At 63.9% G+C, this 55,793-nt stretch carries 57 protein-coding genes and 1 riboswitch (2 of these 58 cut by a window edge); of the genes, 29 read left to right on the top strand and 28 right to left on the bottom strand.

Translation table 11 applies throughout. The annotated features are described in order from the left end of the window. The 4 genes from glcF to ppsA all read right to left on the bottom strand — a co-directional run. Positions 1-11: the start of a glycolate oxidase subunit GlcF gene (glcF, locus tag V6X73_RS00560; RefSeq protein WP_367958269.1), read on the bottom strand. The gene continues 1,204 nt to the left of window position 1, outside the view; 11 of the gene's 1,215 nt are visible here — the first part of the coding sequence; it begins with the start codon at positions 9-11; its stop codon lies off the left edge, out of view. 2 nt (positions 12-13) lie between these two features. Then, positions 14-1,096, bottom strand: a complete 1,083-nt coding sequence (gene glcE / locus V6X73_RS00555; RefSeq protein WP_367958270.1) for a glycolate oxidase subunit GlcE — start codon at positions 1,094-1,096, stop codon at positions 14-16. After that, positions 1,096-2,595 (bottom strand): FAD-linked oxidase C-terminal domain-containing protein, encoded by a 1,500-nt coding sequence (locus V6X73_RS00550; RefSeq protein WP_367958271.1) that lies wholly within the window; start codon positions 2,593-2,595, stop codon positions 1,096-1,098. The genes glcE and V6X73_RS00550 overlap by 1 nt, the downstream gene beginning before the upstream one ends. A gap of 100 nt (positions 2,596-2,695) precedes the next feature. Continuing rightward, positions 2,696-5,077 carry a phosphoenolpyruvate synthase gene (gene ppsA / locus V6X73_RS00545; protein WP_367958272.1) on the bottom strand — a complete coding sequence of 794 codons (2,382 nt, stop codon included), beginning with the start codon at positions 5,075-5,077 and terminating at the stop codon, positions 2,696-2,698. A gap of 77 nt (positions 5,078-5,154) precedes the next feature. Between ppsA and ppsR the strand changes: the two genes are divergently transcribed. From ppsR to V6X73_RS00530, 3 genes are all read left to right on the top strand, one after another. Continuing rightward, complete coding sequence (gene ppsR / locus V6X73_RS00540; RefSeq protein WP_367958273.1) at positions 5,155-5,976, top strand: posphoenolpyruvate synthetase regulatory kinase/phosphorylase PpsR; 822 nt, start codon at positions 5,155-5,157, stop codon at positions 5,974-5,976. A 63-nt stretch (positions 5,977-6,039) separates the two neighbouring features. After that, complete coding sequence (locus V6X73_RS00535) at positions 6,040-6,561, top strand: DUF1249 domain-containing protein (protein ID WP_367958274.1); 522 nt, start codon at positions 6,040-6,042, stop codon at positions 6,559-6,561. Between the two features lie 7 nt (positions 6,562-6,568). Next, positions 6,569-7,027, top strand: a complete 459-nt coding sequence (locus V6X73_RS00530) for an Rrf2 family transcriptional regulator (RefSeq protein ID WP_367958275.1) — start codon at positions 6,569-6,571, stop codon at positions 7,025-7,027. Here V6X73_RS00530 and V6X73_RS00525 read toward each other — a convergent pair. The 5 genes from V6X73_RS00525 to V6X73_RS00505 form a co-directional block, all read right to left on the bottom strand. Next, on the bottom strand, positions 6,996-7,676 hold the full coding sequence (locus tag V6X73_RS00525; RefSeq protein ID WP_367958276.1) for a response regulator: 681 nt from the start codon (positions 7,674-7,676) through the stop codon (positions 6,996-6,998). The genes V6X73_RS00530 and V6X73_RS00525 overlap by 32 nt on opposite strands. Before the next feature lie 111 nt (positions 7,677-7,787). After that, positions 7,788-8,588, bottom strand: a complete 801-nt coding sequence (locus V6X73_RS00520; protein WP_456154518.1) for an amino acid ABC transporter ATP-binding protein — start codon at positions 8,586-8,588, stop codon at positions 7,788-7,790. Between the two features lie 18 nt (positions 8,589-8,606). Beyond that, positions 8,607-9,707 (bottom strand): amino acid ABC transporter permease, encoded by a 1,101-nt coding sequence (locus V6X73_RS00515; protein WP_367958277.1) that lies wholly within the window; start codon positions 9,705-9,707, stop codon positions 8,607-8,609. Between the two features lie 3 nt (positions 9,708-9,710). Beyond that, entirely contained in the window at positions 9,711-10,898 is a 1,188-nt protein-coding gene (locus V6X73_RS00510) for an amino acid ABC transporter permease (RefSeq protein WP_367958278.1), read from the bottom strand. A gap of 90 nt (positions 10,899-10,988) precedes the next feature. Next, a complete protein-coding gene (locus V6X73_RS00505) occupies positions 10,989-12,008 on the bottom strand; it encodes an amino acid ABC transporter substrate-binding protein (protein ID WP_367958279.1) in 1,020 nt (339 codons plus the stop codon). A gap of 292 nt (positions 12,009-12,300) precedes the next feature. Here V6X73_RS00505 and V6X73_RS00500 point away from each other — a divergent pair, with 292 nt between their 5' ends. The 4 genes from V6X73_RS00500 to V6X73_RS00485 all read left to right on the top strand — a co-directional run bounded on the left by V6X73_RS00500 (position 12,301) and on the right by V6X73_RS00485 (position 17,039). Beyond that, on the top strand, positions 12,301-13,446 hold the full coding sequence (locus V6X73_RS00500; RefSeq protein ID WP_367958280.1) for an iron-containing alcohol dehydrogenase: 1,146 nt from the start codon (positions 12,301-12,303) through the stop codon (positions 13,444-13,446). 85 nt (positions 13,447-13,531) lie between these two features. Next, a complete protein-coding gene (locus tag V6X73_RS00495; RefSeq protein WP_367958281.1) occupies positions 13,532-14,095 on the top strand; it encodes a biotin transporter BioY in 564 nt (187 codons plus the stop codon). A gap of 62 nt (positions 14,096-14,157) precedes the next feature. Next, positions 14,158-15,111, top strand: a complete 954-nt coding sequence (locus tag V6X73_RS00490; protein WP_367958282.1) for an MBL fold metallo-hydrolase — start codon at positions 14,158-14,160, stop codon at positions 15,109-15,111. 32 nt (positions 15,112-15,143) lie between these two features. Further along, the gene (locus V6X73_RS00485) at positions 15,144-17,039 is read left to right on the top strand and encodes a propionyl-CoA synthetase (protein WP_367958283.1); all 1,896 of its coding nucleotides are present in this window, start codon (positions 15,144-15,146) and stop codon (positions 17,037-17,039) included. Between the two features lie 3 nt (positions 17,040-17,042). Here V6X73_RS00485 and V6X73_RS00480 read toward each other — a convergent pair whose 3' ends face one another. The 6 genes from V6X73_RS00480 to V6X73_RS00455 are packed head-to-tail and all read right to left on the bottom strand — an operon-like array spanning position 17,043 to position 21,795. After that, the gene (locus V6X73_RS00480) at positions 17,043-17,828 is read right to left on the bottom strand and encodes a hypothetical protein (protein WP_367958284.1); all 786 of its coding nucleotides are present in this window, start codon (positions 17,826-17,828) and stop codon (positions 17,043-17,045) included. Further along, positions 17,815-18,912, bottom strand: a complete 1,098-nt coding sequence (locus tag V6X73_RS00475; RefSeq protein ID WP_367958285.1) for a flavin monoamine oxidase family protein — start codon at positions 18,910-18,912, stop codon at positions 17,815-17,817. Before V6X73_RS00475 ends, V6X73_RS00480 begins: the two co-directional genes overlap by 14 nt. A 31-nt stretch (positions 18,913-18,943) precedes the next feature. Next, positions 18,944-19,240: a DsrE family protein gene (locus V6X73_RS00470; RefSeq protein ID WP_367958286.1), complete on the bottom strand. Its 297-nt coding sequence runs from the start codon at positions 19,238-19,240 to the stop codon at positions 18,944-18,946. Further along, positions 19,206-20,027, bottom strand: a complete 822-nt coding sequence (locus V6X73_RS00465; protein WP_367958287.1) for an ABC transporter ATP-binding protein — start codon at positions 20,025-20,027, stop codon at positions 19,206-19,208. The genes V6X73_RS00470 and V6X73_RS00465 overlap by 35 nt, the downstream gene beginning before the upstream one ends. Then, the gene (locus V6X73_RS00460; protein WP_367958288.1) at positions 20,024-20,779 is read right to left on the bottom strand and encodes an ABC transporter permease; all 756 of its coding nucleotides are present in this window, start codon (positions 20,777-20,779) and stop codon (positions 20,024-20,026) included. The genes V6X73_RS00465 and V6X73_RS00460 overlap by 4 nt, the downstream gene beginning before the upstream one ends. After that, complete coding sequence (locus V6X73_RS00455) at positions 20,776-21,795, bottom strand: ABC transporter substrate-binding protein (protein ID WP_367958289.1); 1,020 nt, start codon at positions 21,793-21,795, stop codon at positions 20,776-20,778. Before V6X73_RS00455 ends, V6X73_RS00460 begins: the two co-directional genes overlap by 4 nt. A 62-nt stretch (positions 21,796-21,857) precedes the next feature. Here V6X73_RS00455 and V6X73_RS00450 point away from each other — a divergent pair, with 62 nt between their 5' ends. The 9 genes from V6X73_RS00450 to V6X73_RS00410 all read left to right on the top strand — a co-directional run bounded on the left by V6X73_RS00450 (position 21,858) and on the right by V6X73_RS00410 (position 30,926). Next, entirely contained in the window at positions 21,858-22,232 is a 375-nt protein-coding gene (locus V6X73_RS00450; RefSeq protein ID WP_367958290.1) for a copper resistance CopC family protein, read from the top strand. Beyond that, positions 22,219-23,076 carry a copper resistance D family protein gene (locus V6X73_RS00445; protein ID WP_367958291.1) on the top strand — a complete coding sequence of 286 codons (858 nt, stop codon included), beginning with the start codon at positions 22,219-22,221 and terminating at the stop codon, positions 23,074-23,076. Before V6X73_RS00450 ends, V6X73_RS00445 begins: the two co-directional genes overlap by 14 nt. Positions 23,077-23,277: 201 nt before the next feature. Continuing rightward, a riboswitch (glycine riboswitch) is annotated at positions 23,278-23,377 on the top strand. 164 nt (positions 23,378-23,541) lie between these two features. Continuing rightward, entirely contained in the window at positions 23,542-24,777 is a 1,236-nt protein-coding gene (locus tag V6X73_RS00440; RefSeq protein WP_367958292.1) for a D-amino acid dehydrogenase, read from the top strand. Positions 24,778-24,856: 79 nt separating this feature from the next. Continuing rightward, positions 24,857-25,918: an ABC transporter substrate-binding protein gene (locus V6X73_RS00435; RefSeq protein ID WP_367958293.1), complete on the top strand. Its 1,062-nt coding sequence runs from the start codon at positions 24,857-24,859 to the stop codon at positions 25,916-25,918. Then, positions 25,911-26,444: a TackOD1 domain-containing metal-binding protein gene (locus V6X73_RS00430; protein WP_367958294.1), complete on the top strand. Its 534-nt coding sequence runs from the start codon at positions 25,911-25,913 to the stop codon at positions 26,442-26,444. Before V6X73_RS00435 ends, V6X73_RS00430 begins: the two co-directional genes overlap by 8 nt. Continuing rightward, the gene (locus tag V6X73_RS00425) at positions 26,437-27,717 is read left to right on the top strand and encodes a glycosyltransferase family 2 protein (RefSeq protein WP_367958295.1); all 1,281 of its coding nucleotides are present in this window, start codon (positions 26,437-26,439) and stop codon (positions 27,715-27,717) included. The genes V6X73_RS00430 and V6X73_RS00425 overlap by 8 nt, the downstream gene beginning before the upstream one ends. Beyond that, positions 27,717-28,691 (top strand): HlyD family secretion protein, encoded by a 975-nt coding sequence (locus V6X73_RS00420; RefSeq protein ID WP_367958296.1) that lies wholly within the window; start codon positions 27,717-27,719, stop codon positions 28,689-28,691. The genes V6X73_RS00425 and V6X73_RS00420 overlap by 1 nt, the downstream gene beginning before the upstream one ends. A gap of 12 nt (positions 28,692-28,703) precedes the next feature. Continuing rightward, the gene (gene fabI / locus V6X73_RS00415; RefSeq protein ID WP_367958297.1) at positions 28,704-29,525 is read left to right on the top strand and encodes an enoyl-ACP reductase FabI; all 822 of its coding nucleotides are present in this window, start codon (positions 28,704-28,706) and stop codon (positions 29,523-29,525) included. A 3-nt stretch (positions 29,526-29,528) separates the two neighbouring features. Next, on the top strand, positions 29,529-30,926 hold the full coding sequence (locus V6X73_RS00410; protein WP_367958298.1) for a bifunctional enoyl-CoA hydratase/phosphate acetyltransferase: 1,398 nt from the start codon (positions 29,529-29,531) through the stop codon (positions 30,924-30,926). On the opposite strand, the gene panD is transcribed toward V6X73_RS00410, so the two are convergent. Then, positions 30,906-31,265: an aspartate 1-decarboxylase gene (panD, locus tag V6X73_RS00405; RefSeq protein WP_367958299.1), complete on the bottom strand. Its 360-nt coding sequence runs from the start codon at positions 31,263-31,265 to the stop codon at positions 30,906-30,908. The genes V6X73_RS00410 and panD overlap by 21 nt on opposite strands. Before the next feature lie 29 nt (positions 31,266-31,294). Next, on the bottom strand, positions 31,295-31,606 hold the full coding sequence (locus tag V6X73_RS00400) for a ribbon-helix-helix domain-containing protein (protein WP_367958300.1): 312 nt from the start codon (positions 31,604-31,606) through the stop codon (positions 31,295-31,297). Between the two features lie 216 nt (positions 31,607-31,822). Between V6X73_RS00400 and V6X73_RS00395 the strand changes: the two genes are divergently transcribed. The 4 genes from V6X73_RS00395 to V6X73_RS00380 all read left to right on the top strand — a co-directional run bounded on the left by V6X73_RS00395 (position 31,823) and on the right by V6X73_RS00380 (position 36,558). Continuing rightward, a complete protein-coding gene (locus V6X73_RS00395; protein WP_367958301.1) occupies positions 31,823-32,386 on the top strand; it encodes a twin-arginine translocation signal domain-containing protein in 564 nt (187 codons plus the stop codon). 12 nt (positions 32,387-32,398) lie between these two features. Beyond that, positions 32,399-33,985 (top strand): GMC family oxidoreductase, encoded by a 1,587-nt coding sequence (locus V6X73_RS00390; RefSeq protein WP_367958384.1) that lies wholly within the window; start codon positions 32,399-32,401, stop codon positions 33,983-33,985. A gap of 83 nt (positions 33,986-34,068) precedes the next feature. Next, entirely contained in the window at positions 34,069-34,608 is a 540-nt protein-coding gene (gene gloA, locus V6X73_RS00385) for a lactoylglutathione lyase (protein WP_367958302.1), read from the top strand. Between the two features lie 105 nt (positions 34,609-34,713). Further along, entirely contained in the window at positions 34,714-36,558 is a 1,845-nt protein-coding gene (locus V6X73_RS00380; protein ID WP_367958303.1) for an ABC transporter transmembrane domain-containing protein, read from the top strand. Here the strand turns inward: V6X73_RS00380 and V6X73_RS00375 are convergent. The 7 genes from V6X73_RS00375 to V6X73_RS00345 all read right to left on the bottom strand — a co-directional run bounded on the left by V6X73_RS00375 (position 36,485) and on the right by V6X73_RS00345 (position 44,124). Beyond that, the gene (locus V6X73_RS00375; RefSeq protein ID WP_367958304.1) at positions 36,485-37,612 is read right to left on the bottom strand and encodes a lycopene cyclase family protein; all 1,128 of its coding nucleotides are present in this window, start codon (positions 37,610-37,612) and stop codon (positions 36,485-36,487) included. The two genes, V6X73_RS00380 and V6X73_RS00375, sit on opposite strands and share 74 nt — an antisense overlap. Continuing rightward, positions 37,609-38,442, bottom strand: a complete 834-nt coding sequence (locus V6X73_RS00370; protein WP_367958305.1) for a phytoene/squalene synthase family protein — start codon at positions 38,440-38,442, stop codon at positions 37,609-37,611. Before V6X73_RS00370 ends, V6X73_RS00375 begins: the two co-directional genes overlap by 4 nt. Then, a complete protein-coding gene (gene crtI, locus V6X73_RS00365; protein ID WP_367958306.1) occupies positions 38,439-39,923 on the bottom strand; it encodes a phytoene desaturase family protein in 1,485 nt (494 codons plus the stop codon). Before crtI ends, V6X73_RS00370 begins: the two co-directional genes overlap by 4 nt. Next, the gene (locus V6X73_RS00360) at positions 39,920-40,867 is read right to left on the bottom strand and encodes a polyprenyl synthetase family protein (protein ID WP_367991035.1); all 948 of its coding nucleotides are present in this window, start codon (positions 40,865-40,867) and stop codon (positions 39,920-39,922) included. The genes crtI and V6X73_RS00360 overlap by 4 nt, the downstream gene beginning before the upstream one ends. Before the next feature lie 105 nt (positions 40,868-40,972). Beyond that, on the bottom strand, positions 40,973-41,728 hold the full coding sequence (locus V6X73_RS00355; protein ID WP_367958308.1) for a bacteriorhodopsin-like: 756 nt from the start codon (positions 41,726-41,728) through the stop codon (positions 40,973-40,975). A gap of 223 nt (positions 41,729-41,951) precedes the next feature. Then, a complete protein-coding gene (locus V6X73_RS00350; protein WP_367958309.1) occupies positions 41,952-43,181 on the bottom strand; it encodes a YeeE/YedE family protein in 1,230 nt (409 codons plus the stop codon). Between the two features lie 13 nt (positions 43,182-43,194). Further along, a complete protein-coding gene (locus V6X73_RS00345; protein WP_367958310.1) occupies positions 43,195-44,124 on the bottom strand; it encodes a sulfurtransferase in 930 nt (309 codons plus the stop codon). 115 nt (positions 44,125-44,239) lie between these two features. Between V6X73_RS00345 and V6X73_RS00340 the strand changes: the two genes are divergently transcribed. Next, positions 44,240-45,157 (top strand): hypothetical protein, encoded by a 918-nt coding sequence (locus tag V6X73_RS00340; protein ID WP_367958311.1) that lies wholly within the window; start codon positions 44,240-44,242, stop codon positions 45,155-45,157. Between the two features lie 8 nt (positions 45,158-45,165). On the opposite strand, the gene V6X73_RS00335 is transcribed toward V6X73_RS00340, so the two are convergent. Both V6X73_RS00335 and V6X73_RS00330 read right to left on the bottom strand, forming a co-directional pair. Next, the gene (locus tag V6X73_RS00335) at positions 45,166-45,477 is read right to left on the bottom strand and encodes a P-II family nitrogen regulator (RefSeq protein WP_367958312.1); all 312 of its coding nucleotides are present in this window, start codon (positions 45,475-45,477) and stop codon (positions 45,166-45,168) included. Between the two features lie 3 nt (positions 45,478-45,480). After that, entirely contained in the window at positions 45,481-46,461 is a 981-nt protein-coding gene (locus V6X73_RS00330) for a sodium-dependent bicarbonate transport family permease (protein WP_367958313.1), read from the bottom strand. 64 nt (positions 46,462-46,525) lie between these two features. On the opposite strand from V6X73_RS00330, the gene V6X73_RS00325 reads away from it, so the two are divergent. Next, positions 46,526-46,918: a DUF423 domain-containing protein gene (locus tag V6X73_RS00325; protein ID WP_367958314.1), complete on the top strand. Its 393-nt coding sequence runs from the start codon at positions 46,526-46,528 to the stop codon at positions 46,916-46,918. 11 nt (positions 46,919-46,929) lie between these two features. Here the strand turns inward: V6X73_RS00325 and V6X73_RS00320 are convergent, their stop codons facing one another. Further along, positions 46,930-47,808, bottom strand: coding sequence for a Brp/Blh family beta-carotene 15,15'-dioxygenase (locus tag V6X73_RS00320; RefSeq protein WP_367958315.1), 879 nt, complete (start codon positions 47,806-47,808; stop codon positions 46,930-46,932). Between the two features lie 163 nt (positions 47,809-47,971). Here V6X73_RS00320 and V6X73_RS00315 point away from each other — a divergent pair, with 163 nt between their 5' ends. The 7 genes from V6X73_RS00315 to V6X73_RS00285 all read left to right on the top strand — a co-directional run bounded on the left by V6X73_RS00315 (position 47,972) and on the right by V6X73_RS00285 (position 55,752). Then, a complete protein-coding gene (locus tag V6X73_RS00315; RefSeq protein WP_367958316.1) occupies positions 47,972-48,661 on the top strand; it encodes a GntR family transcriptional regulator in 690 nt (229 codons plus the stop codon). A gap of 124 nt (positions 48,662-48,785) precedes the next feature. Next, entirely contained in the window at positions 48,786-50,744 is a 1,959-nt protein-coding gene (locus V6X73_RS00310; RefSeq protein WP_367958317.1) for an aconitate hydratase, read from the top strand. Then, the gene (locus tag V6X73_RS00305) at positions 50,731-51,921 is read left to right on the top strand and encodes a CaiB/BaiF CoA transferase family protein (protein ID WP_367958318.1); all 1,191 of its coding nucleotides are present in this window, start codon (positions 50,731-50,733) and stop codon (positions 51,919-51,921) included. Before V6X73_RS00310 ends, V6X73_RS00305 begins: the two co-directional genes overlap by 14 nt. Further along, entirely contained in the window at positions 51,922-53,211 is a 1,290-nt protein-coding gene (locus V6X73_RS00300) for a TRAP transporter large permease (RefSeq protein WP_367958319.1), read from the top strand. A 30-nt stretch (positions 53,212-53,241) separates the two neighbouring features. Beyond that, positions 53,242-54,288, top strand: coding sequence for a TRAP transporter substrate-binding protein (locus tag V6X73_RS00295; RefSeq protein WP_367958320.1), 1,047 nt, complete (start codon positions 53,242-53,244; stop codon positions 54,286-54,288). A 50-nt stretch (positions 54,289-54,338) separates the two neighbouring features. Further along, a complete protein-coding gene (locus V6X73_RS00290; protein ID WP_367958321.1) occupies positions 54,339-54,833 on the top strand; it encodes a TRAP transporter small permease in 495 nt (164 codons plus the stop codon). Next, positions 54,826-55,752 (top strand): hydroxymethylglutaryl-CoA lyase, encoded by a 927-nt coding sequence (locus V6X73_RS00285; protein ID WP_367958322.1) that lies wholly within the window; start codon positions 54,826-54,828, stop codon positions 55,750-55,752. The genes V6X73_RS00290 and V6X73_RS00285 overlap by 8 nt, the downstream gene beginning before the upstream one ends. Positions 55,753-55,767: 15 nt before the next feature. Here the strand turns inward: V6X73_RS00285 and V6X73_RS00280 are convergent, their stop codons facing one another. After that, positions 55,768-55,793, bottom strand: partial view of a DUF2237 family protein gene (locus V6X73_RS00280; RefSeq protein ID WP_367958323.1) — the 3' portion only. 358 nt of this gene lie beyond the right edge of the window; 26 of the gene's 384 nt are visible here — the last part of the coding sequence; its start codon lies beyond the right edge, outside the window — the gene reads right to left on this strand; it ends in the stop codon at positions 55,768-55,770.

Here is a 55,793-nt window from a genome sequence, read left to right as displayed (position 1 = left end):
TGGGTCTGCATGCTCAGCTAACCTCCGCGTCGGGGTAGAGTCGGCCGGGGTTGAGGATGCCGTGGGGGTCGAAGGCCTTTTTGATGTTTTGATGCAGGCGGGCCTGGACCGCATCCAGGGGCGGGAAGGCGCCGACGCCATCAATCCGCCCGCGGAACAGCGTCGCGCTACCGCCCTGGGCCGCGGCCCGGGCGCGCAGGTTGTGCGGCTCTGGGTGACCCCGTAGCCAGAGCTGTTGGCCCGACCAGTCGATCAACAAGCGCTCGCCGTATACCGTCGGGTCCGAAGCCGGCGGCAGTGAAATGCGCCAGAGCGGTTGTTCGTCGCCGGCAAAAAACTCATGACGCTGGTCTCGTATCGATTGCCAGAAGGCATCCGCTGCGGCCGGTTCCAGCGCCTTGCCATCAATGGCGGCGACGGCGTCATCCACCGCCGAGGTGGTGCCTTCGAAACGCGCGTACAAACGCTCGCCGTCGTGGATCATCCCACTCAAGGGGCGGCCATTACGCAGCCACTGCTCGCTGAGGTCGTGGCATTGGGTGGGATCGGCTTCGACCTCGAGCGTGACCCGCGCCGCCGGTGCCGGCAGCACTTTGAGCGAGACCTCGGTGATCACCCCGAGTGTGCCCAGGGCGCCGGTGTTCAACCTTGCCACGTCATAGCCGGCGACGTTTTTCATGACCTCGCCGCCAAAGCGCATCAGCTCACCACGGCCATTGATCAATCGCAGCCCCAGCACCATGTCACGGACCGCACCGCCGTAGGGACGGCGGGGCCCGGCGAGTCCGGCGGCCACCACACCGCCCAGGGTGCCGCCGCCATTGAACTGCGGTGGCTCGAAGGCCAGGCGCTGTCCCTCGGCGGTCAGTGCCTCCTCGATCTCGACAATCGGTGTGCCCGCCCTTGCGGTGAGGACAAGTTCAGTGGGTTCGTAGCTGATAATGCCTCGATGCGCACTGATATCCAGCGCACTGCCCTGTACCGGGTTGCCATAGAAATGCTTGCTGCCGCTGCCGGTGATTGACAGCGCCTCGCCTTGATCGGCCGCATCGGCGACACGCTCGCGCAACGCCTCACTCTGGTCGGTGCCCGTCATCAGAGCCGCTCCAGCTCGGGGTGGGGCAGCTCGCCGTTGTGCACATGCAAACGGCCAAATTCCGCGCATCGGTTGAGCGTCGGGATCGCTTTGCCCGGATTGAGCAATCCCTTTTCATCGAACGCCGCTTTGATGCCATGGAACTGTTCGATTTCGGCACCGGCGAACTGCACGCACATCTCGTTGATTTTCTCCACGCCGACACCGTGCTCGCCGGTGACCGTGCCACCGACTTCGACGCATAACTGCAGGATGGCGCTGCCTACCCGTTCGGCGGCTTCGAGCTGCCCGGGCTGATTGCCGTCAAAGAGGATCAGGGGGTGGAGGTTGCCGTCGCCGGCATGAAAGACATTGACCGTCTCGAGGGCCTCTGCGGCGCTGATCTCGCTGATCCGGCGCAGTACGTAGGCGAGCTGCTTGCGGGGGATGGTGCCATCCATGCAGTAGTAATCGGGCGAAATCCGGCCAACGGCGGGGAAGGCCGCTTTGCGTCCGGCCCAGAAGCGGGCCTTCTCTTCATCATCGGCGGCCACCTGGATGCGGGTTGCGCCATGATCGCGCAGGCATTCATCCACCGCCTTGAGCTGGTCGGCGACCTCGGCCTCACTGCCATCGAGCTCACAGATGAGGATCGCTGCGGCGTCGGTATCATACCCGGCCTGGACAAAATCCTCGGCCGCCTGAATCGCCGCGCCGTCCATCATCTCCAGACCGCCGGGGATAATGCCCCGGGCAATCAGTCCGGCCACGGCATGGCCGCCGGATTCGACATCCGCAAACGACGCCATGAGCACCTGCTTGGTCAAAGGGTTGGGCAGCAGTTTGACCGTGACCTCGACAATCACGCCCAGCATGCCCTCGGAGCCGTGCATCAGGGCCAGTAGATCAAGCCCGGGGCTATCCAGTGACTCGGAGCCGATGGTGGTGAGCTCGCCCTCCATGGTGATGACCTTGACGGCGAGGACGTTATGAACGGTCAAGCCATATTTCAGGCAGTGCACGCCGCCGGCATTCTCGCCGACGTTGCCGCCGATCGAGCAGGCGATCTGCGAGGAAGGGTCGGGCGCGTAGTAAAGCCCGTAGGGTGCCGCCGCTTCGGTGATCGCCAGATTGCGGACGCCGGGCTCGACACGGGCGATTCGCCGGTGGTGATCGATCTCACGGATCCGGTTGAATTTGCCCATGGCCAGCAGCACCCCCTGGGGATGGGGCAGGGAGCCGCCGGACAGGCTGGTGCCTGACCCGCGTGTGACCACTGGCACGCCGGCCCCGTGGCACAGCCGCAAAACGGTCTGAACCTGTTCGATGGTCTCGGGCACCACCACCAGTCGAGGCAGTTGCTTGTACGGGGCAAGGCCATCGCACTCGTAGGCGCGCAAGCCGGCTTCGTGAACGATCAGCCCTTCCTCCGGCAGGACCTGCCGGAGCGCGTTAATGAGCGGGTCGACGTCGACATCGAAGCGCAGGTCTTCGTCCCGGAATAATGCATGGGCTGGCATGCCGTCTCCTCCCGTTAATTGGTCTGACCAACTTATCGCAGGAGACGGCTGTGCTCAAGCCCGCTCCTGATCCGGGCGGGCCTGAGCCGGTGTCGGTCAATCAGTGCGCTTGCTGGTCGTCGGCCAGATAGAGCCAGGTTTCGACCACGCTGTCCGGGTTGAGCGAGACGCTCTCGATGCCCTGTTCCATCAGCCATCGGGCCAGATCGGGATGATCCGACGGACCCTGGCCGCAGATGCCGACATACTTGCCCGCCCGGCGTGCGGCCTGGATGGCCATCTCCAGCAGTGCTTTCACCGCCGGGTCGCGCTCTTCGAACAGATGGGCGACCAGGCCGGAGTCCCGATCCAGTCCCAGGGTCAGCTGGGTGAGATCGTTGGAGCCGATGGAATAGCCATCGAAGATTTCGAGGAACTCATCGGCGAGCACGGCGTTGGAGGGTAGCTCGCACATCATGATGACTTTGAGGCCACCCTTGCCTTTTTCCAGCCCATTGGCGGCCAACAGCTCCACCACCTGTCGGCCTTCTTCGGGGGTGCGGACAAAGGGGATCATGATCCAGACATTGGTAAAGCCCATGGTGTCGCGGACCTTGCGCAGCGCCCGGCACTCAAGCTCGAAGCAGGGCCGGAAGTTTTCAGCGATGTAGCGCGAGGCCCCCCGGAAGCCAATCATCGGGTTTTCTTCTTCGGGTTCGTAGGCGGCGCCGCCAATCAGATTGGCGTATTCGTTGGATTTGAAATCGGACATGCGCACGATGACCGGCTTGTCGCCGAAGCTTGCCGCCAGGGTGCTGATGCCCTCGGCGAGTTTGTCGACATAAAAGCTCACTGGATCGTCATAACCGGCGATCTGGTTCTGGATGACCGCCTGCAGATCCGCGGATTGTTGATCGAACTCCAGCAACGCACGCGGGTGGATGCCGATCATGCGGTTGATGATGAACTCCAGCCGCGCCAGACCGACGCCGGCGTTGGGCAGCTGGGCAAAGTCGAACGCCCGATCCGGGTTGCCGACATTCATCATGATCTTGAAAGGCAGTTCCGGCATGTTGCCAAGGGCGATCTCTCTGACCTCGAAATCCTGGATGCCGCGGTAGATATAGCCGGTATCGCCTTCGGCGCACGAGACGGTCACCTCGGTGCCATCGCTGATCCGTTCGGTGCCTTCGCCGGTTCCGACCACCGCCGGGATCCCCAGCTCGCGGGCGATGATGGCCGCATGGCAGGTGCGACCGCCGCGGTTGGTGACGATGGCCGCGGCGCGTTTCATGATCGGCTCCCAGTCCGGGTCGGTCATGTCGGTCACCAGCACGTCCCCGGTCTCGACATCGTGCATGTCATTGATGTCATCGATCACTCGGGCCCGGCCGGCGCCGATGCGCTGACCGATGGCGCGGCCCTCGATCATGACCTGGCCGCGCTCGTGGAGCTGATAGCGCTGAAGGCTCTGCCCGCCATCCCGACTTTTGACCGTCTCGGGGCGGGCCTGGAGGATGAACAGCCGCCCGGTCTCGCCGTCTTTGCCCCATTCGATGTCCATGGGCCGGCCATAGTGGCGTTCGATGGTCATGGCCTGGCGCGCCAGCGACTCGACCTCTTCATCGGTCAGACAAAAGCGCATGCGCTCGGCGTCGTCGGTCTCCACCACCTTGACCAGTTCGTCGCCACCCTCATCGTTGTAGACCATCTTGATGGCCTTCTCGCCGAGGGTGCGCCGCAGCACCGCGGGACGACCGGCGTCCAGCGTCGCTTTGTGGGCATAGAACTCGTCCGGGTTGACCGAACCCTGGACGACGGTTTCGCCCAGCCCGTACGAGGCGGTGACAAAGACCACATCCCGAAAGCCGGACTCGGTGTCCATGGTGAACATCACCCCCGAGGCGCCGGTATCCGAGCGGACCATCTCCTGCACCCCGGCCGAGAGGGCGACCTGTTCGTGGGCAAAGCCGTGATGGACGCGATAGGAGATGGCACGGTCGTTGAATAGCGAGGCGAATACATCGCGAATGTAGTGCAGTACGTGATCCAGCCCGCGGACGTTGAGATAGGTCTCCTGCTGCCCGGCAAACGACGCATCGGGGAGGTCCTCGGCGGTGGCCGAGGATCGCACCGCGACAGCTAGCTCGCTGGACTTGCCGGTGCGTTCGACCAGCGTCTCCCAGGCAGAGACGATCTGCTCATGGAGGGCCGGTGGAAAGGGGGTATCCATGATCATCTGGCGGATATCCGCGCCGGTCTGGGCCAGTGCCCGGGTGTCATCGACATCCAGGCCCTCGAGGGCCTTTTCGATGCGTTGGCGCAGGCCGCTTTCATCGAGGAAATCCCAGTAAGCCTGAGCGGTGGTGGCAAAGCCACCGGGTACCTGGACGCCGGCATCGGCCAGGTTGCTGATCATCTCGCCCAGCGAGGCATTCTTGCCGCCGACGCGCTCGACGTCACCCATTCCAAGGGACTCAAACCAGACTACGTACTCGCTCACTTGTGTTCTCCCTCTCCACGTAGCGGCGGGAGCGGTACACTGGCGCACCGTTCCCGTTGAATAAGGTTGATCCTGCCATGGCCAATGCCCGCAGTGTGTTCTTCGTCTCCGACCGTACCGGCATCACCTCCGAGACCCTTGGCCACAGCCTGCTTACGCAGTTTCCGCTCGACTGTACGCCGGTCAGTATGCCGTTCACCGACAGCCCCCAGGCGGTGGACGCGGCCATTGAGCGCATCGAAGCCGCCGGGGCCGCCAATGGCAGCCGACCGATCGTTTTCAGCACCATCATCGACGCCGGCCTGCGCAATCGGCTGCGGCGGGTGAACGCGGTGGTGTTTGATTTCTTCGACACCTTCATCGGGCCGCTGGAAAGCGAGCTGGGCATGGAGTCGAGCCACACCGTCGGTCAGAGCCATGGCATGGCGGACCCGGGGGCATACAACCTGCGCATTGATGCCATGAATTACGCCCTGTCCGCTGATGATGGCGCCATCGTCCGTCACTACGAACAGGCGGATGTCATCCTGGTGGGGGTCTCGCGCTGCGGGAAAACTCCCACGTGTATTTATATGGCGCTGCACTACGGGTTGTTTGCGGCCAATTATCCGCTGACCGACGACGACCTTCTGAGTGGTCGACTCCCCGAGGTGCTTCGCCCGCACCGAAACCGGCTCTACGCGCTGACCATACGGCCCGAGCGCCTCGCACAGATCCGTGCCGAGCGCCGGCCCAACACGCGCTATGCCTCGCTGCGCCAATGTCAGTACGAAACCGCCCGTGCCGAAGGACTGTTTCATCAAGAGAAACTGCCTTTCTCGGACACCACGACCATGTCCATTGAAGAAATCGCCGCCACGATGATCCAGTCCCGCCAATTGCCGCGCAGACTGTATTAAAAACCCCCGCCGAATGCCAGCGGCTGCCCAAACCGCTCGGTCGGCTGTGCTAGCATCTGCGGCATGCTTGCAAATCCCGCCAACCGGCTCACGGACACTCTGGGCGAGGGTGATTTCGCCGCGCTCATGGAGCTCTACGAGGCCAACTACATTTATCTGCGCCGTCTTGTACCGCAGCTGGATGGTCAACGTGACGCCCAGCTTTCGCAGGTCGAGCGGGGCCCGGATCTGCACCTGGCGGTCACCGAGCGTTGCCCGTATACGACAACGCTCATGCTCACCCACACCTTCTCCGGTACCGCCGGCGCCGAGGCACTGCCGGATTTGATGGTGCGTATCTACCACGACGCCCGGGTGGCCGAGGTGGTGGCCGAATCCTGGCCGGACCGGCGGCGACCGGGCCCGGCGGAGGACACCGCTGAGGTCGCGAGTGGCCAGAGTCAGCTCCACTGGCGCTGGTCGATGAATCGGTTTCTCAACCGCTGGCTGCGCTATTGCCTCCACGAGGGCCATGGTTTCGACAGCGAGGGGGGCGTCGCTGGCGGCGTGGTCGATCGACCGGATGCCCGCCGTTGGGCGGTGTGAGGCGACGATGCGTCTGTCCAGTCGCGGCCGCTACGCCCTGACCAGTGTGATGGATCTTGTCATGCACCAGCAGCAGGGAGCCGTCACGCTAAGCGATATCTCGACCCGTCAAGGGGTGTCACTTTCGTATCTCGAGCAGCTTTTCGCGCAGCTGCGAAAAACCGGCCTCGTGCAGGGCGTACGCGGTCCGGGCGGGGGTTACCGCCTGACCACCTCAGCCGATTCAATCAGTGTCGCTGCGGTGGTGCTGGCCGTCGAGCGGGGCGCGGAGGCGGTGGCCGAAGCGGATACGCATGGCAGCGAAACAGAACGCTGTCTCACCCACGAGCTCTGGTCCGAGCTCTCCGGACAGATTCAGGCCTTTCTGGACGGGATCACCCTCGCGGATCTGGCCTGTCATCCCAATCTGGTCGCTGCGGTCGACTCAGCCGGTGCTAGCCGTCCAGATTCACGAGCCCCATCCTGACCGCGGCGAGGGTCGCCTCGGCCCGTGTCGAGACATCCAGTTTGAGATAGATCGACTTGATATGGCCGGCGACGGTGGAGGGCTTGATATCCAGGGTTTCGGCGACCTGGTGACGGTCATAGCCTTTGCAAAGCAGCGCCAGAACGTCCGTTTCGCGACGGGTCAGGTTGTTGGCCGTGCGGTTGAACACGCCATTGTCACTCGTCGCCGGCTGCATTCGCGTCTGCGCATCACCCTCGAGCCGACGCAGTATCTGTCGCATGACCTCCGGTGAGAGCGCCGGCTCCCCGCGTCCAATGCGCTCGAACAACGATCGGATCCCCTTGTCGCCGTGGTCTTTGAGGATATAACCATCCAGACCGTGTCGCAGCGCGGCCAGCAGATGAGGCTCGTCATCATGGCGGGTGATGATCACCCGGGGCGCAGTCGGGTGATGGGTCCGTACATGGGCGAGTAATTCCAGGCCTGATCCGTCTGGCAGGTAAAGATCAGTGATCAGCATCCCCGGCATCATGCGCCGGATCATTCCATAGGCGACTTTCAGACAATCGGCAACGTCGACGTCAAGCTGCGGGTAGAGTCCGACTAGAATCCGACCGAGCCGTCGTTGTTCGCTTGGATCGGGGTCGACGATCAACGCCCGTTTCATGATTCCCCCTTTGGGCCAACGCTCCCTGATGGCCGGTTGGTCGCATTATTACGACCAGGGGATGAGGTATAGCAGGTAAAGCGGTGGGTACGAAGCCCCCCATATAGGGGGCTAGTGGTCGAGAATCTGTTTGAGAAAGGCCTGGGTTCTGGGCTGGGTCGGATTGCTGAAAAAGGTCGACGGTGGCGCTTCTTCGACGATTTCACCCCCATCCATGAAGATCACCCGGTCGGCAACCGTCTTGGCAAATCCCATCTCGTGGGTGACACAAAGCATGGTCATGCCACTGCCCGCGAGTTCGATCATGACGTCGAGCACCTCTTTGATCATCTCTGGATCAAGGGCAGAAGTCGGTTCGTCGAACAGCATGATCTTGGGCTGCATGCAAAGCGCCCGTGCGATGGCAACACGCTGCTGCTGACCGCCCGAGAGCTGCCCCGGATATTTATCCGCCTGTTCGGGGATGCGCACTCGCTCGAGGTAATGCATGGCCGTGTCGATGGCCTCTTTGCGGGGCGTTTTCCGAACCCAGATCGGTGCAAGCAGACAGTTCTCGAGCACGCTCAGATGCGGGAACAGGTTGAAGTGCTGGAAGACCATTCCGACCTCGCGCCGGATGGCCTCGATGTTTTTCAGATCCTCGTTCAATTCGACGCCATCCACCTCGATCTGGCCGCGCTGGTGTGCCTCGAGGTGATTGATGCAGCGGATGAAGGTCGACTTGCCTGACCCCGATGGCCCACAGATGACGATCCGCTCACCTCTTTTGACCGACAGGTTGAGGGACTTGAGCACATGGAACTCGCCGAACCACTTGTTCAGGTCGTTGACCTGGATGATCTCCTGGCTGCTGGCCTGGGATTCAACCGGTTGGTCGGGAGCAACAACGGCCGGATCGTTGGTCTGTGACATGATGCGTCTCTCTCCTGTTCAGCTGCGATGGCCGGTGTCGAGGTTTTTCTCCAGCCGATGGCTGTAGCGCGACATGCCAAAGCAGAACACCCAGAAGCAGAACGCCACGAACAGGTAGCCTTCTGCCATGACATTATCCCAGGCCGGGTCGCTGAGCGTGGATTTGACCGCCCCGAGCAGATCGAACAGCCCGATGATGAGCACCAGCGTGGTGTCCTTGAAAAGCGAAATAATGGTATTGGCAATCCCGGGGATCACGATCTTCAGCGCCTGGGGCAGGATGATCAGCCGCATGCGGCGCCAGTAGCCGAGTCCCAGGGCTTCGGCGGCCTCGTACTGCCCCTTGGGAATGGCCTGCAGCCCACCGCGGACCACTTCGGCCATGTAGGCCGACTGAAAAAGCGTAATCCCCACCAGCGCCCGTAACAGTTTGTCGAAGGTCACCCCCTCGGGGAGGAAGAGCGGCAGCATGACCGAGGCCATGAACAAAATGGTGATCAATGGCACGGCCCGCCAGAACTCGATGAACACCACGCAGATCCCGCGGATGATGGGCATCTCGGATCGGCGCCCCAGCGCCAGCAGCGTGCCAATGGGCAGGGCGGCGATGATGCCGACATAGGCAAGAATCAGGGTGAGCATCAGCCCGCCCCAGCGCGAGGTATCGACGGATTCAAGCCCGAAGTGACCGCCGGCGATGAGGAAATAGGCCGCCACCGGCAGCCCCGTCAGCCCGAAGATGGCGAGCCACTTGCGTATGGCCGCGGCAATGGGCAGAAACTGTGGGACGACCGCCAGGGCAAATAGCGCGAAAACCAGATTCGGTCGCCACCACAGCTCGTCTGGGTAGAAGCCGTAGATGAAAAACCCGAGCCGCTGCTGGACAAAGACCCAGCAGGCGGCACCGGGTGCGCAGGCCTCGGGGCCATCGCCGTTGAAAACGGCACTGATGAACGCCCAGTCTATGAGCGGGATGAGTGTGCTGAGCAGCCAATAACCGACGACGATCGTCAGCACGCTGTTGTACCAGGTCGAAAAGAGATTCTCGCGCAGCCACTTGAGTGCACCGCGTTCTGCCACCGGAGGCGGAAGGTCGGGTTGTGGCTGATGCATGGCCATGGGTTAGCGCTCCTTGAGCGCAACGGCGCGGTTGTAGAGGTTCATGAGCAGCGAAATAAACAGGCTGATGGACAGGTAAACGGCCATGGTCATTGCCACGATCTCCACCGCCTGCCCGGTCTGATTGAGGGTCGTGCCCATGAATACATTGACCAGGTCGGGATAGCCAATGGCAACGGCCAACGAGGAGTTCTTGGTCAGGTTCAGGTACTGGCTGGTCAGCGGCGGGATGATCACCCGCATCGCCTGGGGAATAATGATCAGACGCAGCACCCGCCGCGGTGGCAGGCCAAGGGCCAGGGCCGCTTCGGTCTGTCCTTTGCTGACCGATTCGATCCCCGAGCGGACGATCTCGGCAATGAATGAAGCGGTGTAGAGCGTCAGGGCGAGCAGCAAAGCGCCCAGCTCGGGGATGGCGGTAATCCCCCCACGAAAGTTGAAGCCTCCGAGCGCTGGAATATCCCAGCTCACCGGGCCGCCCTGAATCAGATAGCCGAACAACGGCAGCCCGAGAATCAGCACCGTGCCAATGGGCAGGACCGGGAATATCTCTCCGGTGGCCGCCTGTCGCCGGCGCGCCCACCGCGCCATGAAGAAGGTGACGACCAGACCGGCAGCCAGTCCGGCGCCGATCAACCAGGCGCCGGGCTCGAAAATCGGCTTGGGCAGAACAATGCCCCGGTTGCTGAGAAAGGCGACATCGCCGACGTTGACCGCCTGACGGGGGCCCGGCAATGTCCCCAGGACCGCAAAATACCAGAAAAAGATTTGTAGCAATAACGGGATGTTACGAAAGATTTCGATGTAGGCCAGTGCGACCTTGCGGACCAGCCAGTTGCTCGACAGTCGGGCCACACCCATGACAAAGCCCACAACGGTGGCCAGCAAAATCCCCAGCCCTGAGACGAGGACCGTGTTGGCGAGGCCCACCAGAAACGTCCGGCCGTAGGTCATGGTCTCGTCGTATTCGATAAGACTCATGATGATGCCAAAGCCAGCGGTGCTGTTGAGAAAACCAAAGCCGGTGCTGATGCCCCGGCTTTCCATGTTGCTGATGGTGTTCTGGAAAAGCGTCCACCCAACCCAGGCCACGGTCAGGGCCGCGATGATCTGGAAAACCACCGCACGAACGCGGGGGTCGTTCCACGGTTTGGGTCGGCCGGGCCGAAGCGGTGTTCCGTCGCTTTCCATGGGTCGGGGCAGATCCCGTGTTGGTCGCTGTGGATAGGGCGGGGCACGGTCGGCCGTGCCCCGCCGGCTCAGTCATCGTCCAGTCGTGGTTTACCGGAACGGCGGTGCGTAGAGGATGCCGCCCTCGGTCCACAGCTCGTTGACGCCTCGGCTCAGCCCAATCGGTGTATTGGGGCCGACGTTGCGCTCGAACATCTCGCCGTAGTTACCGATCTGGGTGAGGACATCGACCATGAAGTCATCATCAAGGCCGAGGATCTCGCCCATATTGCCCTCGGTGCCCAGGATGCGGGCCACGTTCGGGTTGTCGGACTCGAGCATCTCGTCAACGTTGGCCGAGCTGATGCCATACTCTTCGGCGTTGATCTGCCCGAACAGCACCCATTTGACCACGTTGAACCACTCGTCATCACCCTGGCGGACCACCGGACCCAGCGGCTCCTTGGAGATCACCTCCGGCAGGATGACGGCCCCGTCAGGGTCGCTGAGCTGGGTGCGGAGTGCCGCCAGCTGAGAGGTATCCGACGTCAGCACGTCACAGCGGTTATTGTCGAACGCCTGGGCACTGGCCTCCGAGGAATCCACCACGACGGCTTCGAACTCCATGTCGTTGGCCCGGAAGTAGTCCGCCAGGTTGAGCTCGGTGGTCGTGCCGGCCTGCACACAGACCGCGGCACCGTCGAGCTGCTCGGCGCTGTCCACGCCCAGTCCCTCATCAATGAGAAAGCCCTGGCCGTCGTAGTAGTTGGTGCCGGTGAAGTTCAGCCCCAGCGACGCGTCACGGGTGGTGGTCCACGTCGTGTTGCGCGAGAGCATGTCAATCTCGCCCGATTGCAGCGCCGTGAAACGCTCGGCGGCGGTCAGCGGCACGAACTCCACGGCCTCGGCGTCACCCAGCACGGCGGCGGCAACGGCACGGCAGGTATCGACATCGATGCCCGTCCAGTTACCGTCGCTGTCCGGCTGCGAGAACCCGGGTAGCCCCGTGCTCACGCCACAGCGCAGCTGCCCGGCGTCACGCACATCGTCCAGCGTGGCCGCCTGTGCCTGGCCGCCCAGGGCAACCAGCCCGGCTGTGGCCAGCCCAACAGTCATGATTGTCTTTTTCATCGGTTCTTACCCTCTGTTGCATCGAGGTTGATAGAAAGCCCTTCGGCGAACAGTGACAAAGCAATCGTCGTGCCAAAGCGATTCCTCTCCTCCACTCAGCGGCTTGGATCACTGCTCGCATCGCTGTTATGTCACGAACGCACCATGATGGACAACCCGTTTGCAGCGATGCATCGGAGTGGTGCGACGCGCCATGAACCGTTGCCTTGCTCGCTTGATGCACGGGTCGAGATCGATCTGGTCGCGGCTTTCAGGGATGATGCCGGCGAAGACACGGGATGAGGGCGCTTTCTTGGGTATCAAGCCATTTGCGTTGCACCTGCCAGAGCAGATCCGTTTTGGGCGCGGCATTGCCGGCGAGGCCGCCGATGCCATTGCCGCTGCGGCCACCGGCGTGCTGGTCATTCATGGGGCGCATTCAGCCCGGGCCGGCTGGCTTGTCGAGGGGCTGAAGGAAAGGGGCGTTGCGGTCGCGACCTTCGCTTGTCCCCGAGAGCCGGATGTCCCGCTGGTGGAAGCAGCCGTCGCCACCGGCCGCCAGGCGCAGGCGCAGGCCATTACCGGCCTGGGTGGGGGCGCTGTCATCGACCTGGCCAAGGCGGTGGCGGGCCTTGTCCCGGCGAAGGGCAGCGTGATGGATTATCTGGAGGTGGTCGGCGGGGGGCGGGCACTGGATGCGCCGCCGATGCCGTTCTTTGCCTTGCCGACCACCGCCGGGACCGGTGCCGAGGTCACGGCGAATGCCGTCATCGACGTCCCCGACGCCCAACGCAAGGTCTCGTTGAGGGACCCACGGCTATTACCGCGCGGCGCGTTTGTGGATCCAGCCCTGACGGATCACTGTCCGCGTTCTGTCACCCTGGCGAGCGGCCTGGATGCGATCACTCAGGTCATTGAGCCGTTTTTGAGCGGCCGCGCCAACGCCTTCACCGATACGGTCTGCCGCGACGCCGTCCCCCGTGGGCTCGCGGCACTGCCGCGGCTGATGGGTGCCGAAGATTCGGCGGCGCGGGATGAAATGGCCTGGGTGAGTCTTTGCGGCGGACTTGCGCTTGCCAACGCCAAACTCGGGGCCGTTCATGGGCTGGCGGGTCCGCTGGGCGGCGTCTGCACCGCGCCGCACGGCGCGATTGCCGGCGCGCTGCTGCCGCCGGTACTCAAGGCCAACGAAGCCCGGGTGGACGGCGAAGTGGCCAGGCGACTGCAAGCCGTCAAGCACTGGATTGCCGCCGCCCTCGGAGGCGTTGAGACGGATGCATTGGATACCCTCGCGGACTGGGCACGCGGCCAGGGTCTGCCGGGGTTGGCCGCCGCGGGAGTCGATCGGGACGCCTTGCCAGCCATTGCCCGGGCCGCGGCCGGGTCCTCATCCATGCAGGGCAATCCTGTTGTCCTTCCGGCCGACGACCTTGTCGCGGCCATGGAAGCGGCCTGGTGAACCAGCCGGGGGGTGTTGGCGCAACCCCCTGACGACGGGGCATTGCTCTGCTACCTTTAAGCCAACGAATATCTGGGAGCATTTGATGACGAGCCGTTCTACGACCCTTGTTGGTGGCTGGGTTGGGCGCCGGGCCCACAGGGCGATCCTCTGCGCACTGGTCGGCAGTGTCCTGCTGGCGTTGTCCGCGCGGGTAGAGATCCCGTTCTGGCCGGTGCCCTTCACCATGCAGACGTTTGTCGTGCTGGCGCTGGGACTGGTTTATGGACCGATGCTGGGCGCGGCCACGGTGCTCGCTTATCTGGGTCAGGGCCTGATGGGGCTGCCGGTGTTTGCGGCCGGGGGTGGCCCGGCCTACCTGGCGGGGCCAACCGGCGGGTATTTGATCGGCATGGTGCCTGCCGCCTGGATTGCCGGACAGCTCGCCCTCCGCGGCTGGCTGCGGCATCCGCTGACGGGGGTTCTCGCCGCCGGCATCGCCAACACCGCGGTCTACGCGGTTGGGGTGTGCTGGCTGGCGGTCTGGATGGGCGGTGTTGAACAGGCGATCACCGCCGGGCTGTTGCCTTTTCTGCCGGGCGCGGTGATGAAGATTACGGGTGCCGGCTTGATCGGCTGGGCGATGACGCGCGTCGGTCGAAAAACCTAGACCAGCAGCGCCCACCGGTGCCCGCGGCGGCCAGCGGCCGCGTAACAAGGAGGAGAGCGGCAATGGGTCAAGCCATCGCCGGACACGAGCTGGTCGAGCTGGCCGATGGGCTTTATCGGTTGGATACCCGGTACTATCGCCCCGGCCATACGTCGGCCTACATCCTGGGCTCGGACGGCGCCCATGCCGTCATCGACAGCGGGGTTGGCGCCAATGTCCCGGCACTCCTGACAGCGCTGTCGCATCTGGGCGCCACCGACGACACCGTCCACTGGATCCTGCCGACCCATGTTCACCTGGATCACGCCGGCGGGGTCGGCGGCTTATTTGCATCGTTGCCAAAGGCCCGGGTGGGTGTCCATCCCTCGGGTGTGGAGCATCTGGTGGATCCCACGCGGCTCGAAGCCGGCGTCCGCATGCTCTATGGCGATGCGTTTTTTGACCAGGAATACGCGCCGCTGACGCCGGTGCCGGCGGACCGGGTGAGCGGCCTGGACGACGAGGCGCGGGTGACGCTGGGCACGCGAGCGCTTCGCGTTTTGCATACCCCGGGACATGCCTGGCACCACCTCAGTATCTATGACGAGGCGACCGATACCCTGCTTGCCGGGGATGCGTTCGGCGCTGGCTATCCGGGTTTCGGCGGGCCCGGTGCGCCGTTCATGGTCCCGGTGGTGCCGCCGCCACAGTTCAAGCCTGAGGCCTACCGCGCCACGTTGGCGCGCATCCTGGCGCTGTCGCCCGCCCAGGTCGCCCCGGCGCATTTCCCCTTGATCACGGATGTACGCGGTACGGCAGAACGCCTTGGGCAGATGCTGGAGGCCGGGCTTGAGCAGACGGCTGAGGCGGCGTCCGTCGCGGATCTCGAGGCGCGGCTCCTGGAGTGCTGGGCGCGATGGCTTCCAACCGATGCGTCGGTGTGGGCCTATCGACAGGCCTATGGACTGGATATCTGGTTGACCGCCGAGGGCATGTGGCTGTGGCGGTGCAAACAGGAGAAAAAAGCCGCGGGGTAACCACGCGGCAGCCAATCGGAGGAGAGTAGGCCATGACGCATGGAGAGGAGTATTCTGCCCTTTATCGGCGCTCCATCACCGACCCCGAGGGCTTCTGGGCGGAGCAGGCCGCCCGGGTCGACTGGGACCAGGCCTGGCAGCGGGTGCTGGATGACTCGGACGCACCCTTTTATCGCTGGTTCACCGGGGGCCGACTTAACACCTGCTACAACGCCATCGACCGACATGTCGAAAGCGGCCGGGGTGAGCAGGACGCCATCATCTGGGACAGTCCGGTCACCGGGCAGAGCTGCCGGTACAGTTATCGCGGGCTGCAGGATCAGGTGGCCCGCCTGGCCGGGGTCATTCGTGACCTTGGCGTCGAGAAGGGCGACCGGGTGGTGATCTACATGCCCATGGTGCCGGAGACGGCCATGGCTATGCTCGCCTGTGCCCGCATCGGGGCCATCCATTCCGTGGTTTTCGGGGGATTTGCCGCGCCCGAGCTCGCCAAACGCATTGACGACGCCGACCCCAAGCTGCTGATCAGTGCTTCCTGTGGCGTCGAGCCCAGCGGGGTCGTGGACTACAAGCAGTTGCTCGACAGCGCCCTGGAAGCGGCGGGAGAAAAAATCGCCAAATGCCTGATCCTGCAGCGAGAAACAAAGCCATGTGCGTTGACTCCCGGGCGTGATGTCGATTGGCATGAAGCCATGGCAGCGGCTGACCCGGTGCCACCGGTGCCGGTCGAGGCCGATCACCCGCTTTATATCCTCTACACCTCCGGGACCACCGGTAAGCCCAAGGGGATTGTGCGCGATCACGGCGGGCATGCGGTCGCGCTTGCCTGGACACTGCCGAATGTCTACGGCGTCCAGCCGGGGGAGGTCATGTTCACCGCCTCGGACGTGGGCTGGGTTGTCGGTCACTCTTACATCGTCTACGGGCCATTGCTCAACGGATCGACCACGGTCATTTTCGAGGGCAAACCGGTGGGCACACCGGATGCCTCGGCATTCTGGCGGATTGTCGAGACCTATCAGGCCCGAGCGCTTTTCACGGCGCCGACGGCGCTGAGGGCGATTAAGAAGGACGACCCCGATGGCCAGGCGATCGCCGCGCGGGATCTCGGCTCGTTGCGGGCGTTTTTCCTCGCCGGTGAGCGCTCCGATCCGGACAGTGTCCGTTGGGCCGAGCGTCACCTGCAAAAGCCGGTGCTCGACCACTGGTGGCAGACCGAAACCGGCTGGGCCATCGCTGGTTATCCCTTCGGATATGAGTCCATCCCAGTAGAAATCGGCGCCGCCGGTCGGCCCATGCCCGGCTATGACGTGCGCGCGCTGGACGAAGCGGGCGAGGACATGCCGGTCGGCGAGCTGGGTAATATTGTCATCCGTCTGCCCCTGCCGCCGGGGACCTTGCAGACCCTCTGGGGCAATCGCGAGCGCCACCGCGAGAGCTATCTTGCCCGCTATCCCGGCTTTTACCTCACCGGGGATTCCGGGTTGGTGGATGAGGCGGGCTATGTCCATATCATGAGCCGCATTGACGATGTCATTAATGTCGCCGGTCATCGGCTATCCACCGGTCAGATGGAGGAGGTGCTCATCGACCATCCGGACGTGGTGGAGGCGGCGGTGTTTGGTGTCGCCGACGCGACCAAGGGACAGGTGCCAGTGGGTCTGGTGGTCCCGGGCGCCGGCTTCGATGGTGATGAAGCGGCGCTGACGGCCGCGTTGGTGCAGCGTATCCGCGATCAAATCGGGCCGGTGGCGGCATTCCGCCACTGTCGGATCGTACGCCGTCTGCCCAAGACCCGGTCGGGCAAGACGCTGCGTGGGACGATGCGCAGCATTGCCAATGGCGAGGATTACACGGTGCCGGCGACGATCGATGATCCGACCATCCTCGATGAGATCGCCGCGGACATCGGTCGGCTTCGCTCGTAGCGCCTAGCCGACGCCCAGGATCCAGCCCTCCAGCTGCGCGCGTTGCCGGGTCGTGGTATCCAGGCTCGGTTGCAGCAGGGCGCCGAGCTCGCCGTTGCCATCGGCGGCGGCGAGTCCGGCCGCCACCACATAAGCATCATGCTGATCTGGGGTCCGGGAACCGCGGGGATAGTTGGCGCTCCACAGGCTGGGGTAGATCTCGGCGACGGCGGAGCATCCGGGCGGGATCTGCCAGCCGTCGAAAGGCCAGATGTGGAGGTTCAGGCCGGGGGTGTGGCGCAGCCGGGCCAGCCATGGCAGACCGGCATGGGTGGACTTGGCCACCGAGCCGGGGACATCAAAGTGGAATACCGATTTGGCGCCGACGCGTTCCTCGGCGGCCCGCCGCCAGCGCGCATTGCCCGGCCGACGCGCGCCATGGCCGATCCGACCCCGGCGCACCGCCTCGACGCTGACCCCGGCCTGATCGGTGGGGTAGTCGGCGGGTAAGTCGGCGAGAAACGCCTCCCAGTCCGGGGCGACATCGTGGGCCTGAAACCAGGCCCGGGGAAAGCCAAAGCCATGATCAATACCCACCAGGGTCGGCTCGGGGGTCTGCAGCGTCTGCGCCAGCCAGGCGGCCAGGGATCGCCTTGACCAGTGCCGGCGCGGGTCATCGAACGGCCGGATCTCCTGCGGCGCGCCATCAATACCGGCGCAATAGACCCGCAGTCCGGTCAGGCCTTTCTCCGGGGTGGCAGCGCCGGAGTAGTCGATGCCGATGGTGCGGGAGAAGTTACGACGCCTCATGGTGGATCCGTGCACGCGGGTCGAGTTTTAGAACGGCTCGGGCCGTCGCCTCGCCGGCGGCAAGCGCCCCTTCGATAAGCCCCGGGCTCTGTGTGGCGGTCTCGGCTGCACAAAACCAGAGCCTGTCATCGAGATGCCCCTGCCGAAGCACATCAGGGGCGACGCGGGGATGCTCCATGGGCCCGGTCAGATCCGCTCGGGCGCAGATCCAGGGGTCCGTCGCCCAGTCACGGAGGGTCACTGAAAGGGGATGCGCCGCCGATTGGCCAAAGCAGCGTTGTAGTTGTGCAACAATCGCCCTTCGCAGTGCTTCCGGTTCGCGCGCCTCGTAAGGGGTGGCGACAAAGCCGAAAAGGGCCGGCGCTCCGCCGCTGGTGGTGTGGTCATGGACCTCGAATAAGGGACCGGTGCGACTGGCGATGCGGCCGGACAACCCCCGGCCTCGCCAGAAGGGCTCGCGATAGCGGATGACCGCCTTGGCCTGGGCCGCCATCCAGGTCGGGGTGGTCCGCAGAGCCTGGTCCAGCGTCGGATCCAGATGGTCGGGTAATGCGATCCGCTCGTGGATGACGCGAAGCGGCGCGGCCATCACCACCCGCTGAGCACAGATGGCAGGCGCGTGATTGACGTGAACCGCCAGCCTGCCATCCGATCGGGCCGTGACCTGCGTGACGGGCTGATCCGTCTGGATCGCCGTGTCGGGAAGTGGCTTGGCCATGGCCTGGATGAACTGGGCCTGCCCGCCCACCAGCCGGGCGATGCCATATTGACCGGGGAGTGGCTGCTGCATCGGTTGTGGCGCAAAGCCATCAAGAATGGCGTCGCCGCGCTCATATTGATCGAACACCGGCAGCGACAGTCGATCCAGCCAGTGCTGGACCACGGGCTGGAAAGGCGGCCAGACCCAGTTTGGCCCCAGGTCACCCAGATAACTGCCATCTTCGCCCTGAAGGCTTTCGATACGACCGCCGATTCTCGGGCTCGCCTCCAGCACCAGGGGGTCCAGGCCCGCCTCATGAAAAACCCGCGCGGCGGTCAGGCCCGCGAGCCCGGCGCCGACAATGGCAATGGATGCTTCTTTCATCACCCCAGTGTGGCGGCTACAACGCCCACTGTCAGCTGCGGATGTACTGCCAGCCTTTGGCCTGACGACGGGCGATCTCGACCACCGCCGAATCGGTCTCGGCCAACTGGCGCTGGTTGGTGATGCCCGCGTTGGCGAGTGTCCGCCGGCACACCAGCAAGGCGGCGTCGGTATCCGGGTCCGGATTGGCCAGCGCCGCGCTGACCGCCCCGGCATTGGCAATGATGACCAGTTCGGCCTCCGGGTCGGCAACGCGGAAATTGAGCAGATTGCGTCGGGCGCGATCCAACGCCTCAGGCGTGGGCGCGTGGAAAACCACTCGCAGCATCACGGGGATCCTCGTCGGTATGGTCGGTGCTGTGCGGCGTTGTGCGGATCATGCCCTCCACCGCCCGCACGATGGATCGAAAGCCGCTGGCATTCCGCCGGTCTTCGCTTGGCAGGTCGACGGCGATATCGCCGCGAATCCGTGCCGGACCCCCTGAATCGGCGCCCAGTACCAGCACCCGGTCACTGAGCAGGACCGCCTCTTCGATGTCATGGGTGACAAAGACGATGGCCGCCGGGGTGTGCTGGCGCAACTGGATGAGGTTTTGCTGCAGCCGTCGGCGGGTGATCGCATCGAGGGCCGAGAAGGGCTCATCCATGAAAAGCACCCGGGGCTCCACGGCGAGGGCCCGTGCCAGGCCAACCCGCTGCTGCTGCCCGCCGGAGAGTTGGTGGGGAAAGCGATCGCCACAGGCCAGCAGATCCACCTGTTGCAAATAGCGCTCGGCGCACAGCCGGCGCTCACCGGCGCTCAGGCCAAGGCCCTCCAGGCCCAGTTCGACGTTGGCGCGCACCCGCCGCCACGGAAAAAGCCGCGGTGCCTGAAACACCATCGACCAGGCCCGGGCGCCGGGATCGGTCTGGGGCGCGAGGGTGACCGATCCGGCGAGCGGAGGGAGCAGACCCGCCAGACCCCGGAGCAGGGTGGATTTACCCGCGCCGGAAGCGCCCACCACGCTAATGAGCTTTTGCCGCTGCAGCGCGAAGCTCACATCAGTCAGCACCGGTGTGCGATCAAAACCCACGCTGAGGGCGTTGGCGGTCAGTACTGCGGAGGCCGTGTTCATGATGGCTGCCACCGAAGCAGATAGCGCTGTACCATCATAAAGATCGCATCGATGGCGGCGTACAGCCCGGCGATGGTGAGCATGTAGACCACGACGATGTCGGTCGCAAGCAGGCTGGAGGCCTCCATCATGCGTTGCCCGATGCCCGTGATGCCAAAGAGCTCGGCTGCGACAACCGTCATCCAGCCCTGCCCCAGCCCGGCGCGCAGTCCGCCAAGGATGCCCGGCGCGGCGGCCGGCAGGGTGACCTTCAACAGCTGCCGGTCGACCCGGCTCTGGCCGAACGCAGCGGCGACCTCATTGAAGCCCGGGTCGATGGCCTCGACAGCGCTATAGCTCGCGAAGTAGTTAATCCAGAAAACGCCGATGCTGATAATGAACGCAGCGGCGGTGGGGGTGATGCCAAACCAGATAATGGCAAAGGGGATCCATGCCAATGGCGGGATGGGCCGGAGCAGTCGCGCAAGCCAGGCATGGAGCGCGTTGAACGAGGGCAACAAGGCGGCGGCGACCCCCACGACAATGCCCAGGCTCGATCCCAGGGCCAGTCCGATCGCGTAGTGGCGGAAGCTCGACAGCACCATGGTCTGCCAGATGCCATCGCGGATTTCCGCCGCCAGTACGCCGGGGATACTCGACGGGAGTGGTACCAGGGTACCAGGTAGAAACCCCGAGCGCAGGGTGGCCTCCCAGAGCAGAAGGAACCCGATCAGCCCGGCGGCGCTGGCGAAGAGACTGCGTCGGCGGCTCATTCTGCTGCGTCCACCTGGTCGTAGAGGCGGGTTTCGAAAAGCGCGTCCAGATCAACGGCCTGGGTCAGGCTCCCTTGTCCGATCTGGAAATCGTGCATGCGCTGGGTCCCCTCGCGGATGCCGTGCGGGTCGGCCGCGTAGTTGGAGGCCGGCGATTGCAAGGCGGCCTCGACCGTTTCGAGTGGAATCAGCCGCTTGCCCACAAATTCCCGGACATGGGGTGCCGCCGCGACGGGCTCGTTCTCGAGCATGGTCGTGGCGCGCACATGCAGCTCGACCAGTCGTTGCAGCGCATCTGGGTGATCGGCCAGCACCTGCTCCCGCGCCGCCAGAACCGCGCCGGGTTGCCCGGGCAGCATTTCCGGGGCACGAGCGACCACGCGGGCGCCGGGCAGCCGGTCACGGACCGTGGTGAGGATGGGCTCGAGGATGGACGCACCGTCGACGGCCCGGGCAAGGAGGGCCTGCTGGACCCGATCAGCCCCCATCGAGACGATCTCCACCGCGTCGGTGCCGATGCCAAGTTGCTCAATGAGCCAGTGCCGCAACACCGTATCCGGGACCGATCCCTGGGGGAAGGTGGCGATGCGTGGTCGTTCGCCGGTCTCGCGGGTGAATGCGGCGATCGCTTCGGCGGCATCGCCATCCGCCCGGTCAAAGGCGGTGGCCAGTTCGCCCCGGGCCACCAACCCGATCTGCTCGCGAATGCTCGATGCCAGTACCGTGACGGGCATGCCGCGGGAACGCGCGACCATCGCCGGGCCGATGCCAAAATACATGACATCCAGTTCACCCGAGGCCATCGCCTGGACCATCGCCGGGCCGCTGCTAAACCGCGTCAGCTCAAGGGCCAGGTCCGCCCCATCGGCCCAGCCGGCGTTTTCGAGCACAAAAAGCTGCGCCACCGGCAGGATCGGCATATAGCCAACCTCAAGGCGCGTGGGCTCGCTCTGGGCGTTGGCAATGCCCATGACGAGCAACAAAAAGGGCACAAGCAGCCAGCGTCGGCGGTCCATACGATTTATCCTGGGCGTGAATTCTGTAATAGTGTCAGCGATTGAAAAGCTGGTTAGAAATAATGGAACGATATAACGGTATAACGGCCGCCGCGGCGGCGCTGCTCCTTTGGGCCGCCATAGGGGGCAGCTCGACGGCCGGGGCGCATTCACAAACGGTGCAAAGCGAGCCACCCAACGGCGCGGTGCTTGGCAGGGCACCGGATCAGGTAACGGTGCAGTTCGACGCCCCGATGCGCGTGATCAGTGTCGAACTCACCGCGGCACGGGGCGAGACATTTGATGTGAGCGCAAACGCAGGCCGCGATCCCGCCGAGCAGTTGGTCGTGGATCTGCCGGCCCTCGGCCCCGGGGATTACAGCTTGAGCTGGCGCGGGTTGTCCGAAGACGGTCATAGTATGGCCGCCGAGATGGAATTTCGCGTTGACGCTGATTGAAGCGAGCATTGTCGCCGTTAAGGCCCTGGCGTACGCGAGCGGGATTGTGGCGGCCGGTCAGCTTTTCTGCCTGTGGCTCATCCACGAGATTCCCGCTGATGAAGAGCTTGTGATGCGGTCACGCGGGGCTGGGATAGCGCTGTTGGCGCTGGTGCTTGCCTGGGCGTTGATCGGCCTCGAGGCCGTTTTTCTGGCGGGGGGGCAATGGCAGGCCTTCTTTGATCCGGCGCTTTGGGGATTCGTGCTCGACGGGCCCAATGGCTTGGCCATGGCAGGCAAAAGCGCCGGTCTCATGCTTGTGATGATCGCAGGTTTGCCGGGGCGGACGGCAGCGGTCGCAGGCCTTGCGGGTGCCGTTTTATTTTGTGCCGCCTTCACGATGACTGGACATGTAGCCGCTCTGTCGAATGATTGGTTCCAGGTCCTATTACTGACGCATCTGTTGTGTCTGGGATTCTGGCTGGGGGTTTTCCCGCCGCTTTATCGATTATCCGGAACTCAGCCGCAGGTTGCCGGCGCGATCGGAGAGGTCTTTGGCCGGCGAGCGATGGTGGCGGTCGGGCTGCTCGTCATTACGGGTGCCGCGACCCTTACTCGTATTCTGGGGAATCCCCTGGCGGCGACGACAACCCCCTATGAACAGCTTTTCGCCCTCAAGCTTGGGATTTTTGTTCTAGTCATGGCAGCGGCGGCGGTTAATAAGCGTCGTCTGACACCGGCCCTGCAACGCGGCGAATCGAAGGCGGGTCGCCGTATGCAGCGCTCGCTGTTGATTGAGGGTGCCTTGATTGGCGCTGTTCTGGTAGTGACGTCGGCCTTCACGACCCTGACCGGACCGGCCTGATTGTCGCTGAAAATGGCGGTGTCGGTACGGGCTGCAGCCGCACCGACACCAGTCCCTGCCTGGGCCCATCCATCCGTGGACTTTCCTTGGTTTGCCCATCACTAGCCTATCGTCCAAGGCGACGGCGCGCGTCGGAGGAAAGGGTTAAAGCTATCGGACGTCGGTGATTGCAATGCCGTGCCAAAGTCTGGAAACTCCTAGCTAGCGTCAGCGGGAGAGTCCGCGCAGTCGATCGAACTGTGGCGGCGCCGAAGGAGCAACGACCCCGGAATCTCTCAGGCCACCGGACCGCTGTCGCGGCATCGATTCCGAAAAGCAGCCGCGCCCCCGGGCGTGGGCTCGCCGAAGGAGCAAACGGCAGAGGGCGTTGCCCGGCCGTGAATCTCTCAGGCACCAGGACGGAAGGGGTACGGGTCATCGCCATGGCGATGGCAAGTGCACTGGAGCCGATCGGGAGACAGTCTGATGCAGAAAATCGCCGTTATCGGCGGTGGCGTGACCGGAATAACCACCGCCTACGCGCTGCTTAACCGAGGATTTGAGGTCACGGTTTTCGAGCGGCAGCGCTACGCCGCCATGGAAACCTCCTTTGCCAATGGCGGGCAGCTCTCCGCCTCCAACGCCGAAGTCTGGAACCACTGGCCCATCATTAAAAAGGGGCTTAAGTGGATGTTCCGGGCCAATGCCCCGCTGCTGGTCAATCCGAAACCCACCTGGCACAAGCTAAGCTGGTTTGCAGAATTCATCGCAGCCATTCGCCGCTACGAGCGCAACACCAGCGAGACGGCCCGTCTTGCCATCGCCGCACGGGATTATCTTTTCCAGTGGGCGAAGGACGAGCAGATCGATTTCGACCTCGAAAAACGCGGCATCCTCCATGTCTACCGGGACAAAGCCGGCTTTGATCACGCCGCCGAGGTGACCCGACTGCTTGCCCGCGGCGGCCTCGAGCGTCGGGCGGTAACGCCGGATGAAATGCGTGCGCTGGAGCCCAATCTCAAGGGTGATTTCTACGGCGGGTTCTACACCGAATCCGACGCCACCGGCGATATCCACAAGTTCACCTACGGCCTCGCTCAGGCGGTTGAGCGCCGCGGCGGGCAGATGCGGTATGAAACGACGATCCAGGATCTGGGTTGCGATGGAGACGGCGTGTGGATTGACGCCGGTGCCGGGCGCGAGCGCTTTGAAGGTACGGTGATTTGCGCCGGGACGGCAAGCCGCTGGATGGCCAGTCGACTTGGCGATCGTGTGAATGTCTACCCCGTCAAGGGCTATTCCATTACCGTCCATCTCGATGACGAGGCATCACAGTCGGCAGCGCCCTGGGTGAGCCTGCTCGATGATGAGACCAAACTGGTCGCGAGTCGCCTGGGCGTGGATCGATTTCGGGTGGCCGGTACAGCCGAATTCAACGGTTTCAATCGGGACATTCGCAACGACCGCATCCAACCGATCGTCGACTGGGTGGAGCAGTGCTTTCCGGGCGTGAGCACCCGACGCGCGGTGCCCTGGAGCGGGTTGCGGCCGATGATGCCGGATATGATGCCGCGGGTCGGGGCCGGTCGGCGGCCCGGGGTTTTCTACAATACGGGCCACGGGCATCTGGGCTGGACGCTGTCGGCGATCACCGCCGAACAGGTGAGCGATGCGGTGGCAGAATCGGCAGAGAACGGATTGCGCCCCCATGCGGTAGGGTGACAATTCGGAACGGTTGGGTGACACGGACGGTCCGTGGGGTATGCGAAAGCGAGGCCCTGTTTTATCGCTGCTTGGATCGGTGCTGCTCATTGCTTGCGAAGAGACGGGGCAACCCCGAGCGGCCGACCCGGCCAGTCGCCCGGATGACGTCGAGGTCCTCCAACTAGGCACGACGAGTGACATGGGCCGACTGCCCTGGAGTATCGCCGAACGGGCAGGGACGCTTCGTGCGATTGAGCGGCGGCACGACGTGCGGATCGATATTATTCGGTTCGCCAACGAAGCGGATGCCGTGGCCGCCTACGGCCGGCGCGACATCGATGCCGTCACGAGCACACTCAGCACGATGATCGGGACGGTGGAGGCCGAGCCACGGGATACTCACGTGGTTGTGGTCACTGACTTCTCCCGCGGCGCTCACGGGCTTATCAGCCGGACGGTCCGCCATCCGCGGGATCTCCGCGGCCAGACGATCCACCTGCCGCTCAACACCGCGAGCCACTATCTGTTATTCCGCGTCCTCGAGCGGGCCGGCTTGGACATGGGCGATGTCAAACTGGTCGATACCCCCGCGCCCCGACTGTTGGAGCGGGCCATTCGTGGCGAGATCAATACTATGGTGGTGGGCGCGCCAGTGCTCGGTCAGCTGCAGGTATTGCCCGAATTCCGTTCGATTAGCACGAGCCGCTCGCTGGGCGGCGAACTGATCGGTGGGGTTATGGTGGATGGGGCGTTGATCGACCGTAAGCCGCGGCTCGGCCATGCGTTGGTTGAGGGCTGGTTCGAGGCCGTGGGGGAGGTGCTGCTGGATGCCGAGACGTTCACAGACGCGGGGCTGGAGGCGTTAGCCAACCTTAGCGGCTTGTCGGAGACGCAGGTGGCGAGGTTTTTGAGTCCACGGGATTTGGTTGCCAATGCGCAGGCGTCCCTCGGCCTGATGGCCGGGCGCAATCTTGATCGCACGATCCTCGGTGCCCAGCGTTTTCGACTCGATGCACGCGCGTTCGGCTGCACTCGCTCGTCCACCGAGAGCTGTGTCTTCACCCGGGACGGCAACCGGATCACCAATGGGGTGGGTACCGAGATCTACCTCAATGGTCAGTTCCTGAGACAGTGGCGCAATGGCGGCGATGATGACTGATGGACGCACTGCCGCCGCGATGTTGCTCGAAGCCCTGCCGAACGACGACTGGCTGGAGCCCGACCTTGCGGTGCCGGCCGAGCGGATGTATGGCGTGGGGCGCGATGTCGGGGCACTGGACGCGCTTGTGCGCGAAGGCCGGGCGACATCGATGGTCCGGCATCGGTGCGCGCGTTGCCCTGTCTGTCGGTGTCACCAGTGCATCATTGACGAGCGCTGTGCCCGGTGCGAGTCAGCCAATTTGGTGACGGTGTCCCTCTATCACCATATCCCCTGTGCCGGGATTTTTCCGGCTCCCGACGGCATTGAGGCGGTTGGCGAGTGCCCAAAGTGTCACGCCTCGCTGGCCCGGGATCCCCAGGCCAGCGAGCCCGTGGGCGAGACCTACCGATGCATCGACTGCAATGCCGAATCGCCGGAGCCGGCGTTGCAACTGCTGTGTCTGCAATGCCACAAAGCGCATGACCTACAGGACGTGCAATTCCACCGGTTGTGGCAGTACCGCAGGGTCGATGGCGATGGGTGAGATTGTCCACTGGCTCGCTGTATTCCTTGGCGCGAGTCCCCTTGCGACGGTCGCAACGGTCTTCATCTTCGATATTCCACGGGATCTGCTCTCGATCACCGGCCTCGGGTTAAGCCGCCTGCGCCGGTCGGTGCGCGAGACGCCAAGCGGACTGGTATCCGCTCAGAGCGGGATAAGCGACGTTACGGTGGTCATCCCGTCTTTTAATAACGCCGAAGGTGTGCTCGTCTCTTTGGCGAGTCTCCGCCGCCAGCGCCTGTCGCCGGAACGGGTTATCGTCGTATGCGACGGCTCGACGGATCGGTCTGTGGCGGTGCTCTCGGCGCTACGGGACCGCGGCGATATCGACATGCTGGTCGTTAACGATCGGCGCATGGGGCGCGCCACCGCGGGCAATATTGCGCTGCAGTATGTGCAAAGCGACTATGTGCTATTCATCGACTGCGACACCCGGCTTGACCCGGAGGCCATTGCCGCGCTGCGGGCGCGAATGGCAGACCGGCCCGCCACCGCGGCCTGCTCGGGCAATATCATGGTGGCCAACCACGCGGCGAGTCTCTGGACCGGGCTGCAGCAGCTCGAATACATGACGGCCATCGACTTTGGCCGCGAGTTTGCCGATACCTTTGGTGCGGTGGCCTGCTGTTCCGGCGCCTTGACCCTGTATCGAACTGCCACTTTCGCCGCAACCGGTGGTTTTTCGTCCGGCTCCGGTGAGGATCTCGCCACCACGTTGCGGCTTCGTCGAGCCGGCCACGAGGTGCATTTCGAGGCGGCGGCCTGGGCGTACACCAACGCCCCGGAGACATTGCCGGGCTTGATCCGGCAGCGGCTCCGCTGGGACCGGGATGCCTTTCGTATTCAGATCCTGCAGTTTCACCAATTGCGTAAACAGGGCGCTGGCGAGCCGCTCGCCAATACACTCCAGCGCTATGACTATGTGCTCTTCACGCTGGTGCCAACGCTGCTGATGCCGCTTTTCCTGCCCATCCTCACCCGCGTGCCCGGTGAGCAGTTGCCGGCGTTCCTCGCGGGGGGGTATCTCTTTTTGGTTATGATCGCGGCGGTAACCCTGGCGCCGGTTTTGATCGGGGCTCGCGGCCCGGTGCCGATTTTCCAGGTGTTACTGCTGCCGGTGTTTCCCTTCTATCAGGGTATTCTGATGAAACTCGTCCGGCTCTACGCCTATGTCAGCGAGGCAATCGGCCATGCCTCGGTCCATGATGGCTATCTGCCGGCAAGGGTCCGACAGCGGCTGAATGGACGGCACTGATGCGGATTCTGCACTCGGGCGAGAAGGTCGATCACAACGATCAGCGCTATCAGACCTCCGGGCGATTCGCCCGGACGATCTACTCGCTGATGGTACTCGCTGTGATCGGCTACGCCCTGTATTTTTTTGGCCGGCCCTACCTGGTGCTAGAAGGCCCCGGCGTTGTCACCGCTCCGGTACGGGACGTATCGGTGCCTTTTGTGGCCGATGTCCGGTTGGTGCATGTGCGGCCCGGTCAGCGGGTCTATCCGGGGGCCTTGCTGGTGACGTTAAACCGCGCCGGCCGGGGGGAGGCCCTGCGCGATATCGATGCGGCCATCGCCGACCGTGCACAGGACATCGATGCGGTGCGCCGTGAACTCATGGTCGCACGGCGCATGGAGCCCACGCTTCGGCGTCGTATGGAAGAACTCCGCGACGCGCTGGCGCGAACGGACCGTACCCCGGGGGCCGTGGATCTACTCACCCGCGCCGGGCTTCAACGCGAATACAGCGATGCCCGCGCCCGTCTGGAAGAAAACCGGGCACAACGGCGCAATTTGCCTGATTTGCTGGCACAACTCATGGAAGATCGAAGCCGCTTGCAGATCCGCCGCGCCGAAGTGGCAACCCAGTGGCAGAACCGCCGGGTGCTCGCGCGTCAGTCAGGGACCATCGGCGCCGGTGTGATATCGGAAGGCGACAGCATCACCCCCGGGGAAGTGATGGTCCGCTTACTCGATCAAGATCGGCGCTACGTCCGCTGGGAGCTGCCTCAGACCCTGTTGCGGCTGCCCCGTCTGGGCGAAGACGTAGTGATCGAGGCGGCTAATGTCCGCGTCCCGGGGCAGGTGGATCGTATCTTGACCCTCTCGGATTCGGTGGCGAATGACTCGGCGGATCGCGGGCGGGTGGTTCATGTTGAACTAGACGCCGCTGATGCCGAGCGCCTGGCGCTTGAGAGCAGCGTCACAGTGCGGATGGGGTATTTTTGAGGGGCCGAACGCATGACCGATACGCCAACCAACCACCCGTCCCCGCCCCTGGGGCTCAAGGCCTTCTCGCTGGCAGGCCGGGTGGGCATTATCACCGGGCTTGCCAACGACAATAGCATCGCCTTTGGCTGCGCCCGTGCGCTTCATGCTCTGGGGGCGACGTTTATCGTCAGTTACGCCAGCGAGAAGTCCGAGCCCTTTGTGATGCCGCTGGCCGAGGCCATGGGCCGACCCGAGTACTGTCTATGCGATGTCGAAGACGAGGCATCGCTTGCCGGTTTGTTCGACCGGGCCCGGCGACGCTGGGGGCGTCTGGATTTCGTCATCCATTCCATTGCTTTCGCGCCTCTGGAAGATCTGCATGGCCGGGTCACGGACGCCTCCGCTGCAGGATTCGGTCTGGCCATGGATGTCTCCTGCCATTCGTTCATTCGCATGGCCCGGCATGCCGAACCGCTTATGGATCGGGGCGGTGCCTTGCTGGCGATGACCTATCACGGCGCCGATCAGGTGGTGGGTGAGTACAACCTCATGGGGCCGGTGAAGGCCGCGTTGCAGTCCACCACGCGGTATCTGGCCTCGGAGCTTGGGCCGTCCGGGATACGGGTCAATACGATCTCACCCGGGCCGATCCGCACGCGGGCGGCATCCGGGCTGAAAGACTTCGATACCCTGGCCGCGGATGCGACGGCGCGGGCGCCGTTGCGGCGGTTGGTCACCATCGAGGAGGTGGGGAATACGGCGGCCTGGCTCATCGGCGACGCCGGCGCCGCGGTCACCGGGGGGATCCACTACGTAGATGGCGGACATCACAACGAGTTCGGTGGGGGATAGCGCATGAGCGATGGCGCGCAGGCCGGATTGATTGAAAATCGCACGTTCGACGAGCTGGCCATTGGTGATGCCGCCGCTGTGGACAAGCGTCTCACGCTTGAGGATATCAAGCTCTTCGCGGTGATCTCCGGCGATGTCAATCCCGCCCATGTGGATGAAGAGTACGCGCGTGGCAGCCGTTTCCATGAGCAGATCGCCCATGGCATGTGGGGCGGTGCTCTTATCTCGAGCGTGTTGGGGACGCGCCTGCCCGGGCCCGGCACGATCTATCTGGGCCAGACCCTGCGCTTTCATGCGCCGGTGCGACTGGGAGACCGGGTTCATGTCACCGTGACCGTGCGTGACAAGATCGCCGACAAAAACCAGGTGATCTTTGCCTGCGCCTGCCACAACCAGGACGATGCGCTGGTGCTGGATGGCGAGGCTCGGGTGCTGGCCCCCACCGAGAAAATCCGACGCCCTCGCACGCTCATGCCCACGGTGCGGCTTGCCGAGCGGGGGCGGCTGCACGAACTGTTGGCCAACACGGACTACGTGGCGCCGATTAAGACAGCGCTGGTGCACCCCGTGGAGCCGGCGCCGCTTCGCGCCGCGATCGAGGCCGCTGAAACGGGCATCATTGAACCGGTGCTGATCGGTCCCGACGAGCGCCTTCGACAGGCCGCTGCGGATGCGGAGGTGGATTTGGGGCCATATGCTTGCGTATCCGTCCCCCACAGTCATGCCGCGGCGCAGAAGGGCGCCGCCATGGCAGCATCCGGCGAGGTCGCGGCGCTCATTAAAGGTGCCTTGTCCGCTGACGAATTGCTCACGGCACTGCTCGCCGATAACGCCAGACTGCGCACCGAGCGGATCCCCTGCGAGGTCATGGCCTTCGATGTGCCGACCTATCCACGGCCGCTACTCATCGCCGACCCCCGGGTCAACGTGCATCCGGATCTCTTTGCCAAACGCGATATTGTACTCAATGCCGTGGAGCTGGCCCATGCATTGCAAGTGGAATCGCCGCGGGTGGCGATGCTCTCATCGTCTGAGGCCATCGACCCACGCCTGACCTCGACGCTGCATGCCGCCGCCGTATGCAAAATGGCCGACCGCGGGCAGATCCCTCGGGCAGTCGTGGATGGGCCAATGGCCTTTGATACCGCCATATCGCCGGCCACCGCAAGCGCCCGGGGCGTTGTCTCGCCCGTCGCGGGGCAGGCGGATGTCCTGGTCGCACCGGATCTGGAGTCGGCCAGTATGCTGGTCAAGCAGTTGCACCACCTCGCCGACGCCCGGGGCGCGGGCTTGTTGTTAGGCCTGCGGGTGCCGGTCGTCATGAGCGAGCGGGACGATGATGTGCCCACCCGGCTCACCGGCATCGGGTTGCTGGCGCGTCTAGCGCTCGCGGGATCTTGACCGGTTGTGCTCGTCCACGAACACCAGCCGTGGCTGCCATCCTTTGGCCGTCTGGACGTCCACTGTGGCGTAGGCGGCGATGATGATGCGATCGCCGACGCCGGCCCGATGGGCGGCCGCGCCGTTAATGCCGATCACGCCGGAGTCGACCGCGCCTTCGATGATGTAGGTCTCGAAGCGATGCCCATTGGTGATGTTGTAGACATGCACATGCTGGAACGGCAGCAGCCCGGCCGCGTCAAGGAGCGTGCGGTCAATCGTGATGCTGCCCTCGTATTCGAGGTCGGCTTCGGTGACCGTTGCCCGGTGGATCTTGGCTTGTAGAACCGAGATATGCATTGCCGCTTGGTTGCCTCACTGGTATCGCCTCAGGAGCCGGTAGCCTGCCAAGGCGCGGTTGTTGGTGACTCTGTCGGGCATTGTACGTTCTCGATAAAGCGGGCGCAGCATACGCGCAGCAAGGATGCGAGGTTGCGCACCTCACCGCGGCGGGCCAGCACCTCATCATGGATTTCGCAAATGAACTGCGGCACGGACATGTCCTGGGACGCGCTGAGCTGTTCGAGAATCGTCCCGAACTCGTTTTCCAGCCGCACGCTCGTTACAAAGCCGTTCAGTCGCACCGAGCGGGTTGTGCATTCATAGCGCTCGGTGGGTGTCGACGAATACACCTCACACATGGGTTCTCTCCTCCCGGATCGATAATTGTTGGAATCTCGGCCGACGTGAAACCGTCCGGGCGTCCATGCCTTATCCCGATGTTTACTCTCGCTTGATAGCGGATGCAAGCCACGTAGTAGCGCGCTACTACCCATGCCTGTGCCCTGCGCCTTAATGTCGACCACAGGCATGACGCATCAGAACGTCAGCCCGTTCAACCAGGAGGAGGATTCACAATGCTGGACCATTCAGTCAGCCGTCGCGGATTTCTCAAAGCGACCGGCTCCACACTGATGGGCACCCTCGCCATGACCAGTCTGCCGGTCGCCATCCTGGCACCGGGTAAGTCCTGGGCGCTCGAGCTGCAGCGTCTCACCGGTCGACAGGGCGAAGTGCTCCTTAAACTCACCCGACATATCTTTCCCCACGACACGCTCGAGGACGCGGTCTATGCGCTGGTGGTCAAAGACCTCGACGCCGCCTCGGCGGACGGCGATGTCCGCAACATGATGGCCGCCGGCATCGAACATTTGAACGAGCGGGCCGGTGGTGACTGGCTGGATCTCGACGAAGACCGGCAGTTCATGCACGTCCGGGCGATTGCCGGCTCGGAGATGTTCGAGAAGGTCCGCTCCACCGCCGTGGTCTCGCTTTACAACAACGAAATGGCCTTTCGGCATTTCGGCTATGGCGGCGAGCTGGGGGATGCCGGCTATCTTCAGCGCGGCTTCAACGACCTGACATGGCTGCCCGAACCTCCGGCGGAGGCCAGTGGCCCCGTCTACGGTTCGGCTGGTTGAGGAGATTGAGTGATGGAGTCCTACGAGAACAAAACCACCTTCGGCCACGATGACAGTGATGTCGTGGTGATCATCGGCTCGGGCGCCGGCGGCGGGACCCTTGCCGACGAGCTGACTCGCAAGGGGATCGATGTCGTCATCCTCGAGGCGGGCCAGCTGCACAAACGCTCCGATTTTATTGCCGACGAATGGGCGTCCTTCGGCCAGCTCGCCTGGCTGGATAACCGCACCACCTCCGGAACCTGGCGGGTCTCCCGGGATTTTCCCAATCTGCCTTCTTGGATCTGCAAGGCCGTCGGCGGCAGCACCACCCACTGGGCCGGTGCCAGTCTGCGCTTCCAGCCTCATGAGTTTCGCGTGCGAACCGAGTACGGCGAGATCCCCGGTGCCAATCTGCTCGACTGGCCGCTGACCTATGACGATCTGGCGCCGTATTACGCCCGTGCCGAGGACAAGATGGGCGTGACCCGCACCAATGGCCGTCCCGGCCTGCCGGGTAACAACAACTTCAAGGTCATGCATGCGGGAGCCACGGCGCTTGGCTATGAGCAGGTCCATACCGGCAACATGGCGGTTAACAGCGTGCCGCGGGACGGCCGCTCGGCCTGCCTGCAGCGGGGGTTCTGCTTCCAGGGCTGTGCCACCGGCGCCAAATGGTCAACCCTCTATGTGGAAATCCCCCGGGCGCTTGCCACGGGCCATGCCGAGCTGCGTCCGCAGTCCCATGTCGCCCGCATCGAGCATAACGCGGCAGGGCAGGTGAGCGGTGTGGTGTACTTTGACGCCGATGGCAACGAGCAGCGTCAGGCAGCCCGGGCCGTGGCACTGGCCGGTAACTCCATCGAGACACCGCGTATGCTGCTGAACTCGCACTCCAGTCGGTTCCCGGACGGGCTCGCCAACTCCTCCGGGCAGGTGGGACGCAACTACATGCGTCACATGACCGGGAGCGTCTACGCCACCTTCGAAGAGCCGGTGCACATGTACAAAGGCACCACCATGGCCGGCATCATCCAGGATGAGTCCATTCACGACCCATCCCGGGGATTTGCTGGTGGCTACGAGATGGAGACGCTGTCGCTGGGTCTGCCGTTCATGGCCGCGTTCCTCGACCCGGGGGCCTGGGGACGGGACTTTACCGAGGCGCTGGACGCCTATACGCATATGGCCGGCATGTGGCTGGTGGGTGAGGACATGCCGCAGGAGCGCAATCGCGTGACGCTGCATGACTCGCTCAAGGACCAGTACGGCCTGCCCGTTCCGGATGTGCATTTTGATGATCATCCCAACGACGTGGCGATGCGTAACCACGCCTTCGAACGCGGTATCGCCGTCTACGAGGCGGCCGGCGCCAAAAAGGCCTATAAAACGCCACCCTATCCATCCACCCACAACCTGGGTACCTGTCGCATGAGCGCCAGCCCGCTGGACGGGGTGTGCAATGGATTTGGCCAGACCCATGATGTGGACAACCTGTTCATCTCGGATGGCAGTCAGTTCACCACCGGGGCGGCCGAAAATCCGACGTTGACGATTGTCAGCCTTGCCATCCGGCAGGCGGAGTATATTGCCGAGCAGATGGCCGCCCGGGCCATCTAGTCCACCCTCGTACGGGGCGGAGTCGTCATCCGCCCCGTGATCTTCTGGCTACCATGGGAATCTGTACAGGGAGCTTGAACACCATGGCATTCAATACCGAACGTTATCCGGGCGTTGCCGAGAATGTCTCGGATCGAACTGCTGGATTTACCCTCAACCACTGCATGATGCGCATCAAAGATCCTGAGCGGTCTCTGGCGTTCTACACCAATATCTTTGGCATGCGCGTTCTGCGGCGGCTGGACTTTGCCGAGCTGAACTTCTCGCTTTACTTTCTCAACTGTCCGGCGGGGACCGATGACCCGCCCGAGGACATCGGAGATCGGACGGTGTGGACGTTCTCGCAGCGCGGGCTTCTCGAGCTCACCCACAACTGGGGCAGCGAGGACGACCCGGACGTTGCTTATCACGATGGCAATTCCGAACCGCAGGGCTTTGGTCATATCTGTATCTCGGTGCCGGATCTCGACGACGCCGTGGCGTGGTTCGATGACAACGAGGTTCCATTCATCAAACGCCCGGAGCAGGGCAAGTTGCCGGATGTTGCCTTTGTCCGTGATCCGGACGGCTACTGGATCGAGATCGTCGAAGCGGCCCGCCTGCCGGGGCTCGGCCGGGGCTAATACGCTTCTCCTCCCCCAACGTGGGTGTGCATAAAGGATGATGAGCATCCACGTTTTTTTACTTCAGCGATTGGGCATCAGGGCCTCGACCGGTACATTGTGTGGATGCGCCAATCGAGTCCTGCAACCCAACGTCCCCCGGCCCGCGATCGACGTCTGCGCGGACTGCTGCGGCTGGCCGGCTATCTCAAACCGTACTGGCGCCAGGCCCTGGTCGCTGCCGTTGCCCTGATCGTCGCCGCCGCCGGCGTGCTGGCAATCGGTCAGGGCTTGCGCCTGGTGATTGATCAAGGGTTTGCCAACGGGACCGCCGCGGCGCTGGACCGGGCACTGCTACTGACTGCCGGTGTGGTGCTGGTGCTGGCGGTGGCATCGGCGATGCGCTTTTACTGGGTGATGTGGCTGGGTGAGCGGATGGCGGCTGATCTGCGCCAGGATGTGTTCAATCGGCTGGTCGCGCTCGAGCCCGGTTTTTACGCACGTAATGGCACCGCCGAGATCCAGTCGCGCATGACAACCGATACCGCCCTTTTGCAGAGTGTGCTTGGCTCCACCTTTTCCATGGCGCTGCGCAACAGTCTGCTTCTGACCGGCACACTGGTGATGCTGGTGGTCACAAGTCCCGGGCTGACCGGGCTGGTCATTGTTGGCATTCCCCTGGTGGTTGCGCCGATGCTCATCTATGGACGCCGGGTCCGCCGCCTTTCGAGGCTGAGCCAGGACCGGATTGCCGATGTGGGCAGCTACGCCAGCGAGACCCTCGGCGGTATCGAGACCGTCCAGGCCTTCGTTCACGAGCCGATCGACCGTGGTGTGTTCCGTGAACGGGTTGAATCGGCCTTTGCCATCGGGGTGCAACGTATCCGCCAGCGCGCCGGGCTCAATGCCGTGGCGCTGTTGCTCGCCTTCGGTGGCGTGGCCTTTGTGTTATGGCGTGGCGGACATGCGGTGCTTGCCGGGACGATGACCGCCGGTGAGCTCTCCGCCTTTATCTTCTACGCAGTCCTCGCCGCCGGAGCCGTCGGCGTGCTCTCGGAGGTGGCCGGCGAGTTGTTTCGGGCCTCCGGCGCGGCGGAGCGACTGTTTGAGCTGCTGGATACCGAACCGGCCATTCGCCCACCCGACGAGCCGCAGCCGCTGAGTGATCCGATCCGCGGTGAGGTGAAGTTGCAGGATGTGGGGTTTTGCTATCCCAACCGCGAAGATCAACCCGCTCTACAGGGGCTTGATCTGCAGGTCCGCTGCGGCGAGACCCTTGCCCTGGTGGGGCCTTCCGGGGCGGGCAAGAGCACGTTGATGGCGCTGCTTTTGCGATTCTACGACCCGAGTGCCGGTCGCATTCTGTTTGACGGTGTCGACCTGCGTGACCTTGATCCGCAGTCGTTGCGCCGTTGCATGGCGCTTGTGGCCCAGACACCGGTGCTCTTTACAGGAACCGTCCGCGAGAACATCCGCTTCGGCGATCCGGATGCCAGCCCGGCGATGATCGAGTCGGTGGCCGAGGCCGCCCACTGTCGTGAGTTTGTCGATGCGCTACCGCAGGGACTGGATACCGATATCGGGCCGGCCGGTGTGCAGCTATCCGGTGGCCAGCGTCAGCGCATCGCCATTGCCCGGGCGCTGCTGAGGGATCCGGCGCTGTTGTTACTCGATGAGGCGACGAGCAGCCTGGATGCCGAAAGCGAGCAACAGGTCCAGGCCGCGCTTGGCCATCTCATGGCGGGCCGGACCAGCATTGTCATCGCCCATCGCCTGGCAACGGTCCGTGATGCCGACCGCATCGCGGTGCTCGATCATGGCTGCCTGCGGGCGATCGGGACCCACGATCAGCTGCTGGCACGGGACCGTCTGTATGCCCATCTGGCGGCGCTGCAGTTCAACGACGGTCGCGACGCAGACCATGGCGAATTGCCGCGGCCAGCAGCGGGCCCGGCGGCAGGGCACGCATAACGCGCATCAGGTCACGGTGTTCCGGGATCCCGGCCAGAAACCGGATCAATGCCTCCGGCGGGGTTCGGCGGAAAAGCGCTGCAAAGCGATCCGGCGCCTGCTCCGGGGTCTGCCAGAGTGATTCGAGAAAGACACCATCCAGCCAGTCCAAAAGCCGGCGGCGTCGAGGTGGCTGAAGGGGGTGGCCTTCCAGCAGGCAGCGGGCCGCATCGTCCGCCCAGCGCTGGATGGCGTGAAAGGCATAGCCGGTGGCCGGTCGCATGCTGCCACCCGCGGTACCAATCCGCATCCAGCGATCACGGTTGTACGGGGCAATGGGAGCCATGGGCAGATGCCCGGTTTCGCGTCGCACGATCCGGGCGTTCCCGAGGCCGCGGGCCTGGAGGTGGGTCTCGAGGCAGGCCTCCATTTCCTCCGCCGGCGGTGGTGACGGGGTAAACCGCGTCCACTCCAGCAGATGCTGCCCGGTCTGGATGGGGAGTTCGTAGACAAACTCCGCAACCGCATCGCTGTCTCCGGTAAAGTCCATCAGCCCGACGGTTTCGCTGCCATCCAGCGAGGGATGCGATAGCTCCCAGCCGACAAAGCTCTGCCACACCCAGGGCCGGGCCAACTTAAGCGATGCGGGGCGGCTGTCGAGGACCTGATCGGCCATGAGGGTCTGGCCGTTATCCAGTGCCAGCGCCCAGCCATGGGCCTGTCGGGTGGCCTCGATCAGTCGGCCTGGGACCCACTGCCAGTCCGAGCGGCGCTCAACGGTCTCAAGTGCGCGCTTCTGGACATCGCCGGCACGGAGCATTTCGTATGGATAGCGCTCGCTGCCCCGGACAATGGATGCCGGCCCGCTGCTGACCCGCCATCGTGACCATTGCCTTGTGACCCGATCGCTGAAGGGATGGTCTTTGGTTCGCCAGCCGCACCAGGTGCGGTCATCGGTGGGCAGCGAGCGTGGCTCGATGATCAGGATCGTGCCGGGGTACATCCGGCCAAGCCGGGTGGCAAGACTCATGGCGGCGGCCCCGAATCCAATCAGGGCGATATCCCAGCGACTCATGCGCTATGCCGTGGTCTCCCGGCAACCAGGCCGCCGACGGCCTGCACCGCCAGTGTGGCTCGCTCCCGGGCGGTCAGCGATACCCGACCGCGCCAGTATTCGCAGCCCTGCTCAACCACGCGCAGGCCGATTGCCCGGTAGAGCTGGGTTGCTACCCGGATCGCCTGACGGTTGCGGAAAGGGATCAGGCCGAGGCCCGACTCGCCGATTGCATATTGGGTCTCTGCCAGTTCGACAACGCGCCGGATGGCGCCTCGGACCGGTTCGCGATGGATAGGCCGTGCCGCGGCGATGGTCGCTGGCGAGAGATCACCAAGCCACTCACCGGGCAGATATCGACGGCCCTGTTCGGCGTCCTCCTGGACGTCGCGGGCAATGTTGGTGAGCTGCATGGCGGTCCCCAGAGCGATGGCCGCCTCACGGCCCTTGGCCGGATCGGCGCCAAGCAACGGGCACATGAGTTCGCCAACGGTGCCTGCCACCGTATAGCAATAATCCAGCAGCTCTGCCTCATCGGCGATCAGGCGATCGTCGGCCGACTCCTGCAGTGCGTTGGCGGCCAGCACCCGCAACGGCGCCAGGTCCAGGTCCCGGCGGTGGACCATTTCGGCGAAACCATCCACCGGGATCGCCTCCGGGGTCTTTGCCTCCAGGGCCCGGAGCAGGGGTTGTATCCGATCACCGGCGTTGTCGTGCTCGTCGGCCAGGTCATCAATCAGCCGGCAAACCGCGTAGAGCGTTGCAATGTCGCGGGCGTCTTCGGGTCGTAGCAACCGGCTGGCGGTGTAGAAGCTGCTGCCATGACGGGCGAGAACTTCGCGTGGGGTCATGCAGCCGGCTCCGCCGCGGTCGAGTCGATCAGACGGTCGAGGACCCGGGCGCTGGAGAGGACACCGGGCAGACCGGCACCCGGGTGTGTGCCGGCGCCAACCAGATAGAGGTTGTCCAGGCCCTCGGCGCGGTTGTGGAAACGAAACCAGGCGGATTGTCGAAAAAGCGGCGCGATGCTGAAACCGGTCCCGTGGACGCTCTGGTAGTTTTCGCGGAAATGCTCGGGTGTCATGTGAAAAGCCGAGCGCACATGAGCGCTCAGCCCCGGCATGATCGAGCGTTCCAGGGCTTCGATGATGCGGCGCTGCAGTCGCGGTCCTTCCTGCGCCCAGTCAATGTCTCCCAAAAGGTTGGGGACGGGAGCGAGCACGTAGTAGCTGTCATGCCCGGATGGGGCAAAGCCCGGGTCGGTGGCCGTGGGGCGATGCAGGTACAGCGAGAAATCGTCGGACAGGACTTTGCGGTCGAATATGTCGTGCAGCAGTTCCTTGTAGCGCTCGCCCAGCCAGATCGTGTGATGGGCGAGCTCCGGGTACTGCCGGTCCGTGCCGAAATAGAGGACGAAAAGCCCCATTGACGGGGCCGCGATGCGCCGCTTGATGCCGGCCACGACCGGTGGGTTGTCCATCAGCTCGCCGTACAAATGCATCGGGTCCATGTTCGAGACCACCACGTCGGGTGTGATCTGCCGGCCATCATCCAGGTCGATTGATGAAATCCGTCGGCCTGTCCGGCCCAATCGGGTCACCGATCGACCGTTTTCGACCACTACCCCCTGGCGTTCCAGCAATCCCGCCATCGCGTCCACCAGCGCGCCGGTTCCGCCCATGGCAAAGTGAACGCCCCATTCGCGCTCGAGGTAGTGGATCAGGCCATAGATGCAGGTGGTGTCAAACGGGTTGCCGCCCACCAGCAGGGGCTGTAATGACAACGCCCGACGAAGATAGGGGTGCTGGATGTGCCGGGCGACCATGCTGTAGACACTGCGGTCAAACCGCAGCCGCAGCAGTCGCGGGGCCTGCCGGATCATAAACCCGGCGCGATGGAAGGGCTGATCGCCCAATTCGCGAAAGCCGATCTCAAAAAGCTCGCGTGACTCCGACAGAAGCCCGTGATAGCCCGCTACATCATCGGGATTGAATCGGGCGATCTCGGACTCCATACGCTCCATGTCCGGGGCGTAATCAAACTGCGATTCATCGGGAAAACGAAACCGGTACCAGGGATCGAGGGGCCTGAGCTCGAGATGGTCGGTCAGCGACTCGCCGAAGAGCTCGAATAATTCGGTAAAAAGCCAGGGCGCTGTGAGAACCGTCGGGCCGGCGTCGTGGCGGTAGCCGCCGCGCTCAAAGACCTGCGCGCGCCCACCCAGGCGGGGGCAGCGGTCGATGATCTGCACGCTATAGCCCCGGGCACGCAACCGCAGCGCCGCGGCAATGCCGCCGAATCCACCCCCGAGAACCGCAGCGGTGGCGCTCACTGCGGGAGACTGCCGTCGATGCGGCGGGCGCTCCGGTCGGCTTTCTCCTGTAGCTGGCGAAGGAGCGTGCCGACGGCCGCCCGCAGGGGCATGGGCAGCTTCCGGTGACAGGTCTGTGCCCGGTTCACGGCCGCCCGCACGTGGGTCAGGCAGCGGCGGTGGGTCAGGCTGCGGTCATCGGGGCGGGCGATGCTTTGGTGGTGCCACCAGGCATGCAGGGCATGCAGCGACTGGTGCTCAATCCCCTCGTGACTGCCGCCAAGATCATCCAGGTCGTCGAGGATCTGGTAGGCCAGGCCGATGGCCTCAGCCAGCTGGTGGCAGGTCGTGCCGTCGAACCCTTTCTGGCGGGTCGCCGATTGGCCCACGCCCAGCGCCAGTTCGATGAACGGCGCGGTCTTTCCTCGGGTGGCCGCGAGGTACTGGCGGCGGTTGAAATCAGAATGGTCAACGGCGGCAAGCTCGATACTCTGTCCACCGATCACCCGGTTGCTCAACGTGGCCATGTCGGCGGTCAGACGCACGGCGTGGTCGCGGTCCTGCAGCCCGGCGGCGGTCGCAAAGGCAGTGGTGAGCAGAAGATCGCCGGCGCACAGTGCGATGTTGTCGCCATAACGCGCCCGGACTGTCTGGCATCCGCGGCGAAAGAGGTCGCGATCGCTGATGTCATCGTGGATAAGCGATGCGTTATGCAGTAGCTCACAGGCAGCGGTGGCCTGGATGCTGTCGTGTTCGTTGAGTGAAACCCGGGCACTTGCCAGCGCCAGATGGGCCCGCATCCGCTGGCCGCCGGTGCTCAGGTGATAGAGCGCGGCATCGCGGGCCGGTGTTGGGGTTTCTTGCTGAAGCCGTTCGACCATGTACCGGTCGACATCGGCGATATTCGGTGAGTCGGCAACCCGGCCGGATTCCTGCATTGGTCTGGAGACATGCGTCGTCGCCACTGGGGTCACCATTCTGGCTGATCAGGCATGAGCCCGCCGGACAGTGCCGGCGGGCCATACCCGGTTTTTCGGCTGGTTAAGCCAATCGGTCGTGACCGATTGGGCTTAGCTGTTGCCCTCGGCCTCCGACTTGCGCATGGCAATCGTGAGGATGAGGATGCCGAAGACCGCCTTCGCGACGATATCCGCAATGGTGTAGCCCACCTCGACAGCCGTGACGGCGGCACCGCCGGTCAGGCCGATCAGCGGGAAGAGGTAGACCAGCGGATAGAACAGCCAGGAGACCACGACAAGCGTTGCGGCGCCGTTGATCAGGCCCCGAACGTTCTCGGGCTGCTTGCTGATCGATCCCTTCAGGCCCACCACCAGCTGGTAGACAATGTAGATGAACGGAATCATCGACAGCACCCAGAAGGTGAACCGCGTGCCGGCGTCTTCGGACACCTCGCCCGGGTAACCGAGGACGATCATCAGCGCGGCAGCACCGCCCAGAGTGACGCTCTTCGAGACGGTCTCGCTCTTCGACAGACGCATCACGAGGATGAGCTCGACGAGCAGCAGCGGCACGGTCAGCAGCCAGTCGACATAGCGATAGGCCTGGTTGAAGGGATAGCCGGTGACCTCGAGGGTACCGCCCACAGCCGAGAAAGCGGCCTCCCATGAGAGCATGATCTGCAGGTAATGGTAGGCGGCAATTGCCGTCACCAGACCTGAGATGGTGATCGCCATGCGATACGCCGGTGCCACGTGACTGCGGGAAAACCACAGAAACAGCGTGGCGGCGGCCATAACCGCCAGACCGAACGAGAACGCATTCTGTACGAATGTGTACTGACCAAGACTGAGAGTCGACAGATCCATCGGTTCGTCCTCCGTTTAAAACTGACGAAAAACTACGCTTCGCCGCAGGGCAGGTCAATATAATTTTGCACTGCAATGGTGCGAAATGACCAAGCATTGAGCCGCGTCATGTTTTATCCTCACTGGCAGGGACAGCCGGAGGCGCCATGCGTTTCTTCATTATCGCCACAACGACACTCATCCTGCTTGCAGGATGCAGCGGCATTCCCATTGTGCCCGGCATCTAACCCCGGGTGGATGTACGGTTCAAAAAACCCATCACCCGCCAAGTCGCCCAGAGGCCGGCAAGGCAGAAAAACGCAAATACCCACCCGGACAGAGCCGCTGCCATGATCCCCGACAGCAGCGTGCCGACGGTGCAACCCAGCGCCGTCATCGCCCCCCAACCCATGAGGATGCCGCCGGCGAGGTGTCGGGCGCTTTTGCCAAAGGGGGCGGGCTGGAGCCCGAACTGGCCCGCCGTTAGTGCCGCTGCAAGCGATGCCATGACCAATCCGACAATGAATGCGCCATTGGTCGATAACAGCCCGGCCTTGATGATGGTGGCACAACCCGAAAACCCATCGAGTCCCTGCAATCGTGCCGGTATCAGCTCGGCGTGGTTGCCGAGCGTTCGGGCAATGCTGCCCAGCTCGGCGGTCACACCCAGCGGTGCCACGCGCAGGTAGGCGGCCACCGCCAGCGCACCAATCAGCAAACCTCCAACATAGGTCGGCCAGCGTTCCGCGAGGACTTTTTGCGCAACACCGCCATTATCGAGTGACTCATCCACCGGGGCCGCCGGTTGGCGGCGGCGGTGGCCGATCATCAGCACAACCGCCAGCCCGCCCAGTCCCGATAGCTGAACCAGGACCGATCCGCCGTATCCCAGATGGGCGGGCAGCCACAGCACAGGGGCCTGATCGATGCCGGCGAGGTAGAGGTGGTTCCAGCTCAAAAACCCGAGCCCGAACCCGATCAGCACGCCAATCAGCGCGATGACCGACGCGACGGCGCCTTCGCCCAGGCGGTAGAGGTGGGCACTGATGCATGAGCCGGATAGCGCCATCCCGGCGCCAAAAACCAGTGCCGCCACGGCAAGGACCCAACTCACCGGGCCGATGTGTGCATCCGGTGGTAGCCGGCCGCCCCCTGGGTCGGGCAGAAAAAGCCCGAAGACCAGATGATAGCCCAGGGTGCCGACGGCCAGCGCCGCGACAATCCCCAGCAATCCGCGGGCATCGCGATGGTCGAGAAAATCACGAGTGACGCAGAAAAAGCAAAACCGCGAGCGCTGCAGACACAAACCGAATCCGGCGCCCAGTAACAACGACAGGGCAAGGGTGCTGTCACCCATGCCCGCCAATCGCCACGCCCCTGCGATGAGTGCCAGTGCAACAGCCACGGCGACCGTCTGCGAGATAAAACCGCCCCGGCGATGCGCCGGGGCGGTGTTGATAGCCGCGTAGGTCATGGCCGCGGCGGGTTTATTGCCCGCCCCAGACCGTGCCGGCCAGGTTGGTGACGGGCACCCCGACCGAGTTGCCGTACTCGGTCCACGAGCCGTCGTAGTTCTTCACCTCGTAGCCAAGGATCTTCGACAGCGCGAACCAGGTGTGGCTCGAGCGCTCGCCGATCCGGCAGTAGGTGATCACCGGTTTGCTGCCGTCCACACCGGCCTCGGCATAGATAGCGCGCAGTTCTTCGGCCGATTTGAACGTCCCGTCCTCGTCCACTGCATTCGACCAGCCGACGTTGACAGCGCCCGGAATGTGGCCGGCCCGGACCGAGAGTTCATCCACGCCCTCCGGCGCAATGATGCGGCCCTCGTACTCGGCGGCGGAGCGGATGTCGACAAGCTGCGCTGACGGGTCGCTGCTGCTGGCGATCTCGACAACCTCGGGCAGGAATGCACGAATCGAATAATCGGCCTCGGCGACCGTGATATCGCCTGCATCGTAGCTGGTTGGCCGGATGGACAGCGGCCTTCCCTCGGCTTCCCACTTGTTACGGCCGCCATCGAGCAGGCGGACGTTGTCGACACCGTAGATGTCGAACACCCATGCCCCCCAGGCGGCAAACCAGTTGTTGCTATCACCATAAAGAACGATTTCGGTGTCACTCGAGACACCGGCATCGCGCAGCAGCTGTTCGAAACCGTCACGAGCGATGATATCGCGGCTTACCGTATCCACTAGATCGGTGTGCCAGCGAAAATTCACCGCGCCCGGGATGTGTCCACGTTCGAACTTTCCGGGGTTGACACTCACTTCGATCACGCGGACATCTTCCCGCTCTAGGTTGTCGGCCAGCCACTGGGTTGAGACCAGGGCGTCCGGGTTGGCATGGGCTAGACTGGCGCCCAGCGCCAGTGACAACGTGATGGCTAGTCGCCGGATTGGGCCTTTGATACGCATTTTGATCTCCTGATCAGCCTTGATTTTCGGTAACAGCAGTCTAGTCCGCTCCCGTTAGTTTCCAAAAGAATATTTGGGACTTTTTATATATAAATATGCGATATAGAGGTTGGTCATGCCCCCCAATGAATCAACGGTCGGTGACTGGCGCGGCGATCTTGTTGAGTCGCTTGAAGCGCGCCCGGGTGTGGCGCTGGAGGTCTCCGATGGCGGTGTAACGGTAATCCAGGAGAACACCCGAACCACCATTGAGGAGCAAACGGTTGCCGGGCGCGATGGGGGTCAGCATCGCGCGTTGCGTCTGGAGACGGTGTTGCGGGGCAACCTGGCGATGCCGGGCTCAGCCCGGACGCGGGCCTTTCAACTCAATCCGCGCAATGCCATTGGCGCTTTGACCGGATCGCCCGGTGGTCGCAGCCCGGCGCGCGAGGGGCTGTCGCTTGTCAGTCGGGTGTGTATTGACCGGGAAGTTCCCTGGCATCCGACCGGCCGCCAGCTGACTTGTCTGGTTGCCCTCGAGGCCGGGACGGCGCTCTTTGACCGACCGCCCGCGGCCAACCGTCAGCTCAACCGGGCCGGACTGGGTGTCTGGCGCAACGGGATTCAGAGCATCGCGGGCGTCGATCCGCAGGCCTGGCGGGTCACCCGTCGTTCGGCCGACAGCCTCACCGCCTTGCCCGTCGGTGAAGCGATACCCCCGGGGGCCCGTGCCTCGCTGTTTGTCGGCGCCGGAATCGCCGCCATTGGTCCAGGGTTCGAATTCGTGCTCCAGTTGCCCGGAGCAATCGATGATGCTGCCGCCCTGGCTGAGCAGTGCGAGGCCCTCAATGCGCTTGAATGCCAGGTGGCCACCGGTGCGCCCCATATCGGCGCATGGTCAGCTACCGAACAGGGCGGCTGCCGTTATCAGGTCAGGGTACCGGCGCGGTTTGGCCGGCGCCTTCCCGATCTGCCCCGCCAGCTGCTGGAGACCGCCGCCGATCGAACGACAACGGCACTTGCCCTGTTGGCGGGCGAGGACCGCGGCGGGTGATTGAGGGCTCAGAAGCGCTCTGCCCTGAGGACCTCGCAGTCCATGACGCTGACGACGCCGATATGCCGCTCGACCACGCCAAAGGCGGCATCGAGCAGCGCATCCACCCGATCGGGGCGGACGATACAGTTGACACTGACCATGCCGCCGACACGGCTTACCTGTCCTTCGCCGGACCAATGGCCGGAGCGGCCCGAGCCGCTGATGACCGGCAGCACGGTAAAACCGGTCACGCCTGCCTTGATCAGTGCCGTGCTCAGGCGCTCCTCCATGACCGCTTCGATGACAATTTCCACCCGTTTAGCCTTATGGGTCTGCATGGTTCAGCCTCCGGTCAGGGTCTGGGCCACCGCCAGGTACAGGGGGATCCCCAGGGTGAGGTTGAAAGGAAAGGTCACACCCAGTGAGAGCGTGAGATAGATTGACGGGTTGGCTTCCGGGAGGGCGACCCGCATGGCCGCTGGAACGGCGATGTAGGAGGCCGATGCCGCCAGCGTCATCAGCAACAAAACCCCCCCGGTACTCAGCCCGATCAGCAATCCTGCCCCCAGGCCGGTGACAGAACCGATCAGTGGCATGATCACGCCAAAGGCGAAGAGGCCGGGCGTGAGCACCGATCGCGCCTCGCGCAGTCCACGGCCGGCGACAAGCCCCATATCGAGCAGAAACAGGCAAAGCACCCCCTGGAAAGGCGCCACGATAAACGGCTCGATGAGCGTCAGGCCCTCGTCACCGGTGATCCAGCCGATCAAGAACGAGCCAACGAGCAGGACGATCGAGCCATTCAGCAGGATTTCGCGGATCAGGCCTTCCTCCATTTCGGCGGACGCCGGGCTGGAGCGAGCGATGATCCACAGCGCCGAGAGGATGGCCGGTGCCTCCATGACCGCGGCCACCGCGACCATGTATCCCTCGGGCGAGAGGCCGGCGGTGGTGGCCACAGAGCTGGCCGCCACAAACGTGACGATCGAAATCGAGCCATAGTGACCGGCAACCGCGGCCGCGTCGGTGACTGAAAGCCGGGTCATTCCCTTGAGCAGGGCATAGGCGATGACCGGCAGGGCGAACGAGAGCACCAGCCCCGCCAACAATGACAGTGCCAGTGTCCCGTCAACGCCGTGGGAGGCAACGCTGGCACCGCCCTTGAAGCCGATGGCAAAAAGCAGATAGATCGACAACCCCTTGGCGATGGCCTCGGGGATGGACAGATCGGAGCGCGCGAATGCGGCGATGACCCCGAGGACGAAAAACAGAATGATCGGCGATGTCAGGTTGTCCATCGCCAGCGCCAGTGTCCCTTGCATTGTTATGATATCTGCCTGTTGCGATCAAAAGATGGCAGATTACCTTAGCCTGACAGGGGTTTGCATGCGTTCTCTTCTACTCATTGCCGGTCTGCTTGGCCTGCTCTCGGTGGGGTTTGGTGCCTGGTCCGAGCACGCCCTGCGTCCGAATATCGACGCCGAGTCGTTTCGTTTTCTCATGACGGCGATTCGCTACAACCAGGTGCATGCCGTTGCCTTGCTTGCGCTTGCCCTTGGGCTGGTGTTGCCGCTAGGCACCGATGTCATCAAACGCCTGCGCATTGGTGCCTGGTTGATGGTCTGGGGCACGGTGCTCTTCAGCGTGAGCATCTACCTTGCGGTCTGGAGCGGGATGATGATCCTGACCTTCGTTACACCGGTGGGCGGCACCCTGCTCATGATCGCCTGGGCCGCGGTGGCCTGGGCGGGCTGGACCGCCTGGCGGGCCGATCGCTAGCCGCTCCGGGGTCACTCGCTCCGTCGGGGGCTGGCAATGAGCTCGAGGATCATGTGCGGCACGGTCAGCGCGGCCAGGCCAATGAAGATCACTCGCATGAGCACGGCATCGCTGGGCAGGCCGATGAGAAAGGGGACCGCCGCCAGGGCGAGGGCGTAGGTGGCGAGGGTCGTGGGGGCAACCGCGCGCAACCGCTCGCGCCAGCCATACAGCCCCAGGTCCCGCGCTGCGATTTCAAGATGGCGTGGGCTGTGTAGAAAGCACCAGTAGGCGATGAAGTACGCCAGCGGATGAAGCAGCGCGGCGGTGACCGCCAGCAGCAGTGGATCGCGCCAGTCACTGACCGACCGCTCGGGCCGCAGCGCCAGGCTGGTGGCGAGAATTAGACCCCCCATGGCGAGGACCCAGGGCCCGGTGGCGACAATTGTCACGGCCTGATCGGCCCCGAGCATTTCGAGAATCGGGGTCACTTGCGTCGGCTGCAGCGCGACCGGCAGTCCGATGATCCACAACCCATAGCCGACCCCCCCGATCCGGCCCAGCCGGTTGGCGACATCATCGCCGAAATGCACGGCCGAGTAGAGCAGGAATGCCGCAAGCGCCGCATTGGGCGCCAGCCACCATAATCCCAGCACCAGCGCGGCGAGCAGCATGTAACCGCCAAGAAACATCATCATGCGCAGCGGGTTGTCCAAATGCAGATAGCGTGTGGCCACCGCGGTGTCGAGGCTGCCATGGGGCAGGCCCAGAACCGCGGTGCTCAGGGCCAGCACCATATAAAGCGGCCACTGCCCCGGCAGCATGGAAGCCCCCATGGCCAGCACGACGCCGACGGGGAAAAGCCAGAAGGCGGGCGGATGGTTGTTCTGCGAACGGGGGGATGTGCTCATCGCCAACTCACCAACAATCAACTGTCATTGCCCAGAGCCTAGCAGCATCGATCGGTGTCAAACATTAATCCCGATCAACCCGGTTTGCGGTTTTGCTAATCTGACACGAACACCCACGGGGATCGTCGCCCCGGGGTCAGTCAGCAGGAATGGGCACCAAGCAATGACGAAGACGCGGTCAACGCCACACACCACCGCCACCGAGCGGGTCTATCGGGCGATTCGCCGGAACATCCTCGAGGGGGTCTACGACGGCGAACAGTTTCTCCGCGAAGAGGGCCTGGCCCGGGAATTCCAGATCAGTCGTACGCCCATACGCGAGGCCCTTCGGCGGCTGGTTTCCGAGGGGTGGCTCGAGCAGATTCCCCACCGGGGGGCGCGGGTTGTTGAGTGGACACGTGACGACGCCGACGAGGTGTTCGAGCTGCGGAGCATTCTCGAATCCCACGCCGTCCGCCGTGCCGCCACCCGGATGCAACCAAGCGAGATTGCCCGGCTGCGTCATTTGGTGGATGCCATGGAGTCACTGAGCAGCGCGCAGCAGAGCGAGAGCCGCGAGGATATCGCAACGCTTAACGACCAGTTTCATCAAACCATTCTGGAATCGGCTGGCAGCCCGCGGCTCCAGCGTCTGGTCAATGCCATCGTTCAAGCGCCAATGACCACACGCAGTTTTCACCGCTACAACGCCAGCGAAATGGCGCGCAGCATGACGCAGCACCGCGAAATCCTGCAGGCCATTGAAGCCGGGGATCCGGTCTGGGCCGCGGCGGTCATGCGTTCGCACATTCTCGCGGCCCGACCGGCGCATCACCGCAGCGACGCGCCGCTGGCCGAGTCGTCCCACCACTGAACTGCATACAATGCTGCACCCGCACATCGAAAAATCCGGATAAACCGGGTTAACGGCTTGCAAATTGTATCCAATAAAGAGAACCTCTCCGAAAATCCAAAAATAATCGTTCGGAGGAGGGCGCATGGCGGGCAAAACCCTGAGCGCCAGGCTTATCGAGGATCATCTCGTCGAGGGACGGGCCAGAGCCGGGGAAGAAATCGCACTGCGCATGGACCAGGCGTTGCTTCAGGATATCCTCGGGACGCTGGTCATGCTCGAGCTCGAGGCCATGGGGGTCGAGCGCGCGGTGCCGCAGCCCACGGTCCAGTACATCGACCATGACCTGGTTCAGCAGGGGCCGTTGACCGCGGATGCTCACCGGTTCTTGAAAAGTGCTTGTGAACGGTTCGGCATCTGGTACAGCGGCCCGGGCAACGGCATCAGCCATCCGGTGCACATGGAACACTTCGGCGTGCCGGGCCAGTCCCTGGTGGGGTCGGACAGTCACACCACGGCGGCAGGATCACTGGGGATGCTCGCGATCGGGGCCGGCGGGATCGAGGTCGCGCTTGCCATCGCCGGTGAACCCTTGGTGTTGCAGATGCCACGCATCTGGGGCGTCGAGCTGACGGGCCATCTGCCCGAGTGGGTCTCGGCCCGGGATGTGGCACTGGAGCTTCTAAGGCGCCATGGCGTTGCCGGTGCCAAGAACTGCATCCTCGAGTTTTACGGACCCGGCGTTGCCTCTTTGTCGGCGATGGATCGGCACATCATCGCCAATATGGGCACCGAGATGGGGGCGACGACAAGCGTTTTCCCCAGCGATGACAACACCCGACGCTTTCTGGCTGCCCGGGGCCGCGAGACCGTCTGGCAACCGCTCTGCGCCGACTCGGACTGTGTCTACGACCTGCACGAGCAGATCGACCTCTCGGCGCTGGAGCCTCTGATTGCCCTGCCATCCAGCCCGGGTAACGTCGTGCCGGTGACCGAAGCGGTCGGTGCCCCGGTCTATCAAAGCTATATCGGATCTTCGGGCTGCCCCGGCTATAGCGAGTTCGCCACGGTGGCCGGGATCCTGGACGACCGGCCAAGCGCCGAGGGGGTGTCGCTGGATATCAATCCCAGCACCCGGCAGGTGCTGGGGGCGATGATTGAATCCGGCGCATTGGCCCGACTGGTCCAGGCGGGCGCGAGGATTCATCAAGCCGGCTGCAATGGCTGCATCGGCATGGGGCAGGCGCCGGCACAGGGCCAGAACAGTCTGCGGACGGTCCCGCGGAATTTTCCCGGACGATCCGGCACACCCGAAGACAGCGTGTTTTTGTGCAGCGCCGAGACCGCGGCCGCCTCGGCGATCACTGGCACAATCACCGATCCGAGGACGCTGGATATCGCCTATCCACGGGTTGCTGAACCGGATCGCCTGCCGGCGGCGGATGCCGGGCTCAAGGCCCCGGCGGGCCTGCGCGGGGCCGCCCGACCCGAGCTTGCCATCAGTGACAACACCCCGCCGCTGCCAGCACTCCAGCCGCTGCCCGACTCGCTCGACGTGCCGATCCTGCTGACGGTCGGCGACGATATCAGCACCGACGACATCATGCCGGCAGGCACGGCGATCCCTTACTGGTGCAACGTCCACGCCTCGGCGCGTTTTCTTTTTGCCCCCATCGATGCCGGCTACCCGGAAAAGGCGGCTGATGTCGTTGACGCCGGCGGCCATGCCATTGTCGGGGGGGATAATTACGGACAGGGCTCAAGTCGCGAGAATGCCGCCCTGGTGCCAGCCTTGCAGGGCCTGAAGATCGTCGTGGCCAGGAGCTTTGCCCGGCTGCACTGGCAGAACCTCGTCTGTTTTGGTGTCCTGCCGCTCTCGCCGGCCGATGAAACGGCTGCCAGGCGGCTCGAGGCGGGCGGTCGACTCCGCTTCGACGACATCCACGGCCAGCTTGCCGCTGGCAACACCGTGACCGCGCATCTCGATGGCGATCCGATTGCCCTTGTTCACGAGCTCACCGATCGCCAGCGCGAACTGCTGCGGATGGGAGGCGTCATCAACCGTATCAAACAACAGAGGATTGAGGCCGATGGGGCCGCTTGAGGGGATTCGTGTACTGGAGCTCGGTCAGCTGATCGCCGGGCCGTTCTGTGGACAGTATCTGGCCGATTTCGGCGCCGAGGTGGTGAAGGTCGAGCCCCCGGGCCGCGGAGATCCGATGCGTCAGTGGGGCAGCACCGATGCGCATGGCAACACGGTGTGGTGGCCGGTCATCGCCCGGAATAAACGCTCGATGACGCTGGACCTGCGCACCGAGGCCGGCCAGGCGGTGATCCGCGAGCTGGCCGCTCAGGTCGATGTCATCATCGAGAACTTCCGGCCCGGAACCATGGAGCGCTGGGGGCTTGGCTACGAGGCACTCAGCGAAATCAATCCCGGGCTTGTCATGGTGCGTATCACCGGCTTTGGCCAGACCGGTCCTTATGCCACTCGCGCGGGGTATGCCTCGGTCTGCGAGGCGATGGGCGGGATGCGCTACATCGCTGGCTACCCGGATCGCCCGCCGGTGCGTATGGGCATTTCCATCGGTGACACCCTGGCCGGCATGCACGGTGCAATGGGCGCGATGATGGCCCTGCACGAACGCCACCGAAGCGGGCGTGGCCAAGTGGTGGACAGCGCCATTTATGAATCGGTCATGACCGTGATGGAAAGCCTCATTCCCGAATACGAAAAAACCGGCCGCATCCGCGAGCGTTCGGGCAGCCGGCTCGATGGCATCGCCCCGTCCAACGCCTACCCGTGTCGGGATGGCCGTGAGGTGGTGATCGGCGCCAACCAGGATACGGTCTTTCGCCGGCTCTGCGAGGCGATGGGTGCCCCGGAACTGGCGGATGACCCGCGCTACGTCGATCATCAGTCCCGGGGCCGCAATCAGGACGCCCTGGATGCCCGGATCGCCGACTGGACCCGAGCGCACGATGCCGATGAGATCGTCGAGCGGATGGCCGAGGCCGGCGTGCCGGCCGGCCATGTCTATCGCGCCCCGGAGATGCTGGCCGACCCGCACATGCAGGCCCGCGAATCCATTGTCCGCATGCAGGATGCCCGACTGGGTGAAATCCCCATGCAGAATGCCTTTCCGCGCCTGTCGCGCTCGCCCGGTTGTATCGAACACACCGGCCCCGCGCTTGGTGAGCACACCCGAGGGGTACTGCAAGACTGGGCCGCGCTGACCCCCGAGCACATTGAGCGGCTCGCCGAGCAGGGAGTGATCTAGATGGAAGTCGCCATCGTGGTGGTCCTTTTGCTGGCCATGATCGTGGCCGGTGCGCCGATCTTCCTTGCGCTTGGGGCCGCCGGGTTGCTGGGGCTTTATCTGGAGCGCGGCGGACTGGCGCTGTTCTTCGCACCCACCTCGGCGTTCGGACAGCTCAATAGCTTTGAGCTCATCGCCCTGCCGCTTTTCATTCTCATGGGCAATTTTCTCGCGGCCACACCCATTGGCAGCTATCTTTTTCACGCCGCGGTGTGCTGGCTAAGTTGGCTGCGCGGTGGCCTGGCCATTGCATCGGTCGGGGCATCGGCACTGTTCGGTGCGGTCAGCGGCGTGAGCATTGCCGGCGTCGCCGCGGTCGGCGGCATTGCCGTGCCCGAGATGCTAAAGCGCGGCTACTCCCGCCCCCTTGCCTCGGGGGCGGTGGTCAGCGCCGGGGCGCTGGCCATGCTCATCCCGCCAAGTGTGCCGTTTATCATCTATGGGGCGGTCTCCGGGGTTTCGGTGGCCGATCTTTTCATTGGCGGTATCGTGCCGGGACTGGCCCTGGCGACGGCGCTTTCGGCTTATATCTATTTTCGGGTGCTGAGAAACCCCCACGAGGCACCGGCCAACGAGACGGCCATTTCATGGCGCGAGCGGGTCAAAAGCCTCGGGGGCATCTGGCATGCGGCGGTATTGATCATCGCCGTGCTCGGGTCGATCTATACCGGCGTGGCCACCCCCAGCGAAGCGGCTGCAGTGGGGGCGGTGGGGGCGTTTCTCATCGCCGCGGTGATCTTCCGGGCGCTGCCGCCGAAACGCATCGGCGAGATTCTCTTGCAAACGGCGAAGGTCAGTGGCGCGATCCTGCTGATTATGGCCTGCGCCAAGATCTTCGGGGACTACATGAACTTCATGCGCGTCCCGCAGATGCTCACCGATGCGCTGACCGCCACCGACCTGCCGCCATGGGCGATTTTCACCGCCATCATGATCTTGCTCGTTCTGCTCGGCATGCTCGTCGATGCGGTTTCCCTCATCGTGGTGACCACGCCCATCCTGCTGCCCCTGGTCACGGCGCTGGGCTACGACCCGCTGTGGTTTGGCATCGTGCTTGTGATGAACCTCGAGATCGCCGTGGTCACGCCCCCGGTGGGGCTGAACCTCTACGCGCTCCGCGGCGTCTGTCCGCAACTGTCGGTCGAAGAGATCATCGCAAGCGTTGTGCCGTTTGTTCTGGTTCAGTTCGCAGTACTCATGCTTTTCGTGTTGGTTCCGGAAATCAGTCTCTGGTTGCCGGGACTGCTTTAGTTCGGGAAAAAAGAGAGAGAGGAGAGATCGATGACCATCAAACGACGGGATTTTCTCAAGTATTCCGGCACCCTGGGGGCGGCCGCCGCGGTTGCCGGCCCGACGGCGCTTTGGTCGCCCTGGGCGCGGGCGCAGCAGACGTTCACCGGTGTGACCTATCTGCCCCAGTCCTACAAGGCGCTGTCCTACGGCTCGAACGGGTTCGTGGACTTTCTCAAAAGCGAGGGCAGCGATGTTTTCAATGTCGAGTTCTATGACTCGGGACAGCTTCTCAAGGCCGATGAGCAGTTGCCGGCACTGCGGGCGGGGAACATCGATTTCATGTTCCACACCACCTCGTATGTGACCCGCTCGCTGCCGATTCTTGGCATTACCGGGCTGCCCGGTGTGGTGGGGGAGCTCTACCGCAACCCCGAGCGCCTTGCCATGGGGTCACCGTTGTTCGAGCTCATCAACGAAGAATTGGGCAAGGAGGATCTGCACATGATCTCGGCCGGCCGGGGCATCCTCGAGCCGGAGTATATCTGGAGCGGGCCGGACAACCCGGTCCGATCGCTGGAGGATCTGCGCGGCAAGAAGGTGCGAATCGTCAGCTTCGAGGCCACTCAGGCGCTTGAGGCCTATGACGTGGCGGCGGTGCGGATTCCCTCATCCGAAACCTACGTCGCGCTGCAGCGTGGCACCATCGATGCAGCCATCATGAATATCTCGACGGTGGTCGGCCGCAGCCTCCAGGAGCAGTACGCGTATTGCTACAAACTGCCCACGACGGCATTTACCGTCGCGCCGTTTGTCCTCAAACGCACCTGGGAGAACATGGGCTCGGAGCAACGTGAGCTGCTTGAGGCCGCGGGTCGGTGGTATGACGATAATTTCGCCAGCCACTGCAACGATGTCATCTATGGTCAGGAGTACTGGCCGTTGATGGCGGATGCCGGCATCGAGATGATCGAACCCTCGGGCGAGGATCTGCAGGCGCTCTCGCAAGCGGCTCAGTCGGTCCGCGACGCTTGGGTCGAAGAGGTCGGCACCGAGGTAGGTGAACGGGCCATTGCACTGGCCATGGGCGAGGCATGACCGGCAGTCACTCGGCAATAATGGCTCAACCTCCGCGCCTGTGGCGGAGGTTGAGCCAGTCGCTCATCGTCGGCGGGCAGGTGGTGCTGGCGTTCATGGCGTTGACGATTTTCTACGACGCGATGATGCGGCATTTCTTTGCCATGCCCACTAGCTGGAGTCTGGAGGTCAATCAGTTTTTGCTCGTCTACCTGGGGCTGGCCACCGCCGGTGAAATCCAGCGCGATGAGTCGCATATCCGTATCGAATTCTTTGCCAATCATCTGCCCTGGCGGGTGAGAACGGCTCTGGAGGCCTTCGTGGCCGCGGTGGGAGTGGCCTTTTGTGCGGTGCTCGCCTGGCGTGGCGGGATCATCGCCTGGCAAGCCTTTGAATATGGCGAGCGGGTCTCAAGCGCATTCGGAACCCCCCTGGTGTTTCCGTATTCCATCATTCCTCTGGGATTCACCATGCTGGGGATTCAGTTTGCGATCCAGTTCGTCGCCAAGGGCCATGCGGCGGCGGTCGGGGATCACGCGACACGGACGGGTCACGGCAATGCTTGAGCGTATCGAGCCGGTGGAAATCGTCGAGGTCGCCCCGCGGGATGGCTTCCAGTCGATCCGCGAGCCCATCGGTACCGAGGCGAAGATCGAGATGATCAATGCCCTGGCCCGGGCGGGCTGTCAGCGTATCGAGGCGGGATCATTCGTCAGCCCGAAGGCGATCCCGCAGATGGCCGATATGGGGGCGATCGCCGCAGGGATCGAACGGCCGGCGCAGGTCCGCTTCATGGTGCTTGTGCCCAACCGCAAGGGCATTGAGCTTGCGCTCGCCAATGGCTTTGATGAGTTCGGCTACGTGCTCTCGGTCTCGGAATCCCATAACCAGAATAATGTCCGCCGCAGCGTGGATGATTCAATGCGAGACCTGGCCGGTCTTGTGGACTGGCTTTCGGCCCAGGACAAGGGCTGGCGGCTCAGGGTCAATCTGGCCACCAGTTTTGATTGCCCGTTTGACGGGCGGCAGTCGCTACAAGCCCTTGCCGCCCGGGTGCGCGAGGTACAGTCCATCATAAGCGATGCCGAAATCGCCCTTTGTGATACCACCGGGCGCGCCAACCCTCGGCAGGTGGCCGAAGCCTTTGCCCGGGTGCAGGCGGACAGCCCGGATGGACGCACCCGATGGGCCTTTCATGGTCATGACACCTACGGGCTGGGGGTGGCCAACGCCCTGGCCGCCTACGAAGCGGGTGTGCGACGATTCGATGCCGCCGCAGCCGGGCTTGGTGGTTGTCCCTTCGCGCCGGGTGCCACCGGCAATACCGCCACGGAAGACCTGGTTTTCGCCTTCGAGGCGTGCGGCATCAAAACAGGGATTGATATCGACCGTCTGACTGCGATCGCGGACCGGATTGCCGCTATCCCAGGCGGCGTAGTGGCAAGCCACATCCGGCATGTGCCAAAAGAGCGGCTGCACGCGTAGCCGATCGGGCCGGGCCTAGGATCCGGGCGGGTCGGCGGAAT

The organism is Spiribacter pallidus (assembly GCF_040838495.1).
Classification (GTDB): Bacteria; Pseudomonadota; Gammaproteobacteria; order Nitrococcales; family Nitrococcaceae; genus Spiribacter; species Spiribacter pallidus.
The sequence above is the reverse complement of the archived record's forward strand: the minus strand, read 5'-3'. Positions and strand labels throughout refer to the sequence as shown.

Coding starts and splice junctions, on each gene's coding strand:
- V6X73_RS00505 (WP_367958279.1), bottom strand. CDS start 12,008: ATGAAAAAGACAATCATGACTGTTGGGCTGGCCACAGCCGGGCTGGTT.
- V6X73_RS00495 (WP_367958281.1), top strand. CDS start 13,532: ATGACGAGCCGTTCTACGACCCTTGTTGGTGGCTGGGTTGGGCGCCGG.
- V6X73_RS00550 (WP_367958271.1), bottom strand. CDS start 2,595: ATGCCAGCCCATGCATTATTCCGGGACGAAGACCTGCGCTTCGATGTC.
- V6X73_RS00410 (WP_367958298.1), top strand. CDS start 29,529: ATGAGCGATGGCGCGCAGGCCGGATTGATTGAAAATCGCACGTTCGAC.
- glcE (WP_367958270.1), bottom strand. CDS start 1,096: ATGACGGGCACCGACCAGAGTGAGGCGTTGCGCGAGCGTGTCGCCGAT.
- V6X73_RS00535 (WP_367958274.1), top strand. CDS start 6,040: ATGCTTGCAAATCCCGCCAACCGGCTCACGGACACTCTGGGCGAGGGT.
- V6X73_RS00455 (WP_367958289.1), bottom strand. CDS start 21,795: ATGGACCGCCGACGCTGGCTGCTTGTGCCCTTTTTGTTGCTCGTCATG.
- V6X73_RS00295 (WP_367958320.1), top strand. CDS start 53,242: ATGACCATCAAACGACGGGATTTTCTCAAGTATTCCGGCACCCTGGGG.
- V6X73_RS00375 (WP_367958304.1), bottom strand. CDS start 37,612: ATGAGTCGCTGGGATATCGCCCTGATTGGATTCGGGGCCGCCGCCATG.
- V6X73_RS00465 (WP_367958287.1), bottom strand. CDS start 20,027: ATGAACACGGCCTCCGCAGTACTGACCGCCAACGCCCTCAGCGTGGGT.
- V6X73_RS00395 (WP_367958301.1), top strand. CDS start 31,823: ATGCTGGACCATTCAGTCAGCCGTCGCGGATTTCTCAAAGCGACCGGC.
- V6X73_RS00425 (WP_367958295.1), top strand. CDS start 26,437: ATGGGTGAGATTGTCCACTGGCTCGCTGTATTCCTTGGCGCGAGTCCC.
- V6X73_RS00325 (WP_367958314.1), top strand. CDS start 46,526: ATGCGTTCTCTTCTACTCATTGCCGGTCTGCTTGGCCTGCTCTCGGTG.
- V6X73_RS00355 (WP_367958308.1), bottom strand. CDS start 41,728: ATGGATCTGTCGACTCTCAGTCTTGGTCAGTACACATTCGTACAGAAT.
- V6X73_RS00380 (WP_367958303.1), top strand. CDS start 34,714: ATGCGCCAATCGAGTCCTGCAACCCAACGTCCCCCGGCCCGCGATCGA.
- V6X73_RS00515 (WP_367958277.1), bottom strand. CDS start 9,707: ATGGCCATGCATCAGCCACAACCCGACCTTCCGCCTCCGGTGGCAGAA.
- V6X73_RS00320 (WP_367958315.1), bottom strand. CDS start 47,808: ATGAGCACATCCCCCCGTTCGCAGAACAACCATCCGCCCGCCTTCTGG.
- V6X73_RS00525 (WP_367958276.1), bottom strand. CDS start 7,676: ATGAAACGGGCGTTGATCGTCGACCCCGATCCAAGCGAACAACGACGG.
- V6X73_RS00475 (WP_367958285.1), bottom strand. CDS start 18,912: ATGAAAGAAGCATCCATTGCCATTGTCGGCGCCGGGCTCGCGGGCCTG.
- V6X73_RS00285 (WP_367958322.1), top strand. CDS start 54,826: ATGCTTGAGCGTATCGAGCCGGTGGAAATCGTCGAGGTCGCCCCGCGG.
- V6X73_RS00310 (WP_367958317.1), top strand. CDS start 48,786: ATGGCGGGCAAAACCCTGAGCGCCAGGCTTATCGAGGATCATCTCGTC.
- V6X73_RS00510 (WP_367958278.1), bottom strand. CDS start 10,898: ATGGAAAGCGACGGAACACCGCTTCGGCCCGGCCGACCCAAACCGTGG.
- V6X73_RS00300 (WP_367958319.1), top strand. CDS start 51,922: ATGGAAGTCGCCATCGTGGTGGTCCTTTTGCTGGCCATGATCGTGGCC.
- V6X73_RS00390 (WP_367958384.1), top strand. CDS start 32,399: ATGGAGTCCTACGAGAACAAAACCACCTTCGGCCACGATGACAGTGAT.
- V6X73_RS00400 (WP_367958300.1), bottom strand. CDS start 31,606: ATGTGTGAGGTGTATTCGTCGACACCCACCGAGCGCTATGAATGCACA.
- V6X73_RS00520 (WP_456154518.1), bottom strand. CDS start 8,588: ATGTCACAGACCAACGATCCGGCCGTTGTTGCTCCCGACCAACCGGTT.
- V6X73_RS00440 (WP_367958292.1), top strand. CDS start 23,542: ATGCAGAAAATCGCCGTTATCGGCGGTGGCGTGACCGGAATAACCACC.
- fabI (WP_367958297.1), top strand. CDS start 28,704: ATGACCGATACGCCAACCAACCACCCGTCCCCGCCCCTGGGGCTCAAG.
- V6X73_RS00485 (WP_367958283.1), top strand. CDS start 15,144: ATGACGCATGGAGAGGAGTATTCTGCCCTTTATCGGCGCTCCATCACC.
- V6X73_RS00490 (WP_367958282.1), top strand. CDS start 14,158: ATGGGTCAAGCCATCGCCGGACACGAGCTGGTCGAGCTGGCCGATGGG.
- V6X73_RS00420 (WP_367958296.1), top strand. CDS start 27,717: ATGCGGATTCTGCACTCGGGCGAGAAGGTCGATCACAACGATCAGCGC.
- V6X73_RS00345 (WP_367958310.1), bottom strand. CDS start 44,124: ATGCGTATCAAAGGCCCAATCCGGCGACTAGCCATCACGTTGTCACTG.
- V6X73_RS00315 (WP_367958316.1), top strand. CDS start 47,972: ATGACGAAGACGCGGTCAACGCCACACACCACCGCCACCGAGCGGGTC.
- V6X73_RS00370 (WP_367958305.1), bottom strand. CDS start 38,442: ATGACCCCACGCGAAGTTCTCGCCCGTCATGGCAGCAGCTTCTACACC.
- V6X73_RS00530 (WP_367958275.1), top strand. CDS start 6,569: ATGCGTCTGTCCAGTCGCGGCCGCTACGCCCTGACCAGTGTGATGGAT.
- V6X73_RS00470 (WP_367958286.1), bottom strand. CDS start 19,240: ATGCTGCGAGTGGTTTTCCACGCGCCCACGCCTGAGGCGTTGGATCGC.
- V6X73_RS00430 (WP_367958294.1), top strand. CDS start 25,911: ATGACTGATGGACGCACTGCCGCCGCGATGTTGCTCGAAGCCCTGCCG.
- panD (WP_367958299.1), bottom strand. CDS start 31,265: ATGCATATCTCGGTTCTACAAGCCAAGATCCACCGGGCAACGGTCACC.
- V6X73_RS00450 (WP_367958290.1), top strand. CDS start 21,858: ATGGAACGATATAACGGTATAACGGCCGCCGCGGCGGCGCTGCTCCTT.
- gloA (WP_367958302.1), top strand. CDS start 34,069: ATGGCATTCAATACCGAACGTTATCCGGGCGTTGCCGAGAATGTCTCG.
- V6X73_RS00460 (WP_367958288.1), bottom strand. CDS start 20,779: ATGAGCCGCCGACGCAGTCTCTTCGCCAGCGCCGCCGGGCTGATCGGG.
- ppsR (WP_367958273.1), top strand. CDS start 5,155: ATGGCCAATGCCCGCAGTGTGTTCTTCGTCTCCGACCGTACCGGCATC.
- V6X73_RS00340 (WP_367958311.1), top strand. CDS start 44,240: ATGCCCCCCAATGAATCAACGGTCGGTGACTGGCGCGGCGATCTTGTT.
- V6X73_RS00305 (WP_367958318.1), top strand. CDS start 50,731: ATGGGGCCGCTTGAGGGGATTCGTGTACTGGAGCTCGGTCAGCTGATC.
- V6X73_RS00480 (WP_367958284.1), bottom strand. CDS start 17,828: ATGAGGCGTCGTAACTTCTCCCGCACCATCGGCATCGACTACTCCGGC.
- V6X73_RS00335 (WP_367958312.1), bottom strand. CDS start 45,477: ATGCAGACCCATAAGGCTAAACGGGTGGAAATTGTCATCGAAGCGGTC.
- V6X73_RS00350 (WP_367958309.1), bottom strand. CDS start 43,181: ATGACCTACGCGGCTATCAACACCGCCCCGGCGCATCGCCGGGGCGGT.
- V6X73_RS00330 (WP_367958313.1), bottom strand. CDS start 46,461: ATGCAAGGGACACTGGCGCTGGCGATGGACAACCTGACATCGCCGATC.